Raw genomic sequence first — 56,694 nt, 5'->3', positions numbered from 1 at the left:
GCCAACAGCTCCCGGCTGATCCGCTACCGGCTGAACTGACAGCCGCACTCCCCGCCCCGCCAGGCCCGCACGCCCTGCCACACGGCGCCGCCAGTCCGCCCTGTGCGCGGCAGCGAGGGCGGGGGGCCGGGCGCCGGGATGCGCCCGGCCGCCGGTAGTTATTGTGGCTAACGGTAGAGCGGAAGGGGATTCCTCGATGGCGCGCACCGACGACGACACCTGGGACCTGGCCACCAGCGTGGGCGCGACCGCCACCATGGTGGCCGCCGGACGGGCCCGGGCCACCCGGGACGGCCTGATCGACGACCCGTTCGCCGAGCCGCTGGTGCGCGCCGTGGGCGTCGACTTCTTCACCCGGTGGGCCGCCGGCGAACTGGACGCCGCCGACGTCGACGTGCCCGGGGCGGCGTGGGGCATGCAGCGCATGACCGACATGATCACCGCCCGCACCCGCTACATCGACGCGTTCTTCGCCGAGGCGGGCGCCGCGGGAATCCGACAGGTGGTGATCCTGGCCTCCGGCCTGGATGCCCGCGCCTACCGGCTGCCCTGGCCGGCCGGCACCACGGTGTTCGAGATCGACCAACCGCGGGTGCTCGAGTTCAAGGCCGCCACCATCGCCCAGCTCGGCGCCGAGCCCACCGCGCCGGTGCGCGCCGTCGCGGTCGACCTGCGCCACGACTGGCCGTCGGCGCTGCGGCAGGCGGGCTTCGACGTCGGGCGCCCCGCCGCCTGGGCCGCCGAGGGGCTCCTCGGCTTCCTGCCGCCGCAGGCCCAGGATCGGTTGCTGGACAACGTCACCGCGCTGTCCGCCGACGGCAGCCAGTTGGTGGCCGAGGTCTTCGCCAACACCGGCGCCAGCGGGGACGCCCTGAATGCGGCCGGCGAAAAGTGGCGGCGGCACGGCCTGGACGTCGCCCTGGACGACCTGGGCTTCCCCGGCGAGCGCAACGACCCGGCCAGCTACCTGCAGCAGCTGGGCTGGCAGCCGGTGCGCACACCGCTGAACCAGATGCTGGCCAACAACGGGCTGCCGCTGCAGTCGACCGAGCCCGGCGCGCCGTTCGCCCAGAATTACTACTGCACCGCGGTGCTGAACAAGGCAGGTTAGGAACCCAACGCATGCCACACGAGACGCCGAACGGCAAGCCCCCCAAGCCCCTTGACGGATTCCGGGTGCTCGACTTCACCCAGAACATCGCCGGGCCGATGGCCGGTCAGGTGCTGGCCGACCTGGGCGCCGAGGTCATCAAGATCGAGGCGCCGATCGGCGAGGCGGCCCGGCACATCACCGCCGTGCTGCCCGGCCGTCCGCCGCTGGCCACCCTGTTCCTGCCGCACAACCGGGGCAAGAAGTCGGTGCTGGCCGACCTGCGCGACGACGAGGCCAAGCAGCGGATCCTGCGGCTGGTCGACACCGCCGACGTTGTGCTGGAAGGGTTTCGGCCCGGGGTGATGGAACGCATGGGCCTGGGCCCCGAGGAGCTGCAGGGCCGCAATCCCAGACTCGTCTACGCCCGGCTGTCCGCCTACGGCGGCAACGGCCCGGAGGGCAGCCGGCCGGGGGTGGACCTGATGGTGGCCGCCGAGTCGGGCATGACCACCGGGATGCCCACCCCTACCGGCAAACCCCAGATCATCCCGTTCCAGCTGGTCGACGCCGCCAGCGGGCACGTGCTGGCCCAGGCGGTGCTGGCCGCGCTGCTCAACCGGGAGCGGCACGGGGTGGCCGACGTGGTGCGGGTCGCCATGTACGACGTGGCGGTCAGCCTGCAGGCCAGCCAGCTGACCATCCACCTCAACAAGCCGAACGCCGACCACAAGCCGAGCGACTCGGCGTCAAAACCCAAGCGGCGCAAGGGTGTTGGTTTCGCCACCCAGCCGTCGGACGCGTTCAAGGCCGCCGACGGCTACCTGGTGATCAGCGCGTACGTGCCCAAGCACTGGGACAAGCTGTGCGAGGTCATCGGCCGGCCCGACCTGCGCGACGACGAACGGTTCGCCGACCAGCGCTCCCGCGCGCTGAACTACCCCGAGCTGACCGAGGAGCTGGAGAAGGCGCTGGCCGCCAAGACCGCCGACGAATGGGTCCGGCTGCTGCAGGCCGCCGGGCTGATGGCCTGCCACGCCTACACCTGGAAGCAGGTGGTGGGCACCCCGCTGTTCGCCGAGAACGAGCTCGCCCTGCAGGTCGGCGAGGGCGCCGACGCCGTCACGGTAATCCGGACTCCGGCAAGGTATTCCAGCTTCGAGGCCGCGTCGGCCGGCTGGGCCACCGACCCTCCCCCGGCGCTGGGTCAGCACACCGAGGAGTATCTGGGCGCACCGCAGACAGCGTCGTGAGCCTCACTGCGCCAGCTTGACCACCCGGTCGTCGCCGCGGTCGGCGACGTAGACGCTCTGGTCCCTGTCCACCGCCACCGCCAACGGCGTGTTGAGCGCGGTGAACGGCAGCACGGTGCCGCTGGTGGCGCCCGGCGGGTACTTCACGACGTCGTTCTTGTCGTGCTCGGTGACGTAGACGGTGCCGCCGTTGTCCACCGCGATGCCCCACGGCACCGACAGGTCGTGAAAGGGCAACTCCGACTGGGTGTTCGACGCGGCGTCGAGCTTCACCACCCGGTTGTTGTCGGTGTCGGCGACGTAGACGTTGCCCGCCGGGTCGACGGCCACCCCGTCCGGGTTGTTCAGCCCGGTGAACGGCAGCACCGTCTGGTTCTGCGATCCCGCCGCCAGTTTCAGCACCCGGCTGTTGCCGCGGTCGGCGACGTACACGCCGCCCTGGCTGTCGACGGCCACCCCCTCCGGGTAGTTCAAACCGCTGAAGGGCAGCTCCTTTTGAGAGTTGGAGCCGGCGGCCATGCTGAGCACCCGGTTGTTGAAGTCGGCGACGTAGACCGTGCCGGCGCCGTCGACGGCCAGCCCCTGCGGCTGGTAGAGCCCGTTGAACGGCAGTACCGTCGTGGCGCCCGAGCCGGCCGCCAGCTTCACCACCCGGCCGTACATGCCCTCGCTGGTGACGTAGACGTTGCCGGCGCCGTCCAGCGTCACGCCGCCCGGGGAGAGGCGGAAGTCAATGCCGTTGAAGGGCAACACACTTTGGCCGCCGGCCTGCTTCGCGGGTCCCGAGGATGCGGTGGACAGGTAGCCGACGACCGCCACCACGAAGGCGACCAGCGCGACCAGGGCGACGGCGCCGACGATGATCCACTGTTTGCGCTTGTTGTCGGTCGGGGCCACGGGACGCCCGAAGTCCGGGCCGGGCGCATACACGCGGCCGGAACCCGTTGGGGCGGCGCGGATCAGCCCCGAGCTGGGGGCGCCCGCCCGGGCGGGCGACGGGCCGACGACGGTCTCCGCGCTCGGCGACGGGGCGAACGAGTCCGGCCAGTGCGTCGAGCGCTGCTCGGCCGCGCCCGCGCCCAGCGCCGCGATCTGGCCGTCGCGCAGGATCGTGGCGGCCTTGCGCTGCTCGGACGTGGTGAGCGCCTCGTGCGCGGCGGCGGCGAATTCGCCCGCGGTGCGGTAGCGATCCTCGGGGCGTTTGGCCATGCCCTTGGCGATCACCCGGTCCAGGGCGGGCGGGAACCCACCCGGGCGCAGCTGGCTCAGCGGCGGGGCCGTCTTCGTCAGGTGCGCGGCGACCAGCCGCTCGACCGTGTCGGCCCGATACGGCGGCACCCCGGTCAGGCACTCGGTCAACACGCAGGCCAGCGAATAGATGTCGACGCTGTTGGTGACCTCGTCGTCGGTGAACCGCTCCGGAGCCATGTAGTAGTACGTTCCGATCGCCGTCCCGACCTGGGTCAGCCCCGGGTCGGAGGCGGCCCGCGCGATCCCGAAGTCCGCCAGGTAGGCGAAGTCGCTGGGGGTGACCAGGATGTTCCCCGGCGTGACGTCGCGGTGCGTCACCCCGGCGGCATGCGCGGCGTCCAGCGCGGCGGCGACCTGTCGGATGATGGCGATCGCCCGGGGCGGGGCCAGCGGCCCCTCCCGGTGCAGCAGCGAGCCCAGATCGATGCCGTCGACCAGGCGCATCTCCACGAAGAACCGCCCGTCGATCTCGCCGTAGTCGTGGATCGGCACCACGTGCGGTTCGGTCAGCCGTCCGGCGATGTCGGCTTCGCGCTGCAGCCGCGCGCTGAACTCGGGGTTCCCGGAGAACTGCTGCGAGATCAGCTTCAGGGCCACCAGCCGGTGCTTGCGGGTGTCCTCGGCCTCGTACACCTCGCCCATGCCGCCCTGGCGCAGCAGCCGCACCAGGCGGTACGGGCCGAACCACGACCCGACCTGCGCGGCCGGCCCGTTATCGCTCACCGTCGAGCCTCCTTCGCTCGTCCGTCACACCCGTCACGTTCAGTCGCGTCGTCAGGAAATCGCATTGACCGCGCTCGACAGCTTTGCCGTGAACGAACCCGGCAGCGGGATGGAACCGTACTGGTCCAGACCGTCCTGGCCGGGACCGATCGCGGCCTGCATGAACGCCTTCACCGCGGACCCCGTCGCCGCGTCCGGATATTTCGAGCAGACGATTTCGTAGGTCGCCAGCACGATCGGGTAGGCGCCCTGCTGGGTGGGCCGGTAGAACGACGAGGTGTCCAGCACCAGGTCGTTGCCCTGCCCCTGAAAGGTGGCCCCGGCGATGGTCTTCTCGACGGACTCCTTGGTGATGGGCACCGCGTCCGGCCCCGCCGAGGTGATGATCGACGCCATGCTCAGCTGCTTGCCGACCGCGAACGACCACTCGTTGTAGGTGATCGACCCCTCGGTGTTCTGCAGCAGCGCCGAGGTGCCGTTGTTGCCGCTGGCCCCCTGCCCGACGCCGCCGGTGAACATCTCGCTGGTGCCCTTGCCCCAGGCGCCGTTGGACGCCCCGTCCAGGTACTTCTGAAAGTTGGCGGTGGTGCCGGACTTGTCGCTGCGGAAGATCACCGCGATGGGCGTCGACGGCAGGTTGAGGCCCGGATTGACCGCCTTGAGCGCCGGGTCGTCCCACTTGGTGATGGCGCCGTTGAAGATCTTCGCGACGGTCGGCCCGTCCAGTTTGAGCCCGCTCACCCCGGTGAGGTGGTAGGTCACCGCGATCGGCCCGAACACGGTCGGCAGGTCCCAGGCGGGCGAATTGCACCGCGCCGCCGCCCGGTCGGTCTGGCCGGTGGTGGGGTCCAGCGGGATATCCGAACCCGCGAGGTCGGTCTGATTGTTGAGGAACTGCGTGACACCGGCGCCGGAGCCGTTCGCGTTGTAGTCCAGCGTGTAGCCCGGGCAGGCCCGGACGTAGGCGTAGACGAATTGCTCGATCGCGTTCTGCTGGGCGGTGGACCCGCTGTCCTTGAGCACCTTCTTGCCGCCGCAGTCCACGTGCGCGCCCGACCCCGACGACGACTTGGAGTCGCCGCCGCACCCCGTCAGCGTCAACGCGGCGGCGGCCAGCAGGCTCAGTACGGCGCCAGATCGAGCGAAACTCACGCAACTCCTCCCGCCCCCGACGGCCCGGGGCCACCAAAAGTTAATCAATCGTGAATATACAAACCCTTGACAAAGGCTGAGAGGTGAATAAGGGGTGAATGAGTGCCGGGCGCACGCCCGGGACCGGCCGGCGCTCAGGCGCTGGGCAGCCGCACCACCTGAACGAAGAACTCGTCGATCTGCCGGACCGCCTTCATGAACTGGTCCAGGTCGACCGGTTTGGTGACGTAGGCGTTGGCGTGCAGCTTGTAGCTCTTCAGGATGTCCTCCTCGGCCGAGGAGGTGGTGAGCACCACGACCGGGATCTGGGCCAGGTCGGGGTCGGACTTGATCTTCTCCAGCAGCTGGCGACCGTCGTATTTGGGCAGGTTCAGGTCCAGCAGGATCAGGTCGGGCCGCGGCGCGTCGGCGAACTCACCGCGCCGGTACAGGTAGTTGAGGCCCTCCTCGCCGTCGTGCGCCACGTGCAGCCTGTTGTTGAGTTTGTTGTGCTCGAAGGCTTCTCGCGTGATCAGCTCGTCTCCCGGGTCGTCCTCGACGAGCAGGATGTCGATGGCTCTACCGGCCGTTGTCATTGCTGCGCTCCTTCCAAAGCGACTGCGTCCGTTTCGTCGACGGGTCCGGGCACGGGCAAACTGAATTCGAATCGGGTCCCGTCGGTGTAGGACGTGTCGATCCGGACGGTGCCGCCGTGGTGCTCGACGATCTTCTTCACCAACGCCAGGCCGACCCCGGTGCCGGCGTACACCTCCCGGCCGTGCAGCCGCTGGAAGATGACGAAGACCTTGTCGGAGAACTCCTCCGGGATGCCGATGCCGTTGTCCGACACGCTCAGCAGCCACTCGCCGTCGTGGGTGCCTTCGCCGGGGGCGCATTCGATGACGACGCGGGGCCGGCGATCCTTGTGCCGGAACTTGATCGCGTTGCCGATCAGGTTCTGCCACAACATGGTCAGCAGCATCGGGTCCCCGACGATCCGCGGCAGTTCGGCGGGGCGCACGATCTCGGCGCCGGTTTCCTCGACGGCGGCGGCCAGGTTGGCCAGGCCGGCGTCCAGCGTGGCATCCAGCTGCACCTCGGCCTCGGTGGTGCCCAGCCGGCCCACCCGGGAGAAGGTGAGCAGGTCGTTGATCAGCGCCTGCATCCGTTTGGCGCCGTCGACCGCGAACCCGATGTACTCCAGGCCGCGCTCGTCGAGCTGGTCGCCGTAGCGCCGCTCCAGCAGCTGGCAGAACGACGCCACCTTGCGCAGCGGCTCCTGCAGGTCGTGGGAGGCGACGTAGGCGAACTGCTCGAGTTCGGTGTTGGAGCGCCGCAATTCGGCGGCCTGCTCGTCCAGCTGCTCCTGGGCCGACCGCGACACGTCGAGTTCTTCGACCATGCGCCTGCGCATGTTCTCCACGTCGATGGCCATGTCGCGAATGTCCTTGGGCCGCTTGGGCGCAACGATCGTTTCGGCGAAGTTGCCCTCGGTGATGCGCCGGCAGGACGCGGCCAGCTGCGCGATCGGGCGGGTGATGGCGGCGCGGCTGAACAAGCCCAGGAACAGACCCGTCCCCAAAATGGCCAGCACCATGGCACCCAGCACCCAGTCGCGCCAGCCGTTGATCTCGTGCAGCTCGGCGGTCGCACTCGCCGCCGCCTGCGCCAGGTGCGTGTTCTGGGTCTCGAAAAGCGCTCGCAGATGGTCGAATTTGGCCTTGCCGAGGTCGGCGGTCGGGGCGCTGACGACGGCGGGGGCCCTGGGGGTGACGCTGGCGATGACGGGTTCGGCGTAGTTGGTCCGCCAGTCGGCGGCGGCCGACTCCACCGCGTCCAGGTCGGCGATCAGCTCGGTGTTGCCGGCGTTGCCGCCCACCAGCCGGCGAATCTCGTCGGCGGCCGCCTGCTCGGTGCGCTGCCCGTCGTAGTAGGGCGCCAGGAACTGCCGGTCCGCGGCGATCAGGTAGCCGCGCAGGCCGGTTTCCTGGTCCCGCAGCGCCGCCTGCAGCCGGGCCGCCGCGACCCGCGCCGGCCCGACACCGTCGGCCACCTGCCGCGACACCTGGTCGGTGCGGTGCAGCAGCACCGCCCCGACCAGCGCCCCGATCAGCACCGTCGTGCCCATGATCCACAGCACCAGGGCCAGCCATCCCCGCACGGTCAGCTGCGTGAGCCGGAGCGGACGCGGCGCGGTCACGTGATGGTCCTCTCGACGCGGAGCACGGCGATGTCATCGGTGAGGCCGCCGCGCGGCCGGGCCAGTCGCTGGGCGCCGTCGATCAGGGCGTCGACGAACGCCGGGCCGGGGCGATCGACCTGCGAGCGGGCCAGGGCGAGCAGGCCGTCCTCGCCGAGCCGTTGGGTCCCGCGCCCCGAATACCCCTCGTAGAGCCCGTCGGTGAGCAACAGCAGGCCGTGCCCCGCGGGCAGCCGCAGCTGGTGGCGCGGCCAGTCGTCGGCGCGCAGCCCGAGCGCCGGCCCGCCCGGCGGTTCGACCCATTCCACGGTGCCGCCGCCCTGCAGCAGCATCCCCGGATGGCCGGCGCGGATGACGCTGACCTCGGGCCGCTGCGGCGAGATCTCCAGGCTGAGCACGGTCGCGAAGATCCCGGTGCCGGTGCGTTCGGAGTGCAGCACCCGCTCCAGCTGGCGCATCAGTTCGACGCCGTGCACGCCGGCCAGGGTGAGCGCCCGGAACGCGATCCGCAGCGCCGCCCCCAGGGCCGCCTCGTGCGGGCCGTGCCCGGCGACGTCGCCGATCAGCACGTGCACCACCCGATCCGGTGTCTGGACCACGTCGTAGAAGTCACCGCACAGCAGCGCGTCCTCGCGGCTGGGCCGGTACCGGGCGACGATGTCCACGCCCGGATCGTCCAGCAGCAGCGGGGAGGGCAGCAGCCCGCGTTCCAGCAGCGCGTTCTCCCGGGCCCGCAGCTGGGTGGCGTGCAGGTCGGCGGCGATCAGCTCGGCGCGTTTGCGCTCGATCGCATACAGCAGCGCGCGGCGCAGCATCTCCGGCTCCACCCGGCCCTTGACCAGGTAGTCCTGGGCGCCGGCGGCCACCGCGGAGGCCCCGAAGTACTCGTCGTTCAGCCCGGTCAGCACCACGATCGGGACGGTGGCGTCGAGCTTGGCGATGCGGTTCAACGCGTCGATCCCGCTGGCGTCGGGTAGGTGCAGATCCAGCAGCACGCAATCGGGCCGGGTGGATTCCAGCTCGCGTTCGGCGTGCGCCATCGACTGCGCCCACACCACCCGGATGTCGGTGACCGCGTCGGTGACGAGTTCCTCCACCAGCACCGCGTCGCCGCGGTCGTCCTCGACCAACAACACCGACAACGGCTTCAGCGACTGCCGCTGCGCGGCCGGCGTGACCGCGGCCTGCGCTGGTATCAATTCCCGGCCATCTGTGGACGGGCATGGGAAGTCACGTTCTGCACTGCAGACCCCCTGGCCGCGATGAGACCCATTGCTGTGTGGCGGTGCGTGGACGGGTGGCCGGTGCCTGTTTACCGGCCGTCGGTCTGGACTTCACCCACCGGGGAAATCCTATGCGGTACCGCTGGGCTTTTCCCAACAGCCACGCGCAACGCTCAGCGCAACAGCGCCCGCGACATCACCACCCGCTGAATCTGATTGGTGCCCTCGTAGATCTGGGTGATCTTGGCGTCGCGCATCATCCGCTCGACCGGGAAGTCCTGCGTGTACCCGTAGCCGCCGAACAGCTGCACCGCGTCCGTGGTCACCTCCATCGCGACGTCGGACGCCAGGCACTTCGACGCCGCGGAGATGAACCCCAGGTGCGATTCGCCGCGCTCGGCGCGGGCGGCGGCGTGGTACACCATCAGCCGGGCCGACTCCACCTTCATCGCCATGTCAGCGAGCATGAACTGCACACCCTGGTTGTCGCTGACCGGTCGGCCGAACTGCTTGCGCTCCTTGGTGTATGCGATGGCGGCGTCCAGCGCGCCCTGCGCGATCCCGACGGCCTGGGCGCCGATGGTGGGCCGGGTGTGGTCCAGCGTCGCCAGCGCGGTCTTGAAGCCCGTGCCCGGCTCGCCGATGATCCGGTCGCCCGGGATGCGGCAGTTCTCGAAGTACAGCTCGGTGGTCGGCGAGCCCTTGATGCCGAGCTTCTTCTCCTTGGGCCCGACGGTGAAGCCCTCGTCGTCCTTGTGCACCATGAACGACGAGATGCCGTTGGCGCCCTTGTCCGGATCGGTCACCGCCATCACCGTGTACCAGCTCGACTTGCCGCCGTTGGTGATCCAGCACTTGGCGCCGTTGAGGATCCAGTCGTCCCCGTCGGCGCGGGCCCGGGTGCGCATCGACGCCGCGTCGCTGCCGGCCTCGCGCTCGGAGAGCGCGTAGGACGCCATCGCCGAGCCGTCCGCGATCGACGGCAGCACCTGCTTCTTCAGCTCGTCGGAGCCGCGCAGGATCAGCCCCATGGTGCCCAGCTTGTTGACCGCGGGGATCAGCGACGCCGAGGTGTCGACGCGGGCGACCTCCTCGATGACGATGCAGGCCGCCACCGAGTCGGCGCCCTGCCCGCCGTACTCCTCCGGCACGTGCACGGCGTTGAACCCCGCCGCGTTCAACGCCTCCAGCGCCTCCTGCGGGAACCGGGAGTTCTCGTCCACGTCGGCGGCGTGCGGAGCGATCTCCTTTTCCGCCAGCGCCCGGATCGCGGCACGCAGCTCCTGGTGCTCCTCGGGCAGTTGGAACAGATCGAAGTCGGGGTTTCCGGCCCATCCAGCCATCTCTAACGCCTCCTAGTGCTACTGACCGGTAACTTTACCGTGCAGCCTTTGCAGCGCCTCATCCTTGGCCCGCACGCTGTCGGCCAGCTGGGTCTGGAACTCGACGATGCGGGCCCGCAGCCCCGGGTCGGAGGCGCCGAGGATGCGCACCGCCAGCAGGCCGGCGTTGCGGGCGCCGCCGATGGAGACGGTGGCCACCGGCACCCCCGCGGGCATCTGCACGATCGACAGCAGCGAGTCCAGCCCGTCCAGCCGGCCCAGCGGCACCGGGACCCCGATCACCGGCAGCGGTGTCGCCGAGGCGACCATGCCGGGCAGGTGGGCGGCGCCGCCGGCGCCGGCGATGATCACCTCGATGCCCCGCCCGGCGGCGTCGCGCGCGTAGTCGAACATCACCCCCGGCGTGCGGTGCGCCGAGACCACCCGCACCTCGGCGGGCACGTCGAACTCGGCCAGCGCGGCCGCGGCGTCGGCCATCACCGACCAGTCGCTGTCGCTGCCCATGATCACCGCGACGCGAGGAGCTTCGGTCACGCTCATTGATGCCGCTCCTGTTCGTGTGGGTCCCATCCGTCCGTCCACTGCCCGTGGGACAGCCAGTGCGCCGCCAGCTCGGCGCGCCGCCGCAGCGCGGCCAGCCCGGCGGTGTCGGCGGCGGGGAAGTCGCCGAGGAAGTTGATGTGACCGACCTTGCGGCCGGGGCGTTCCGCCTTGCCGTACAGGTGCACCCGGGCGTCGGGCATGCGCGCGAACAGGTGGTGCAGCCGCTCGTCGACGCTCATCCGCGGCCGCTCCCGGGCGCCCAGCACGTTGGCCATCACGGTGACCGGCGCCAGCGCGTCGGTGTCGCCGAGCGGATAGTCCAGCACCGCGCGCAGGTGCTGCTCGAACTGGCCGGTCCGCGACCCGTCCATGGTCCAGTGCCCGGAGTTGTGCGGACGCATCGCCAGCTCGTTGACCAGCAGCGCGCCGTCGGTGGTTTCGAACAGTTCCACGGCCAGCACGCCGACCACGCCGAGCTCGCCGGCCAGCCGCAGCGCCAGCCGTTGCGCGTCGGCGGCCAGGTCCTCGCCCAGGCCGGGGGCGGGCGCGATCACCTGCACGCAGATGCCGTCGCGTTGCACCGTCTCGACCACCGGCCACGCCGCGCCCTGCCCGAACGGCGACCGGGCCACCAGCGCGGACAGCTCCCGGCGCAGGCTCACCTGTTCCTCGGCCAGCACCGGCACGCCGTCGGCCAGGAAGGCGGCCGCGATCTCCCGGGCGTGCACCGGGTCGCGGGCCATCCGCACGCCGCGCCCGTCGTAGCCGCCGCGGACCGCCTTGACCACCACCGGGCCACCGACCCGCCGGGCGAAGGCGTCGAGCTCGTCGAGGCTGTTGATCTCGGCGTACCGCGGCACCGGCACACCCAGGGATTCCAGCCGCCGCCGCATCACCAGCTTGTCCTGCGCGTGCACCAGGGCCTGCGGCGGCGGCGCCACGTTGACGCCCTCGGCGACCAGTTTGTCCAGCAGTTCGCCCGGCACGTGCTCGTGATCGAAGGTCAACACGTCGGCGCCCGCGGCCACCCGGCGCAGGTCCTCCAGGTCGGTGTGCGAGCCGATCACCACGTCGGACGCGACCAGCGCGGCCGACTCGTCGGCGGCGGTGGCCAGCACCCGCAGCGACTGGCCCAGCGCGATCGCGGCCTGGTGGGTCATCCGGGCGAGCTGGCCGCCGCCGACCATGGCGACGACGGGGACGGCGCGGGGAACGGCTCGGGGCGCCGCTTTCGCGGAGGCGGCGCCCGGCGGGCGGGTACTCGGCACGGCCATCATGGTGTCACGGCGAACAACCGGGTGCTAAATGCCGGCGGCCGCCGTGTTGAGCGGGGCTGACACAGAATTGTTATGTACGATTTTGCGTCGATTTTGTGTCCGTCCGTAGACTGACGTGTTGTGTCCTTCGCCGAAGCCACGATCGCGCGTTTGCCCAGGCTTTTGCAGCCCTATTTGCTACGCCACCACGAGCTGATCAAATTCGCCATCGTCGGCGGCACCACATTCGTCATCGACTCGGCGATTTTCTACACGCTGAAGCTCACCATTCTGGAGCCCAAACCGGTGACCGCCAAGGTGATCGCGGGCATCGTGGCGGTCATCGCGTCCTACGTGCTGAACCGGGAATGGAGCTTCCGCAATCGCGGCGGCCGCGAGCGTCACCACGAGGCGCTGCTGTTCTTCGCGTTCAGCGGGGTCGGGGTGCTGCTGTCCATGGCGCCGCTGTGGTTCTCCAGCTACGTGTTGCAGCTGCGCCAGCCCACGGTGTCGCTGACGGTGGAGAACGTGGCCGACTTCATCTCGGCCTACATCATCGGCAACCTGCTGCAGATGGCGTTCCGGTTCTGGGCGTTCCGGCGCTGGGTATTCCCCGACCAGTTCGCCCGCGACCCCGACAAGGCGCTGGAGTCCGCCCTCACCGCCGGCGGTATCGCCGAGATCTTCGAGGACGCGTTCGAGGACGACGGCGGCAACGTCACGCTGTTGCGGGCCTGGCACAACCGGGCCGGCCGGCTGACTCAGCTGGGCGATTCCTCCGAACCCAGGGTGTCGAAGACCTCGTGATACAGCAGCGCGTGCACCTCGCGCAGCCGCGGAATGTCGTGGAACTCCAACGGATCCTGTGACGCCGACTCGATGATCAGCGTGCCGGTGCGCAGCATCCGCTCGGTGATCCGGTCGCGGAACTCCACGCTGTTGATCCGGGCCAGCGGAATGTCGATGCCGGTGCGGGTGGCCACGCCGTGCCGGAACATCACCCGCCGGTTGGTCACCACGAAATGGGTGGTCAGCCAGCCGAAGAAGGGCCACAGCGTCAGCCAGCCGACGATCACCAGCCAGATCCCCCAGATCACGCCGTGGATGATGTTCTTGGCGAGCTGCTCGAAGTGCGTCGAGTCGAGGTAACCCGAGCCGAACGCCGCCAACCCGGTGCCGAGGATCAGCACCAGCACCGGCCCGATCAGCCGCTTCCAGTGCGGGTGGCGGTGCACGATGACGTGTTCGCCGGCGGCCAGAACGTTATCCGGGTAGCCCATGCCCGCCGACCTTAGCCGGGCCCGGTGCCGGGCGGGTGCGGCTAGCGCAGATGCACCACGTCGCCGGCGGCGACGACGACGGTTTGCCCGCCGCTGTCCAGACACAGCCGGCCCTGGTCGTCGATGCCGCTGGCGGTGCCCTCGACGTGTTTGCCGCCGGGCAGGTCGGCGCGCACCCGGGTGCCGATGGTCAGGCTGCGGGCCCGGTAGTCGGCGGCCAGCGCCCAGTCTGCCCCGCGCGCGGCCTGCCAGCTGACGATGCGCCGGCCGAGCTCGCGCAACAGCCCGGACACCAGCGCGGTGCGGTCCGGCGCGGCCACCCCGAGGTCGAGCAGCGAGGTGGCGCCGGGGCCGTCGATCTCGTCGGCGGACTGAGTCACGTTGAGCCCCAAGCCGATAACCACCACCGGCTTGGACACCTCGGCGAGGATTCCGGCCAGCTTGCCCGGCGAGCCGGCCGGCCCGGCCAGCACGTCGTTGGGCCACTTCAGCCCGACCGCCACCCCCGCCGGCTGCAGCAACGGGGCCACCGTGTCGACCACCGCCACCCCGGTGGCCAGCGGCAGCCAGCCCCACCCGGCGGTCGGGACGTCGACGACGCTGACCCCGACCGACATGGTGACCTGGGCGCGGGGCGTGGCCGACCAGCCCCGGCCGTGCCGCCCCCGCCCGGCGGTCTGGTGCTCGGCGATCAGCACCGCCCCGGCGACGTCGTCGCCCGCCGCCGCGCGCGCCAGCAGGTCGGCGTTGGTGGAGCCGGTCTGCTCGACGACGTCGAGCCGGCGCCAGCCCAGCCCGGTGCCGATCAGTTCGGCGCGCAGCGCGGCGGCGTCCAACGGGGCTCGAAGCCGGTCTCGGTCGGTCACCGGACCCAGCCTAGAACTCACGGCCGGCGGTCGCGCATGTCCAGCACGGCCAGATGGCTGAACAGCATGCTGGTTCCGATCGGGTTGCCGCCGCCGGGATAGGTGGTGCCGCTGGGGGCGGCCATGGTGTTGCCCGCCGCGTACAGCCCGGGGATGGGCCGGCCGGCGGTGTCCAGCACGCGGGCCGCGGTGTCGGTGCGCAGACCGCCCTTGGTGCCCAGATCGGAGACGCGGAACGCGGCGGCGTGATACGGCGGTGTGTCGATGGGCACCAGCGGGGAGGCGCCCGCCGAGAAGGCCCGGTCGAACGCCTCGTCGCCCCGGCCGAAGTCCTCGTCGACGCCGGAGGCGGCAAACCCGTTGAACCGCAACACCGTTGCCGTCAGCCGCTGCGCGGGAACGCCGATCTTGGCGGCCAGCTCGGGCAGGCTGTCCGCGGTGTGCCACAAGCCGGCGGCGACGTATTTCTCGGTCTCGACGAGGGAGACGTTGGTCGCCTTCACCGGCGGCACCGCACCCTCCTTGTCGTCGTAGATCATCCAGTACGGCAGCCTGAGCGACCCGTCCCGCAGTTGGGCCAGGATCTGCCGGCCGACCCGGTCGTAGGCCATGGACTCGTTGACGAACCGGTCGCCGGACTGGTTGACGAAGATGCCGCCGGTGAACCACAGCGCGAACGCCGAGCGGCCGTCGGGATGGGTCAGGCCCGGCGACCACCACGCCTGGTCCAGCAGGTCGGTGTCGGCGCCGACGGCGATGCCCGCCTGCAGCGCCAGGCCGCGACTTCCCGGGCCGCCCATGGTGTCTCGCGCCTGCCCCGGCACCCCGTAGGCGCGGCGCAAGTCCGGGTTGGCCTCGAAGCCCCCGGTGGCCAGCAGCACCCCGCGCCGGGCGCGGACGGCGCGGCGCTCACCGCCGGTCTCGACCACCGCGCCGACCACCCGGCCGTCGCTGCGCACGAGCTCGACCAGGGCGGTGTCGCGCCGCAGCGTGGCCGTCGGGAACTCGCCGATGGCCCGCAGGAATCGCGCAATCAGGGTGCGGCCCCCGAGGTAGTAGTCGGACGGCGGTTCGGCGCCGAGCCGGTCGGTGTCCAAGGGCCCGCGGATCAGCGTCCGGAATTCGGGGGCGGCGGCCACCGGCAGCGGCTTGGCGGCGATGTGGCGTTGGCCGTCCAGCCGCGCCTTGGGCGCCTTGCCGTAGTAGTCGGGCCAGGGCAACGGCACGAACGCCAGGCGCGGGTCGGCCTCCAGGTATTCGATCAGCGGGGCCCCGCCGCGCACATAGGTTTCCTGCAGCTCGCGCGGGGTGCGGTCGCCGACCACGGCGTGGTAATAGGTGAGCGCGTCCTCGATGGTGTCGTCGGTGCCCGCGCGGATCAGCACCGGATTGCACGGGAACCAGACACCGCCGCCGCCCGAATAGGCGGTCGTGCCACCGAATTTCGACGTCGCCTCGACGAGCAGCACCTCGAGGCCCTCGCGCGCCGCGGTGTAGGCGCCGGTGACGCCGCCGGCACCGGATCCCGCCACCAGCACGTCGCACTCCGCGGTCCACTGCACCGTGCCCATAGTCAGCGCAGCCTATCCGCGCCGCTAAGCTCGTCTCCCATGACGAGCGTTACCGACCACACCGCCGAACCCGCCGCGGAACACTCCATCGACATCCACACCACCGCGGGCAAGCTGGCCGAGCTGCACAAGCGCCGCGAGGAGTCGCTGCACCCGGTGGGTGAAGAGGCCGTCGAGAAGGTGCACGCCAAGGGCAAGCTGACCGCCCGCGAGCGGATCCTGGCCCTGCTCGACGAGGACTCGTTCGTGGAGCTGGACGCGCTGGCCCGGCACCGCAGCAAGAACTTCGGCCTGGAGAACAACCGCCCGCTCGGCGACGGCGTGATCACCGGCTACGGCACCATCGACGGCCGCGACGTGTGCATCTTCAGCCAGGACGCCACCGTGTTCGGCGGCAGCCTGGGCGAGGTGTACGGCGAGAAGATCGTCAAGGTGCAGGAGCTGGCCATCAAGACGGGCCGCCCGCTGATCGGCATCAACGACGGCGCCGGCGCCCGCATCCAGGAGGGCGTCGTGTCGCTGGGCCTCTACAGCCGCATCTTCCGCAACAACATCCTGGCCTCGGGCGTCATCCCGCAGATCTCGCTGATCATGGGCGCGGCCGCCGGCGGGCACGTCTACTCCCCCGCCCTGACCGACTTCGTCGTCATGGTCGATCAGACCAGCCAGATGTTCATCACCGGGCCCGACGTCATCAAGACCGTCACCGGTGAGGACGTCACCATGGAGGAGCTGGGCGGCGCGCACACCCACATGGCCAAGTCGGGCACCCTGCACTACGTGGCCTCGGGCGAGCAGGACGCCTTCGACTGGGTCCGCGACCTGCTCAGCTACCTGCCGCCCAACAACGCCACCGACCCGCCCCGCTACGCCGAGCCGCACCCGGCGGGGGCCATCGAGGACAACCTCACCGACGAGGACCTCGAGCTGGACACGCTGATCCCGGACTCGCCCAACCAGCCCTACGACATGCACGAGGTGATCACCCGGATCCTCGACGACGACGAGTTCCTGGAAATCCAGGGCGGTTACGCGCAGAACATCGTCGTCGGGTTCGGCCGCATCGACGGCCGGCCGGTCGGGATCGTGGCCAACCAGCCCACCCAGTTCGCCGGCTGCCTGGACATCAACGCCTCGGAGAAGGCGGCGCGGTTCGTGCGGACCTGCGACTGCTTCAACATCCCGATCATCATGCTGGTCGACGTCCCGGGCTTTCTGCCGGGCACCGGCCAGGAGTACAACGGCATCATCCGGCGCGGCGCCAAGCTGCTGTACGCCTACGGCGAGGCCACCGTCCCCAAGATCACCGTGATCACCCGCAAGGCCTACGGCGGCGCCTACTGCGTGATGGGCTCCAAGGACATGGGCTGCGACGTCAACATCGCCTGGCCGTCGGCGCAGATCGCGGTGATGGGCGCCTCGGGTGCGGTCGGGTTCGTCTACCGCAAGCAGCTGGCCGAGGCCGCGAAGAAGGGCGAGGACGTCGACGCGCTGCGGCTGCAGCTGCAGCAGGAGTACGAGGACACCCTGGTCAACCCGTACGTCGCCGCCGAGCGCGGCTACGTCGACGCGGTGATCCCGCCGTCGCACACCCGCGGCTACATCGCCACCGCGCTGCGGCTGCTGGAACGCAAGATCGCCCATCTGCCCCCCAAGAAGCACGGGAACATTCCGCTATGAGTTCCGCCACGAGTGACGAAAACGCTTCGGCCGCAACAGAAGCCGCGCCGCACGAGCCGCACATCCAGATCCTCAAGGGTGAACCCACCGTCGAGGAGGTGGCCGCGCTGGTCACGGTGCTGGGATGCGTCGGCGGCGCGCCGGAGCCCGAGCAGCCCGAGAAGACCCGCTGGGGTCTTCCGGTCGACCGGCTGCGCTTCGCGATGTCCAACTACCAGCGGCTGACCATGCAGCAGATGACGCACCTGAGGCGTTGACCCGCCTGGTGCTGGCCTCGGCCTCGGCCGGCCGGCTCAAGGTGCTGCGCCAGGCGGGGGTGGACCCGCTGGTCGTGGTGTCCGGGGTGGACGAGGACGCGGTGATCGCCGCGCTTGGGCCGGATGCGTCGCCAAGCGCCGTGGTGTGCGCGCTGGCGACGGCCAAGGCCGACCGGGTGGCCGGCGCGCTTCAGGCCGGCGTCGCCGCCGATTGCGTTGTGGTCGGCTGTGATTCGATGCTGTTCATCGACGGCGGGCTGTGCGGCAAACCGGGCTCGGCCGACGCCGCGCTGCGCCAGTGGCGCCGCATCGGCGGGCGGTCCGGCGGGCTGTACACCGGGCACTGCCTGTTGCGGCTGCGCGACGGCGATATCACCCACCGCGAAGTCGAATCAGCTTGCACCACAGTGCATTTCGCCTCTCCCGCCGAGGCGGATCTGCGGGCGTACGTGGCCGGCGGGGAGCCGCTGGCGGTGGCCGGCGGCTTCACCCTGGACGGCCTGGGCGGCTGGTTCGTCGACGGGATCGACGGCGACCCGTCCAACGTGATCGGCGTCAGCCTGCCGCTGCTGCGGACCCTGCTGGCGCGGGTGGGGCTGTCGGTGTCCGCCCTGTGGGCGGCCGACTGACGCCCAACGTCGAGCCAACTGACGCCCAACGTCGAGTTGTTGGGCCGAAAACCCGAAATTCCCGACAACAAGTCGACGTTGGCGCGCCGTGCCACCGACAAAGTCGACGTTGGGCCCCGAGCAACGAGATGGGTAGGCTCGAAACCGTGCCACTACCGCCCGATCCACACCCGTCCCTGCAGGAATACGCGCACCCCGAGCGCCTGGTGACCGCCGACTGGCTGTCGGCCAACCTGGGCGCCCCCGGCCTGGTGATCGTCGAGTCCGACGAGGACGTGCTGCTCTACGACGTCGGCCACATCCCCGGCGCGGTCAAGATCGACTGGCACACCGACCTCAACGACCCGCGGGTGCGCGACTACATCGACGGCGCGCGGTTCGCCGAGCTGATGGACCGCAAGGGCATCTCCCGCGACGACACCGTGGTGATCTACGGCGACAAGAGCAACTGGTGGGCGGCCTACGCGCTGTGGGTGTTCACCCTGTTCGGCCACCCCGACGTGCGGCTGCTCAACGGCGGGCGCGACCTGTGGCTGGCCGAACGCCGCGAGACCACCCTGGACGTGCCCACCAAGACCTCCACCGGCTACCCCGTCGTCACCCGCAACGACGCGCCCATCCGCGCCTTCAAGGACGACGTGCTGGCCATCCTGGGCAGCCAGCCGCTGATCGACGTCCGCTCCCCCGACGAGTACACCGGCAAACGCACCCACATGCCGGAGTATCCCGAGGAGGGCGTGCTGCGCGGCGGTCACATCCCCACCGCCCGGTCCATCCCCTGGGCCAAGGCGGTCGACGAGAGCGGGCGTTTCCGCAGCCGCGCGGAACTCGAGGAGCTCTACGGGTTCCTCCGGCCCGACGACAAGACCGTGGTGTACTGCCGCATCGGCGAGCGGTCCAGCCACACCTGGTTCGTGCTGACGCATCTGCTGGGCAAGCCGGGGGTGCGCAACTACGACGGGTCGTGGACCGAATGGGGAAACACCGTGCGCACCCCGATCGTGGCGGGCGAGGAGCCCGGTCAGGCGCCGGCGGGAGTGTGACGGCGGCGCGATGAGCATCCCCGCGCCGCTGGCCGAAGTGGTGTCCGACTTCGCCGAAGTGCAGGGCCAGGACAAGCTGGCGCTGCTGCTGGAATTCGCCAACGAACTCCCCCCGCTGCCGCCGGAGCTCGAGGAGGCGGCCATGGAGCCGGTGCCCGAATGCCAGACGCCGCTGTTCATGCACGTCGATGCCAGCGACCGGAACCGGGTGCGGCTGCACTTTTCCGCACCCGCCGAATCGCCGACCACCCGGGGCTTCGCCGCGATCCTGGCCACCGGTCTGGACCGCCAGCCCGCCGCCGACATCCTCGCGGTGCCAGAGGATTTTTATGATGACCTCGGGCTGGCCGCGCTGATCAGCCCGCTGCGATTGCGCGGCCTGTCGGCGATGCTCACCCGGATCAAGCGCAGGCTGCGCGAGTCGCCCGGCTAAATCCGGACCGCCTGCATCGGCCCAACGGTGCGGCGCTTAGACTTCCGGAGAGCTCGTAGTAAGAAATTCTCTTAGAGAAGCCCCGCAGCAATACGTCTGCCGATATGCCAAACAGGAGGCGCAGTGGCCAGTCACGCCAGCTCGAGGATCTCCAAGGTGCTCGTCGCCAACCGCGGCGAGATCGCTGTCCGGGTGATCCGCGCGGCCCGCGATGCGGGCCTGTCCAGCGTGGCGGTGTACGCCGAACCGGATGCCGACGCGCCGCACGTCCGGCTGGCCGACGAGGCGTTCGCTCTGGGTGGTCAGACGTCGGCCGAGTCCTACCTGGACTTCGGCAAGCTGCTCGACGCGGCCGCCAAGTCCGGGGCCAACGCCATCCACCCCGGCTACGGCTTCCTGTCCGAGAACGCCGACTTCGCCCAGGCCGTGATCGACGCCGGGCTGATCTGGATCGGCCCCAGCCCGCAGTCCATCCGCGACCTCGGTGACAAGGTCACCGCCCGCCACATCGCCGCCCGCGCGCAGGCGCCGCTGGTGCCCGGCACCCCCGACCCGGTCAAGGACGCCGACGAGGTGGTGGCCTTCGCCAAGGAGTACGGCGTGCCGATCGCCATCAAGGCCGCGTTCGGCGGCGGCGGCAAGGGCATGAAGGTGGCCCGCACCATCGAGGAGATCCCCGAGCTCTACGAGTCGGCGGTGCGCGAGGCCGTCGCGGCGTTCGGCCGCGGCGAGTGCTTCGTCGAGCGCTACCTGGACAAGCCGCGCCACGTCGAGGCCCAGGTGATCGCCGACCAGCACGGCAACGTCGTCGTCGCCGGCACCCGCGACTGCTCGCTGCAGCGCCGGTTCCAGAAGCTGGTCGAGGAGGCGCCGGCGCCGTTCCTGTCGGACGCGCAGCGCAAGGAGATCCACGAGTCGGCCAAGCGGATCTGCAAGGAGGCCCACTACTACGGCGCCGGCACCGTCGAATACCTGGTCGGCCAGGACGGCCTGATCTCCTTCCTGGAGGTCAACACACGTCTGCAGGTCGAGCACCCGGTCACCGAGGAGACCGCCGGCATCGACCTGGTGCTGCAACAGTTCAAGATCGCCAACGGCGACAAGCTGGACATCACCGAGGACCCGGAGCCGCGCGGGCACGCCATCGAGTTCCGGATCAACGGCGAGGACGCGGGACGCAACTTCCTGCCCGCGCCCGGCCCGGTCACCCGCTACGACATTCCCACCGGGCCCGGGGTGCGGCTGGACTCCGGCGTCGAGGCCGGCTCGGTGATCGGCGGGCAGTTCGACTCGATGCTGTCCAAGCTGATTGTGTACGGCGCCGACCGGCAGCAGGCGCTGGCCCGCGCCCGCCGCGCCCTGGACGAGTTCCACGTCGAGGGTCTGGCCACCGTCATCCCGTTCCACCGCGCCGTGGTGCGCGACCCGGCCTTCATCGGTGACGACAACGGGTTCGCGGTGCACACCCGCTGGATCGAGACCGAGTGGAACAACACCGTCGAGCCGTTCACCGGCGGCGAGCCCCTGGACGACGAGGACGCCCGGCCCCGCCAGAAGGTGGTGGTGGAGGTCGGCGGCCGCCGGCTCGAGGTGTCGCTGCCCGGGGATCTGGCCCTGTCCAACGGGGGCTCGGCCGACCCGGCCGGCGTGATCCGCAAGAAGCCCAAGCCGCGCAAGCGGGGCGGGCACGGCGGCGCGACGGCCTCCGGCGACGCGGTCACCGCACCCATGCAGGGCACCGTGGTCAAGGTCGCGGTCGAGGAGGGCCAGGAAGTCTCCGCCGGCGACCTGGTGGTGGTGCTCGAGGCGATGAAGATGGAGAACCCGGTCACCGCGCACAAGGACGGCGTCATCACCGGCCTTGCGGTCGAGGCCGGCGCCGCCATCACCCAGGGCACGGTGCTCGCCGAGATCAAGTAGGGCTCCGGCGAGAGATTTCGCCGACGGCGTTGTCGCGCCCGGGCGCCGGGAGTAGGGTTACCGGCAAGGTTGAGTTCACAGCCGCCCGGGATGCGTCGGTGACGTGGAGGCAGGCTGAATTCCCTGCCCCCGCCGAACTTTTCCGGCATCGCCGACGTGTTCCACAGCACGATCTCCGCACGGGATGGAGTCAGCGATGTCTGTGGCCCAATCTTGGCAGCAAAGCCGCACCGCACAATTCACGGCGCGGTGGGGGCTGACCGGGACCCTGATCACCGTCGACGGCGAACTCGACGCCGCCAACGCCGATCAGCTCGCCGCCTACGTGCAACAGAGCGTCAACCGTTCCCGCCGCGTGATCCTGGACCTGCGTGGCCTGAATTTCATTGGCACCGCAGGTTTTTCGGCCCTGCATCGGATCAACGTGATCTGCTCGGCGGCCCAGACGTCGTGGGCCATGGCGCCCAGCCCCGCGGTGGCGCGGCTGCTGCGGCTGTGCGACCCGGACGGCACGTTGCCGGTGACCACCCCGAAGGCCGAGCCGCTGCTGGAGCCGCGGCGGGCCAACGACGACGAATCGCCCGGGCCGCTACTGCAATTGGTCACGAAGCCGCGTTAGCGACTTGGCCAGCAGCCGCGACACGTGCATCTGCGAGATGCCCACCCGCTCGGCGATCTGGGTTTGGGTCATCGACTCGAAGAACCGCAACACCAGCACGGTGCGTTCGCGTTCGGGCAGCGCCTCGAGCAACGGCCGCAGCGACTCCTGGTCCTCGATGCGGTCCAGCCCGGTGTCCACGTCGCCCAGCGTGTCGGCGATCGCGCGCACTTCCTCTTCTTCGCTGCCGCCGCCGCTGTCGATGGACAAGGTGTTGTAGGAGCTGCCGGCGACCAGCCCCTCGACCACCTCTTCGCGGTCCATCTCCAGCTCCGCGGCGAGCTCCGTCGCGGTCGGCGCCCGGCCCAGCCGCTGCGACAGGTCGGCGGTCGCGGTGCCCAGCCGCAGGTGCAGCTCCTTGAGCCGCCGCGGCACCTTCACCGACCAGCTGTTGTCCCGGAAGTGCCGGCGAACCTCACCCATGATGGTGGGCACCGCGAACGAGACGAAGTCCGAGCCGGCGTCGACGTCGAACCGGACCACCGCGTTGACCAGGCCGACCCGGGCCACCTGAACCAGGTCGTCGCGGGGCTCGCCGCGACCCTCGAAGCGGCGCGCAATGTGGTCGGCCAGCGGCAGGCACCGCTCGACGATCTTGTCCCGTTGACGCTGAAACTCCATCGAGTCGGGCTCGGCAGTGGCCAACTCACGGAACATGTCCGGGACATCGGCGTATTCGTTCGGGCGAGAAACCGAACCGCCGGCAGCTCGCGCTGTCACCTGCTGGAGGCCGCCCGTCGCGCCGTCAGTGTGATGCCGAAGACACTGCCGGCTTCGTTGGGTTCGCGACCGTCATGGAAAGTCTGAACGTCGTCGGCCAAAGACGTCAGCACGTGCCAGCTGAAGCTGCCGGGCGCCACCACGTCGTGGGTGTCGCATGCCGCGGAAGCCTCGACCACTAATTGGTCGTCTTGCGGGTCGACCACGACGATCAGCGTCGCGTCGGGAGTGGCGGAGCGAATCAACCGGGTGCACACTTCGTCGACCGCGAGCCGCAGGTCCGCCACCGCATCGAAATCCAGGTCCTCGAAAGTGCCGATGGCGCCGACCAGGGTGCGCAGCATCGCGAGGTTTTCCAGCCGCGCGGCGACATGGAGTTCGACGGCGCGGTGGCCGCGCGGACGCTTGTCAGCGTGCAATCCAGCATCCTTCATATGGTCTCCCGGCAATGTTCGACTGACACTACTACTGCTCTGCAGCCCACCGTGGACCGTGCGTTCGAGCCGGTTAGTCATGATCGCCGCCGGGAGTTCCGCCCGGGGTGGACGGGCCTGACACCACCGACATGGTCGCGACGCGCCGCCTGCGACGCGTCGCGGTGATCGCCGGGATCACGCTGGACGTATTGATTGTCGTCGCAGCAGGCATTTATGTCGGGGTGTTCGTGATTGTGTCCCCGATGATGGGGTGACGTTCGATTTCGAGGTGACGCGACCGTTTCGGCACTCATCATGGTGCCACCTTGATACCCGCTCGACGCGGCCCGTAACCGCGGATTCGGCTATCCCGCAAAATTTCAGGGCGGCAGCCGTCGCGGCTGGTCCGGCGGCCGGCGACCCGGCCGGCGAGGCCCGGAAACACCGGGGGAAGACGGCGCCGTCAGCTGGCCGGCCACTGCCTGTGCACCTCGGGATGTTCGGCGTACCAGCGGTCGGCGATCCGGCGGATCCGGCGGTGCTCCACGGCCAGCCAGACCAGCCCCAGCACCGCGGCGATGACCGCCGTGACGCCGGCCGTCATGCCCTCGTGATGATGTCCGGTGGCAAACGCCGCAAGGCTTCCGCAGGCTCCGACGACGCCCGCGACGACTAACAGATACCCCGGCCAGTGCAGGACGTCGATCAGCGACTCGCCGGCGAGCGGCCGCGTGGTCCTCAGATGGTCGACGGGGTCGTGAAAGGTGTCTCCCATGGCTGCTCCTCACCGCACCCTCAACGTTAGATCGCGGCCGGGCAAAGCTGAAGGGCAAAGCTACAGGGCCAGCACCGGACCGGCGATCGGGGCGACTCCCATGGCCACCATCAGCGCCATCACGGTCAGCAGGAACCAGCCCGCGCCGTGCCAGCCCCACCAGGTGCCGCGGGCCTTCCACACCCGGTAGGTGCGCACGAACGCCCAGATCCCGCCGGCCAACGCGATCAGCGGGCCGCCGAACGCCAGCAGCGTGCGCTGGGGCGGCCCGCACGCGACGGTGTCCACACCGCCGGTCGGGCAGGTGCTCACCCACACCGCGGCGATCAGCAGGAAGCCGACGGCGCCGGCCGCGCACAGCACGGCGAACCGGATGGCGGCGTGCACCTCACGGTCTTCCTGGCCCAGGCGATCACCGCCCGACCGCTCGTCTGCCTTCTGCATCGTCCTCACTCCCCCGGCTCGGCCCCCCGTCTTGTTTCATCGCTGCCCGCGCCGCAATGGTTACGGCGGCCCGACGGCGGCCGGTGGGCGCCTCGGCGGCCCGCGGACGCGCCGCCCCTGGCGGCCGCGCGGTGGCAGCGCAATGCGCACGGGATCAGATACCCGCCGGCAAACCCGGGTAAACCGGTCCGGGACGCTAGCCCAGGGTCGGCAGCGCGTCGCGGACCGCCCCGATCGCCGCGTCGATCTCGCCGCGCGAGACGGTCAGCGCCGGGCGGAACCGCACCCCGTCGTCGCCCGTGGGCAACACGATCACCCCGCCTCGCCACAGCCGGCCGATCAGCTCGTCGCGGTCCGCCGTGGTGGGCAGGCTGAACGCGCACATCAGCCCGCGGCCGCGGACGTCGAGCACCAGGCCGGGGAACTCGCGGGCCAGGTCGTGCAGGCCGCGCAGCAGGTAGGCGCCCTGCCGGGCGGCGTGCTCGAACAGCTCGTCGGCCTCGATCACCTCCAGGATGCGGCGGGCCCGCACCATGTCGGCCAGGTTGCCGCCCCAGGTGGAGTTCAGCCGCGACGACACCGCGAACACGTTGTCGGCCACCTCGTCGACCCGGCGGCCGGCCATGATTCCGCACACCTGGGTCTTCTTGCCGAACGCCACCACGTCGGGCTGCACGCCGAATTGCTGGTAGGCCCAGGCGGTTCCGGTCAACCCGCAGCCCGTCTGCACCTCGTCGAAGATCAGCAAAGCGTCGTGTTCGTCGCACAGCCGCCGCATGGCCGCGAAGAACTCCGGCCGGAAGTGGCGGTCGCCGCCCTCGCCCTGGATGGGTTCGGCGATGAAGCAGGCGATGTCGTGCGGGTGCGCCGCGAACGCCGCGCGGGCCTGCCGCAGCGACTCGGCCTCCAGGGCGTCGATGTCGGCCCCGCACCGCAGGTGGGGCGCGTCGATCCGCGGCCAGTCGAACCTCGGGAAGCGGGCCACCGTGACCGGCTTGGTGTTGGTCAGCGACAGCGTGTAGCCGCTGCGGCCGTGGAAGGCGCCGCGCAGGTGCAGCACCCGGGTGCCCAGCGCGGGGTCGACACCGCGCCGTTCGTTGTGCCGGTTCTTCCAGTCGAACGCCACCTTGAGCGCGTTCTCCACGGCCAGCGCGCCGCCGTCGACGAAGAACAGATGCGGCAGCGCCGGGTCGCCCAGCACCCGGACGAAGGTCTCGACGAAGCGGGCCATCGGCACCGAGTAGACGTCGGAATTGCTGGGCTTGTTCAGCGCGGCGGCCGTCAGCTCGGCGCGAAACTCCGCATCGCGCGCCAGCGCGGGGTGGTTCATGCCCAGCGCCGACGACGCGAAGAAGGTGAACATGTCCAGGTAGCGCCGCCCGTCCCGGGCGTCATAGAGCACCGATCCGCGGGAGCGGTCCAGGTCCAGCACGAAGTCGAAACCGTCGGTCAGGATGCTGCGCGACAACACCTCGTGCACCCGGTCGGGGCCGGTGCAGGAGCGGGCGCGGGCCAGGCGTTCCAGTGCGGCGGTCATGCCGCCATGGTAGCCGATCTTTACGAAATCATGAGGTACAGACAGTAAGATTTACGGTACATATACCCTATTGTCGTAAAATGTGTTCAATATGATGGTGCTTCGCGTCCTGACGTTCGCGGCGGTCCGGATCCGCTGCAGCAGGTCCTCGAGCGCCCGGGCGGACTCGACGCGCACCAGCAGCACGTAGCTTTCCTCGCCGGCCACCGAATGGCACGATTCGATCTCCTCGATGTGCTGCAGGCGGGCCGGCGCATCATCGGGTTGAGAGGGATCCAGAGGAGTGATGGCCACGAACGCCGACAGCCGGTGCCCGACCGCCTCCGGTTCGATGCGCGCGGAGTATCCCGTGATCACGCCGCGGGCCTCCAGCCTGCGCACCCGCGACTGCACCGCCGAGACCGACAACCGGGCGCTGGCGGCCAGCTCGGCCAGCGTGGCGCGGCCGTCGGCGACCAGCTCGCGCACCAGAATCCGGTCGACATCGTCGAGCGTCTCACTCATGGCCGGAGACTATCGCAGCGGCGGTGCCCGTTGAGCCGGCCGAAATGGTTGCCCGCCTGGCGGTTGCGCGCGATGTTCGCCGCGGGCCTCTCGGCGATGTACGCCGCCGAGGTGCCCGGCTACGCCACCCTGGTGCAGGTGTGCACGCGGGTGAACGCCGATCACGTGGCGCGGCACCCCGACGCCGAACGGTGGGGCTCGCTGCGCCGGGTCACCGCCGAGCGGCACGGCGCCATCCGGGTGGGCAGCCCGGCCGAACTGCGCGCGGTCGCCGATCTTTTCGCCGCGTTCGGCATGGCGCCGGTCGGCTACTACGACCTGCGCCGCGCTGCGTCGCCGATCCCGGTGGTGTGCACCGCTTTTCGGCCGGTCGACGGCAACGAGTTGTCGCTCAACCCGTTTCGCATGTTCACCTCGATGCTGGCCACCCGCGACCGGCGCTACTTCGACCGCGACCTGCGCGCCCGGGTGGACAACTTCCTGGCGCACCGGCAGCTGTTCGATCCGGCGTTGCTGGCCCGGGCCCGGAGCATCGCCGCCGCGGGCGGCTGCGCCGACGATGCCGCCCGGCCGTTCGTCGCGGCCGCGGTGGCGTCATTCGCGTTGTCCGGCAAGCCGATCGAGCGGTCCTGGTACGACGAGCTGTCGCGGGTGTCGGCGGTGGCCGCCGACATCGCCGGTGTCTGCTCCACCCACCTCAACCACCTGACCCCGCGCGTGCTGGACATCGATGAGCTGTACCGGCGGATGACCGGGCGCGGCATCGCGATGATCGACGCCATCCAGGGGCCGCCGGCCACCGGCGGGCCGGCGGTGTTGTTGCGGCAGACCTCTTTTCGCGCGCTGGCCGAACCCCGCCGGTTCCGCGGCGACGACGGCCGCATCACCGAGGGGACGGTACGGGTGCGCTTCGGCGAGGTGGAGGCGCGCGGTGTGGCGCTGACCCCGCGGGGCCGCCGCCGCTACGACGCCGCGATGGCCGCCGACGACCCGGCCGCGGTGTGGGCCAACTACTTTCCCGCCACCGACGCGCAGATGGCGGCCGAGGGCCTGGGCTACTACCGCGGCGGCGACCCGTCAGCACCGATCGTCTACGAGGACTTCCTGCCCGCCTCGGCGGCGGGCATCTTCCGGTCCAACCTGGACGCGGAAACCCCCGGTGCCGCCCAGGCCGCCCCTGCCGTCGACGACTCCGGCTACGACCAGGACTGGCTGGCCGGGGCGCTCGGCCGCGAGATCCACGACCCCTACCCGCTGTACGAGGCGCTTGCCCAGGAGGCCCCCCGATGACTTTGCCCACCGCCGACGAATTGCGCGCCCGCGCCGCCGATGCCCTGCGCTCCCTCGGAGCCCACGTCGAGCTCGGCGCGCCGGACGCGCACGGGCTGCCCGCCAGCACCCCGATCACCGGCGAGGTGCTGTTCACCGTCGCACCCACCACACCCGATCAGGCCGAGCACGCGATAACCCAAGCAGCCCAAGCGTTTTCGGAATGGCGCCGCACCCCGGCCCCGGTGCGCGGCGCGCTGGTGGCGCGGCTGGGCGAGCTGTTGCGCGCGCACCGCGACGAGCTGGCCGCCCTGGTCACCCTCGAGGTCGGCAAGATCACCTCCGAGGCGGCCGGCGAGGTGCAGGAGATGATCGACATCTGCCAGTTCGCCGTCGGCCTGTCCCGGCAGCTCTACGGCCGCACCATCGCCTCGGAACGCCCCGGGCACCGGCTGTCCGAGACCTGGCACCCGCTCGGGGTGGTCGGCGTGATCACCGCGTTCAACTTCCCGGTCGCGGTGTGGGCGTGGAATGCCGCGCTGGCGCTGGTGTGCGGGGACACCGTGGTGTGGAAGCCCTCGGAGCTGACGCCGTTGACGGCGCTGGCCACCCAGGCGCTGATCGCCCGGGCCGCGGCCGACGTGGGTGCCCCGCCCGGGGTGAGCGCGGTGGTGCTGGGCGATCGCGAGCTGGGCGAGCTGCTGGTGGACGACGAGCGCGTCGCGTTGGTGTCGGCGACCGGGTCGGTGCGGATGGGCCGGGCGGTCGGGCCGCGGGTGGCGGCCCGGTTCGGGCGGGTGCTGCTGGAATTGGGCGGCAACAACGCCGCCGTCGTGACGCCGTCGGCCGACCTGGACCTGGCCGTGCGGGCCGTGGTGTTCGCCGCCGCCGGCACCGCCGGTCAGCGCTGCACCACGTTGCGGCGGCTCATCGTGCACCACTCGGTGGCCGACGAGGTGGTCGCCCGGGTGGTGTCGGCGCTGCGCCGGCTCCCGATCGGCGACCCGTTCGAGCCGGGCACGCTGGTGGGGCCGCTGATCCACGAGACCGCTTACCGCGACATGGTGGGGGCGCTGGAGTCTGCGCGCGCCGACGGCGGCGAGGTGATCGACGGCGACCGCAGGCACCCCTTCGCCGTCGAGCACCCGAGCTCTTACTATGTGGCGCCGGCGGTGGTGCGCATGCCCGCGCAGACGCCCATCGTGGCCACCGAGACGTTCGCGCCCATCCTCTACGTGCTGACCTATGACCGGCTGGACGACGCGATTGCGCTCAATAATGCCGTGCCGCAGGGTCTTTCGTCGGCCATCTTCACCACGGACCTGCGCGAGGCGGAACGCTTCCTGGACGAATCCGACTGCGGAATCGCCAATGTCAACATCGGCACGTCCGGCGCGGAGATCGGCGGCGCGTTCGGTGGGGAGAAGCAGACCGGCGGCGGGCGGGAGTCGGGCAGCGACTCGTGGAAGGCCTACATGCGCCAAAGTACCAATACCGTCAATTATTCCGGTGCATTACCGCTGGCCCAGGGCGTCGAGTTCGGATGAATCCATTGTGGCCGGTGTCTCATGTCGTATGAGTACTATCTGACACATGGCGACGGCCCGAAGGCGATTATCCCCCGAAGATCGGCGGGCTGAGCTGCTCGCTTTAGGGGCGGAGGTCTTCGGCAAGCGGCCCTACGACGAGGTCCGCATCGACGAGATCGCGGAGCGCGCCGGGGTGTCGCGGGCCCTGATGTACCACTACTTCCCGGACAAGCGAGCGTTTTTCGCGGCGGTGGTCAAGGACGAGGCCGACCGGCTGTACGAGAACACCAACATGGACGACGTCACCGGGTTGACCATGTATGAGGAGATCCGGGTCGGGGTGTTGGCCTACATGGCCTACCACGAGCAGAACCCGGAGGCCGCATGGGCCGCCTACGTCGGCCTGGGCCGGTCCGACCCGGTTCTGCTGGGCGTCGAGGACGACGCCAAGAACCGGCAGATGGAACACATCATGTCCCGGATCAACCAGCTGCTCGCCGAGGTGCCCGCCACCCTGGAGCCCGACGTCGAGCGGCACCTGCGGGTCATCCTGCACGGCTGGCTGGCGTTCACCTTCGAGATCTGCCGGCAGCGCATCATCGACCCCACCACCGACGCCGACAAGCTCGCCGACGCCTGCGCGCACGCGCTGCTGGACGCCATCGGCCGGGTGCCCGAGATCCCCGAGGAGCTGGGCGAGGCGATGGCCAACTCGCGGCTCTGAGCGGGCCGCGACCATGTCGGTGCCCGTTGGCACCATGGACAGGTGAGCACCCGCGCCGAGCCCCGGCCGTCCGACCCGCTGGGCCGGTTCAGCGCGATCACCCGGGAGTGGTTCACCAGCACCTTCGCCGCCCCGACCACGGCGCAGGCGCAGGCCTGGAGCGCCATCGCCGACGGCCACAACACGCTGGTGATCGCGCCGACCGGGTCGGGCAAGACGCTGGCCGCGTTCCTGTGGGCCCTGGACAGCCTGGCCGGCCATGCCGAGCGTGCGCCCGGCACCCGGGTGCTCTACGTGTCGCCGCTCAAAGCGCTGGCCGTCGACGTCGAGCGCAACCTGCGCACGCCGCTGGCCGGGCTCACCCGCATCGCCGAGCGCGCCGGCCTGCCGGCCCCCGACATCAGCGTCGGGGTGCGCTCCGGTGACACCCCGCCGGCGGTGCGTCGCCAGCTGATCAACCGGCCGCCCGACGTGCTGATCACCACGCCGGAGTCGCTGTTTCTGATGCTCACCTCGGCGGCCCGCGAGACGCTGGCCGGGGTGCAGACGGTGATCGTCGACGAGATCCACGCCATCGCGGGCGGCAAGCGCGGCGCGCACCTGGCGCTGTCGCTGGAGCGCCTGGACGCGCTGCGCGAGGGCCGGCCCGCCCAGCGCATCGGGTTGTCGGCGACGGTGCGGCCGCCCGACGAGCTGGCCCGTTTCCTGTCCGGGGCGGCGCCGGGCACCCGGACCACCGTGGTGGCCCCGCCGTCGGCCAAGACCGTCGAGCTGAGCGTGCAGGTACCGGTGCCCGACATGGCCAACCTGGCGAACAACACCATCTGGCCCGACGTGGAGAACCGCCTGGTCGACCTGATCGAGGCGCACGGTTCGACCATCGTGTTCGCCAATTCGCGGCGGCTGGCCGAGCGACTCACCGCCCGGCTCAACGAGATTCACGCCGAGCGCAGCGGCGTCGAGCTCTCCGCGACCGCCAATCCGAAGGTGGCCGGCGGCGCCCCGGCGCACATCATGGCCTCGGGTCAGACCTACGGCGTGGAGCCGATACTGGCTCGGGCCCACCATGGTTCGGTCAGCAAGGAACAGCGCGCGCTGGTCGAGGAGGACCTCAAACGCGGCCTGCTCAAGGCGGTGGTGGCCACCTCCAGCCTGGAGTTGGGCATCGACATGGGCGCCGTCGATCTGGTCATCCAGGTGGAGGCGCCGCCGTCGGTGGCCAGCGGGCTGCAGCGCATCGGGCGGGCCGGCCACCAGGTCGGCGAGGTGTCGCGCGGGGTGCTGTTCCCCAAGCACCGCACCGACCTGATCGGCTGCGCGGTGACCGTGCAGCGCATGCTGGCCGGCCAGATCGAGACCATGCGGGTGCCGGCCAACCCGCTGGACATCCTGGCCCAGCAGACCGTGGCGGCGGCCGCCCTCGAACCGCTGGACGCCGACCGGTGGTTCGACACGGTGCGCCGGGCCGCCCCGTTCGCGACGCTGCCGCGCAGCATCTACGAGGCCACCCTGGACCTGCTCTCCGGCAAGTATCCGTCCACCGAATTCGCCGAGCTGCGACCGCGATTGGTCTACGACCGCAACACCGGCACGCTGACCGCGCGCCCCGGCGCCCAGCGGCTGGCGGTCACCTCCGGCGGCGCCATCCCGGACCGCGGGCTATTCACCGTCTACCTCGCCTCGGAAGCCGAAAAGCCCTCTCGGGTAGGCGAACTCGAAGAGGAGATGGTGTACGAGTCGCGGCCCGGCGACGTCATCTCGCTGGGCGCCACCAGCTGGCGGATCACCGAGATCACCCATGACCGGGTGCTGGTGATCCCGGCGCCCGGGCAGCCGGCCCGGTTGCCGTTCTGGCGCGGTGACGGCGTGGGCCGCCCGGCCGAGCTGGGTGCCGCGCTCGGCGCGTTCACCGGCGAACTCGCCGGCCTGAGCCGAGAGGAATTCGATTCCCGGTGTGCCGCATTGGGTTTCGACGCGTACGCCGTCGACAATCTGTACGGCCTGTTCGACGAGCAGCGCACCGCCGCCGGGGTGGTGCCCACCGACACCACGTTGCTGGTCGAGCGGTTCCGCGACGAGCTCGGCGACTGGCGGGTGATCCTGCACTCGCCGTACGGGCTCGGCGTGAACGGGCCGCTGGCCCTGGCAGTGGGCCGCCGGCTGCGGGAGCGCTACGGCATCGACGAGAAGCCCACCGCGTCCGACGACGGCGTGGTGGTGCGGCTGCCGGACACGGTTTCCGATTTCGCGTCCGACGGTGGCGACACCCCGCCCGGCGCAGAGCTTTTCGTCTTCGACGCCGACGAGATCGACCCGATCGTCACCGCCGAGGTGGGCGGTTCGGCGCTGTTCGCGTCGCGGTTCCGCGAGTGCGCGGCGCGCGCGCTGCTGTTGCCGCGCCGGCACCCCGGCCGCCGCTCGCCGCTGTGGCAGCAGCGCCAGCGCGCCGCCCAGCTGCTGGAGGTGGCCCGCAAATACCCCGACTTCCCGGTGGTGCTCGAGACCGTCCGGGAATGCCTGCAGGACGTCTACGACGTGCCCGCCCTGGTCGCGCTGATGGCCGGCATCGCGCAGCGGCGGGTGCGGGTGCTGGAGGTGGAGACGCAGCGGCCCTCGCCGTTCGCGGCCTCGCTGCTGTTCGGCTACGTCGGCGCGTTCATGTACGAGGGCGACAGCCCGCTGGCCGAGCGGCGGGCCGCCGCGCTGTCGCTGGACAGCACGCTGCTGGCCGAGCTGCTGGGCCGGGTGGAGCTGCGCGAATTGCTCGACCCCGAGGTGGTCGCGGCCACCGCCCGGGCGCTGCAGCACCTGGCGCCCGAGCGGGCCGCCCGCGACGCGGAGGCCGTCGCCGACCTGCTGCGGCTGCTGGGCCCGCTCACCGAGGACGAGGTGGTCGCCCGGGCCGGTGGCGCGGACGCCGTCGAGGTCAGGGGCTGGCTGGAGGGCCTGCGCGCGGCCCGGCGCGCGGTGCCGGTGTCGTTCGCCGGCCGCAGCTGGTGGGTGGCCATCGAGGACATCGGCCGGCTGCGCGACGGCCTGGGCATCGCGGTTCCGCTGGGCGTGCCGGCCGCGTTCACCGAGGAGGTCGCCGACCCGCTGGGCGAGCTGCTGGGCCGGTATGCGCGCACCCACACCCCGTTCAGCACCGCCGAGGCCGCCGCCCGGTTCGGTCTGGGGCTGCGGGTGACCGCCGACGTCCTGGGCCGGCTCGCCGACCCCTCCACTTCGCAGGGCCGGCTGGTGCGCGGCGACTTCGTCGCGGCGCGGCCGTCGGAGCCGGGCGGAGTGCTCGGGGCCGAGCAGTGGTGCGACGCCGACGTGCTGCGCATCCTGCGGCGGCGGTCGCTGGCCGCGCTGCGCGCCCAGGTGGAGCCGGTCAGCACCGCCGCCTACGGGCGGTTCCTGCCCGCCTGGCACCGGGTCGGAGCGGCCGAATCCTCGCGCGCGCCCGGCCATTCCGGGCTGGACGGGCTGATGTCGGTGATCGAGCAGCTGGCCGGGGTGCGGCTGCCGGCCTCGGCGCTCGAGCCGCTGGTGCTGGCCCCGCGGGTGCGCGACTACTCCCCCGCCCTGCTGGACGAACTGCTGGCCACCGGTGAGGTCACCTGGTCGGGCGCCGGGTCCATCTCGGGCAGCGACGGCTGGATCGCCCTGCACCCCAGCGAGTCCGCGCCGCTGACGCTGCAGGGGCCCGCCGACATCGAGCTGGGCGAGGCGCACCGCGCCATCCTGGATGTGCTGGCCGGTGGCGGCGGCTACTTCTTCCGTCAGCTGGCAACCGACGGGGTGTCCGACGCCGAGCTCAAAGCCGCACTGTGGGAACTGGTTTGGGCCGGCTGGATCACCGGCGACACGTTCGCCCCGGTGCGCGCCCTGCTCGGCGGCGGCGGAACGCGCCGGCGTTCGGCGCCGGCGCACCGCGCGCAGCGGCCGCCGCGGCTGAGCCGGTACAGCGTGGCGCACCCGCAGGCCCGTCCGGCCGACACGACCGTGGCCGGCCGATGGTCCGTGCTGCCGCCGCCCGAGCCGGACTCCACGGTGCGCGCCCACTTCCAGGCCGAACTGTTGTTGGGCCGGCACGGCGTGCTGACCCGGGGCGCGGTGGCCGCCGAGGGCGTCGCGGGCGGGTTCGCCACGCTGTACAAGGTGCTGAGCACCTTCGAGGACGCCGGCCGCTGCCAGCGCGGCTACTTCATCGAATCGCTGGGCGGGGCGCAGTTCGCCGTCGCCTCCACCGTCGACCGGCTGCGCGGGTTCGCCGACGGGGTCGACCCGCAACGGCCCGAGTATCGGGCGATCGTGCTGGCCGCCGCCGATCCGGCCAACCCGTACGGCGCCGCGCTGCCCTGGCCGGCCTCGAGCGCGGACGGGGCCCGGCCCGGCCGCAAGGCCGGGGCGCTGGTGGTGCTGGTGGACGGCGAGCTGGCCTGGTTCCTGGAGCGGGGCGGCCGGTCGCTGCTCACCTTCGCCGACGACCCGGCCGCCCAGCACGCCGCGGCGGCGGCGCTGGCCGGGCTGGTCTCGGCCCGTCGCGTCGCGGCGATCCTGGTGGAGCGCATCGACGGGGTGCCGGCGTTGGCGCCGCGCGGCGACGGTGCCGCCGGCGGCGACGCGCTGACGGCGCTCGCCGACGCCGGGTTCGCCCGCACCCCGCGCGGAATGCGGCTGCGCTGAGCATGCCCGAGGGTGACACCGTCTGGCACACCGCCGCCGTACTGCGCGAGCATCTGCTCGGCGAGACGCTGACCCGCTGCGACATCCGGGTGCCGCGGTTCGCCACCGTCGACCTCACCGGGCAGGTGGTCGACGAGATCCTCAGCCGCGGAAAGCATCTGTTCATCCGGGTGGGCGCCGCCAGCATCCACTCGCACCTGAAGATGGAGGGCAGTTGGCGGGTCGGCCCGCGGGTGCGGGTCGACCACCGGGCGCGCATCGTCCTGAAAACCGGCGCCGCGACCGCGGTCGGCGTCGATCTGGGCGTGCTGCAGATCCTGGACCGCGATCGCGACGGCGAGGCCGTCGCGCATCTGGGACCCGATCTGCTCGGCGAGGATTGGGACCCCGCGCGGGCCGCCGCCAACCTGGCGGCCCGCCCGCAGCGGCCGATCGCCGAGGCGCTGCTGGATCAGCGGGTGCTGGCCGGGATCGGCAACGTCTACTGCAACGAGTTGTGCTTTGTCAGCGGGCATCTGCCCACCGCGCCGGTGAGCGCCGTCGCCGACCCGCGGCGGCTCGTCTCGCGTGCCCGGGACATGTTGTGGCTCAACCGCTTCCGTTGGAACCGGTGCACCACCGGCGACACCCGCAACGGCCGGCAGCTGTGGGTCTACGGGCGGGCCGGCCAACCGTGCCGCCGCTGCGGCACCCCCATCGAGTTCGACGACTCCGGGGACCGGGTGACCTACTGGTGCCCGTCCTGCCAGCGCTAATCGCGGGCGTGGGCCAGGAAGAACTCCGCGATGGCCTCCGACCCGTCCAGCGTGTGCGTGGTGGGGCCGATGACCGCGGCGGGCAGGTACTGCTTGCCGCCGGGCCAGGTGTGCCCGCCCTTGTCGATCCGGTAGAAGACCACCTCGGTGGACGCCGCACACGACGTGGAGTCGAAGCGGTGCACCACCGTGCCGTCGCGGGCGTCGGGCAGCAGCTCCATCGACGGATCGCCCTGGCATCCGTCGGCCTTGCGCCACTTGTCCACCATGGCTTCCGCCGAGACGGCGTGGCTGAGCCCGCCCCGGCCGCGCACCGCCCCGCCCTTGAACGGCACCAGCGGATCGGCGGTCCCGTGCGCTGCCCACACCGACACCGGCCGGGACGGGTTGCAGGCCACGCCCACGCCGAGGGTGCCGGCCACCGGCGCGACGGCGGCGAAGACGTCGGCGCGGTCGCAGGCGAGCCGGTTGGACATGAAGCCCCCGTTGGACATTCCGGTGACGAAGACGTGGCCGGGCGCGACGCGGTAGTCGTTTTGCAGCTTGGTCACCAGCCCGACCAGGAAGGCGACGTCGTCGACGTGGTGGCGATCCGCCGGTGAGGCGCCGCGCCCGTCGGCCCAGCTCTTCTCGTAGCCGTCGGGGTAGACGACCAACAGGTTGTGCGCGTCAGCAACGGCGTCGAAGCCGGTCAGCCCGCGCTGCGCGATGCCGGTTCCGCCGCCGCCGTGCAGGCTGAGCACCAGGCCGACGGGGTCGCCCGCCGGCACGTGCAACATGTAGGTTCGGTCCATGCCGCCGGAACGAAAGGTGCCGGAAATGTCTCGCGCGCTGGCCGCCGACACATGCCGCACACCGCAGCCGACCACGCATACCGCCAGCACAGCGAGCCACAGCCATCGCGCGTACGCCATCTCGTCAGATCACCGGCGCCGCGTCGAGCAGGGCCCGCAGGTGACGCGCAGTCGACGCCGGAGCAAACCCTGGTGTGGCACGCACCGCATTATCGGTGATACGGCAGCCGGTGCCGCCGCGACATGCGAGCATTCGACCTAGCCCCGCCTCCAGCAAGCAACGGCACTTCTGTTCCACGGGAGTATCACAAATGACGAGCACCCAGATACGCAAGCGCGCCCGGCCGCGGTCGCTGGTGGTCGCCGGCCTGCTGCCGCTGGCCGGCCTCCTCGGCGTGATCACGACGCCGGCGTATGCCACCTCGGCCGACGACGCGTTCCTGGCCGCGCTGAAGGCCAAGGGCATCAACTACGAGTCCCCCGACGCCGCGGTCAACTCCGGCCACACCGTGTGCCACGAACTCGACATGGGCCAGACCCCCGAGCAGGTCGCCAACAACGTGCTGTCCAGCAGCACCCTGGACAGCTATCACGCCGGCTATTTCGTGGGCGTCAGCATCAAGGCGTACTGCCCGAAGTATGCGGCGGCGGCAGCCGGATCCTGAAATTTACAGCCGGTTGACAGGCTCGTGACGAAACCGCGGATAAAATCTGAACATCCGAATTCAGGTGACGAAGCGCAGAGCCACGATGATTCCGAGACTGCTGGCCGGTATGGCCTGTGTCGCAATCGCTCTCGGCCCGCCCGTCGGGGCCGCGGCGCCGGCCGGCGCCGACCCCGGCCCGTTCGCCCATCTGAATTGCGCCTGCGATCAACCGGATCCGCCCGGCGGCGCGACGCCGCGGGATGCGATGAATCAGGGCATCCGGCAAGGCCTTTCCGCTCCCCCGGCGGCCGAATAGCCGTCCTGCGCCCTGCCGCCCCGCCACACGCGGCCCCGGCTGTCCGGAATGCTCTGCGCCCCATCGTCTTTCCCTCTAGCCCGCTGACGGCGGCCGCTGCATCACGGTGCCGGGAAGCTCCGCGCCGTACTCGATGTCGTCGTAGTCGCGCCCGTTGCGCCGGCGGGTTCCGTTGCCGCCCGGGCGCATCGGCGTCATCGGCAGCATCGGCGGCTGCCCGGCCCCGGTCGCGAGCGGCGAGGCGGCCGACGCCAGTTGCACGGGCGCCTGCGACCCCAGCATTCCCACCGTCGCCGGCGGCATGGTCAGGTTGCCCAGCGAGATGCCCACGCCCAGCGCCGCCCGCGGCGCCAGGGACGATCCGGCGGCGCCGACGGCGCTGACCAGTCGCACCTCGGCCGCCGACAGGGCGGCTGTGCCTTCGGCCAGGCCGCCGGCGACGTCGGCGCCCAGCGACTGGAATCCGCTGGCGGTCTGCAGCTGGGCCAGCACCCCGATCAGGTTGATCGGAAATCCGCTGGCGGCCAGGAATTGGTTGCCCCAGGTGCTCCAGTACTTGAACCAGCCAGTGTTGGGATCGAAGAAGGCGGTGGAGGCGGCCTGCAGGGTGCCGGCGACACCGGTCTGGGTGCCGGAATCAGCGGCGTTCGTCGCGGGCACCATCGCGGCCTGGGTGCTCACCCCGGACGGGTTGGCCACCTGGGGCGGCTCGGTGAACCGGGGCAACCTGACCGCGGTCGCCGAGGTCGCCGCGTAGCGGTACATCGCCGCGGAGTTGTTCACCCACATGGCGTGGTACTCGGCCTCGGTTTCGGCGATGGCCGGATAGTTGATCCCGAAGAAGTTGGTGGCCAACAACATTGCCAGGCGGGCGCGGTTGGCGGCGACCAGCGAGGGATGCACCACCGTCCAGTGCGTCAATTCGAATGCGGCAGTGGCGGTTTGCACCGAGGTGGCGATCTCCTGGCATTGCTGGGCGGTGATCCGCAACCAGTCCACGTACGGCTCGAGCGCCCGGGTCATCGCGAGCGCGGATGGCCCCTGCCAGGTGGTCGACAGCGCCGCCAGCTCCGCGGTGTAGCTGCTCGCCGACTGTTCGAGCTCCATGCTCAGCTGCTGCCACACCCCGGCGGCTTCGATCCATGACCAGGCACCGGGTCCAGCGTGGATCAGCGCCGAGGTGACCTCCGGCGGCAGTATCCCAAAATCCATGAACCTTTACCTTGGCTGCATTCGGGAAGAATGTGGGTGTGGGCCGCGCTGCGGACGGGCCCGTTCGGCGATTCGGTGTCCGCGGTGAGGGCGGGGCACCATGGTCAATTCATCCGGCCGACGGATTACGAGGCATCACTTTGCCTTTGACTTCCCGGCCGTAGGCGACGTCCTCGTACTTCTGCTGTTTACGTTTTCGCCAGCCGGTGCCCGCCGAGGTGGTCGGCGGCGGCACCATCATCGGCATCAGCGGGAAACCCGATTCGGCCGCGGGCAGCGGCGACGCCGCCGAGGCCAGCTGCACGCCGGTCTGGGTTCCCGGCAGCAGCCCGACCACCGCCGGGGGCGCGGTCAGTTTGCCCAGCGACACCCCGACGCCCATCGCGCCGCTCGGCGCCACCGCTCCCGCGCCGATGCCCTTGATCGCGTTGGCCAGGCTGGCGGTGGTCGCGCCCAGGCCCTCGGACAGGCCGGAGCCGATGTCGCCGCCGACGGATGCGACCCCCTGGGCGGTGGCCAGCTGCGCCCACACGCCCAGCAGGTTGATCGGGAAGCCGGACGAGATGAACTGGTTGCCCCAGGTGCTGAAGTAGTTGAACCAGCCGGCGTTGGGATCGAACCCGCCGGGCATGTTGAGGTCGTTGAGCACCGAGCCCACCGACGAACCCGAGGAGTCGACCGACGCCTTCATCACCGCGGCCTGCTGGTTGGCGGTCCCGCCGGGGTCGGTGACGGCCAGCGGCGAATTGAACTGGGTCAGCGGCGATGTCGCCTGCGACGAGGCCGCCTGGTAGCGGCTCAGCGCGGCCGAGTTGTTCGCCCACATGGTCTGGTATTCGTTCTCGGTCTCGGCGATCGCCGCCGTGTTGGTGCCGAACCGGTTGGTGGCCAGCAACTGGGCCAGCCGGGTGCGGTTGGCGCTGACGACCGACGGGTGCACCACGGTGGACCGCACGGTGCCGAACGCCGTCGCCGCGGCCTCGGCGGAGTTCGCCAGCTGCGCGGACTGCTGCGCGGTCTCGCGCAGCCACAGCAGGTAGGGCTGGACGGATTGCAGCATCGCCATCGCCGAGGGGCCGTCCCAGGACTCGATCAGCGACGACAGCGTCGAGGCGTAGCTGGACACCGAGTTCTCCAGCTCGACGGCGACGCGCTGCCAGGCGGCGGCGGCCTCGATCAGCGAGCCCGCGCCCGGCCCGGTGTGGATGAGCGTCGAGGTGACCTCGGGGGGTGCAAACAGATCCATCACATCTCACAATGCCCACGCTGAGAACGCCTCAGCAAATTTGCGTTGACCAGGCCGCGAACAGCGCGGAAACTCTGCACGTCCAGGCCTGTCACCTGCGGTCATGTCCCTCCCAGACCGACTGCCGATGTTAGGCCACCCTATACCCATAACAGAAATCGTTTTCACATTTGCTGGCGGTGTGCCAGCTGGGCGTGCCGGCGGTCGCCGTCCGCCGCCGGGCAGTCTCGGCTCAGTCGATGTGGCCGGGCGGGTCGGCGAAGGCGAGATCGGCCGGGTGCTGGTCGGGTCCCAGCTGTTCGCAGTGCCCGTCGGGCACCAGGTAGGAGCTGGCCCCGTTGGGGATCAGGCGGGTGACCGCGACGCAGCGCTGCCAGGTGCCGTCGGGCTGGACGGGGCCGTCACACTTGCTCAGCACGGGCCCGCCGTACTGGCAGCCGGCCCGGGCCGGCGGGGCCGCGGCGATCACCCCGGCGGCCAGCAGCAGGGCGGCCGCCGCTGCGACGGTGCCGTGCCTCATGGTTGCCTCCCGTCACGTCGGCGCCGGCTATGACGCTACCGCGTGTTGCGCCCGGGTGGGTCGCCGTTCAGCGCAGCGTCCGGTCGGTCTTGGTGACGCAGCGGTAGAGCTCCTCGCCGTAGGGGACGACGATCGCGGCGGCCACCGCGGCGGCGACCGCGGCGAGGTAGCCGCCGGGCAGCGGGTTCTGCTTCCAGCGCAGCCGCCAGGCGTCGCGGGAGCGGGCGCCGCGGGCGAGCTCGCGCACCTCCCGCCAGTGCAGGCAGCCCAGCGCCGAGGCCGCCATGATCGGCAGCGACTCCAGGAAGCTGTGCACGTGCTGCTCCCAGGTGGTGACCCGGCGCCCGCTGCGCTCGGCGGCGGTGACGTCCCACAGCGCGGTGGCCTCGTGGGCGGCGATGGACGCCAGGATCGTCGAGAGCACCAGCGGGTTGATCTCGCACAGCAGGACCAGGGTGATCGGCACCCCCACCTCGGCCATCATCAGCAGATGGATCAGCGACTCCCGCGTGCCCGAGGTGATCTCAATCCTGCTGCGCCGGTGCTGGTTCCAATCCAGCAGGGCCGGGATGAACCAGGCCGGCAGCAGCCCGTAGAGCAGGTACCGCAGCAGCGCGGTCTCGGCGTCGTTGGCCCGTTCCGGAATCCGCAATTGCCGTCGCACACGCCACCAGGTACCCGCGCAGCGGCGCGCCAAACTCCGTCATGGACCTGGGTCGTCGAGGGTCCGGCGGCTGACGAAGACGCGGCGGGCGCCGGTGCGCGGATCGTCGAACTCGATGCGCTGGGCAAGCAGCTGCAGCGGGGTGCTGAAGTCATCGGCCGGCACGTCAATCATGTTGGGATACAACGGATCACCGATGATCGGTATGCCCAGCGAGGCCATCTGCAGGCGCAGCTGATGGGTGCGTCCGGTGCGTGGCCGCAGCCGGTACAGACCGTCCGGGGACAACAGCTCCACCTCCGTCAGCGCGTTGGGCGGCCCGGGTTCGCAGACCGCCTGCATCCGGCCCCGGTGCTTGACGATGCGGCCGGCCAGCACCCGCGGGAACACCAGCGCCGGGTCGACGGCGGCCCGGGCCAGATAGGTCTTGTCCACCAGCCCGCGGGAGAACAGCGTCTGATAGGCGCCGCGCACCTCGCGCCGCGCGGTGAACAGCAGCACCCCGGCGGTCAGCCGGTCCAGCCGGTGCGCGGGGCTCAGCTCCGGCAAGCCGAGCTCCCGGCGCAGCCGCACCAGCGCGGTCTGGGCGACGTGCCGTCCGCGCGGCATGGTGGCCAGAAAGTGCGGCTTGTCGACGACGACGATGTCGTCGTCGCGGTGCAGCACCGGGAGGTCGAAGGGCACCACCACCTCGTCGGGCAGCTCGCGGTAAAGGTACACACTGGCCCCGGCCGGCAACACGGTGGCCTCGTCGACCACCGCACCGTCTGCGGTAACCACTTCGGCGGCAAGGACTTTGGCGCGGGCCGCGGCGCCGAACCGGGCGGTGAGCTCGGCCAGCACCGGACCGCCGCGCAGCCGCACCCGGGCGGGTCCCAGCCCGTCGCGAACCGGCAGCGGCACCGGTCTCAATTGAGCGGCACCGGCTCGAGGATCTCGGCGCGCGCCTCGGGCGCACTGGCCCGCAGCTCGTCGGCCGACACGTCGTCGGGCTGGGCCTGCGACAGGATCTCGGCCTGCACCCGGGCGGTGTAGTTGGCGACCTCGCGCTCGACGTCGCCGGCCGTCCACCCCAGCACCGGCGCGACCACGTCGGCGACCTCGCGGGCGCAGTCGACGCCGCGATGCGAGTATTCGATGGAGATGCGCATCCGGCGGGCCAGGATGTCCTCCAAATGCAAAGCGCCCTCGGCGGTTACGGCGTACAGCGCCTCCACCCGCAGATAGCCGGGCGCCTCCGTGATCGGGTTGAGCAGGTCGGGCCGATCGGCGGCCAGCGCCAGCACGTCACCGATCAAAGAGCCGTAGCGGTCCAGCAGGTGGCGCACCCGGTAGGGATGCAACCCGCGCAGCTGCGCGACGTGCTCGGCCTGATTGATCAGCGCGAAGTAGCCGTCGGCGCCGAGCAGGCTGACCTTCTCCGTGATCGACGGCGCCACCCGGGCCGGAATGAATTGCGCCGCAGCGTCAATCGCGTCGGCGGCCATCACCCGGTAGGTGGTGTACTTGCCGCCGGCGATGGCCACCAAGCCGGGTGCGGGCACCGCCACCGCGTGCTCGCGGGAGAGCTTGGAGGTTTCCTCGCTCTCCCCGGCCAGCAGCGGCCGCAGCCCCGCATACACCCCGTCGATGTCGGCGTGGGTGAGCGGGATCGCCAGCACGGTGTTGACGGTGGACAGGATGTAGTCGATGTCGGCCTTGGTGGCCGCGGGGTGGGCCAGATCCAGATCCCAGTCGGTGTCGGTGGTTCCGATGATCCAGTGGCTGCCCCACGGGATGACGAACATCACCGACTTCTCGGTGCGCAGGATGATCGCCACGTCGCTGACGATGCGGTCGCGCGGCACCACCACGTGCACCCCCTTGGATGCCCGCACCTGAAATCGCCCGCGCTGCTTGGACAATGCCTGGATCTCATCGGTCCACACGCCGGTCGCGTTGACCACCACATGCCCGCGGACCTCGGTGACCGAGCCGTCTTCGGAGTCGCGCACCCGCACCCCGGTCACCCGGTCGCCCTCCCGCAGCAGGGCGACCACCTGGGTGGAGTTGCGCACCACCACGCCGTAGTGCGCCGCGGTGCGCGCGACGGTCAGGGTGTGCCGGGCGTCGTCGACGATGGTGTCGTAGTAGCGGATTCCGCCGATCAGCGCGCTGCGTTTGAGGCCCGGGCACAGCCGCAGCGCACCGGCGCGGGTCAAATGCTTTTGCGCCGGAACGGATTTCGCGCCGCCCAGCCGGTCGTAGAGAAAGATGCCGGCGGCGATGTAGGGCCGTTCCCACAACCGATTGGTCAGCGGGAACAGAAAGGGCATCGGCTTGACCAGGTGCGGTGCCAGCGTGGTCAGCGACAGCTCGCGCTCGTATAGGGCCTCGCGCACCAGCCCGAACTCCAGCTGCTCGAGATAGCGCAGGCCGCCGTGGAACATCTTCGAGGAACGGCTCGAGGTGCCCGACGCGAAGTCGCGGGCCTCCACCAGCGCGACCTTGAGCCCGCGGGTGGCGGCGTCCAGGGCGCAGCCCGATCCCACCACGCCGCCGCCGATCACCACCACGTCGAACTGCTCGGCGCCCAGCCTGTCCCAGGCCGCCGCGCGTTGCCGCGGTCCCAGCGCCGAAGCCGGCGAGCCGGGCTCGCCGAGTGCGTGGATCGGATCGCTCACTGCAGGGCTCCTGTCCGGTTACTCGTCAGTAGGGCGTGCTGCACCAAGGCTAACCATTAGTCCAGGTCGTCGTGGGCCATCAGCCGCCGGGCCGCCTCGGTGATCGAACCGGACAGCGACGGGTAAACCGCCAGCGTCTGCGCCAATTCGTTGACGGTGATGCGGTTCTGCACCGCCACCGCGATCGGCAGGATCAGCTCGGAGGCGATCGGCGCCACCACCACGCCGCCGATCACCACCCCGGTGGACTTGCGGCAGAACACCTTCACGAAACCCTGCCGCAGCCCCGACATCTTGGCCCGCGCATTGGTGCGCAGCGGCAGCATGATGGTGCGCGCCGACACCGAACCGTCGTCGATCATGGTCTGCGGCACGCCGACGGCGGCGATCTCGGGCCGGGTGAACACCGTCGCCGCGACTGTGCGCAGCCGGATCGGGCTGACGCCCTCGCCGAGCGCGTGATACATCGCGATGCGGCCCTGCATGGCGGCCACCGAGGCCAGCGGCAGCAGGCCGGTGCAGTCGCCGGCGGCGTAGATGCCGGGCACCGAGGTCCGCGACACCCGGTCCACCGTCAGGTAGCCGCCGCGGCCCAGCTCGATGCCGACCCGCTCCAGGCCCAGGCCGGCGGTGTTGGGCACCGAGCCGATGGTCATCAGGGCGTGGCTGCCCGCCACGGTGCGCCCGTCGGTCAGGGTGACCAGCACCCCGTCGGGCGTGCGGGTGACCGATTGCGCGCGGGCGTTCTTCACCAGCTGCACGCCCCGCTCGGAGAACGCCTCTTCCAGCACCAGGGCGGCGTCGGCGTCCTCGTAGGGCAGCACCCGGTCGCGGCTGGCCACCACGGTCACCGGCACGCCCAATTCGGTGTAGGCGTGCACGAACTCGGCGCCGGTCACCCCCGAGCCGACCACGATGAGGTGGTCGGGCAGCGCGTCGAGGTTGTAGAGCTGGCGCCAGGTCAGGATCCGCTCGCCGTCGGGCTGGGCCGACGGCAGGATCCGCGGGCTGGCGCCGGTGGCGATCAGCACGACGTCGGCCTCGTACTCGCTGCTGCTGCCGTCGGGGGCGGTGGCCTTGATGCGGTGGCGGGCCAGCCCCGGGGTGGGGTCGATCAGCTCGCCGCGGCCGGCGACCACTCGCACGCCCACGCCGAGCAGCTGTTCGGTGATGTCGGCGGACTGCTCGGTGGCCAGTTGCTTGACCCGGGCGTGGATCTGGGGCAGCGAGATCTTGGCGTCGTCGATGTCGATCTCGAAGCCCAGCCGCGGCGCGCGGCGCAGCTCGGTGCGCAGCCAGGTCGAGGCGATGAATGTCTTGGACGGCACGCAGTCGTCCAGCACGGCCGCGCCGCCGATTCCCTCGGAGTCGATCACCGTGACGTGGGTGCTGTCGGGGTGGGAGGAGGCGGCCACCAGGGCGGCTTCGTAACCGGCCGGGCCGCCGCCGAGGATCACAATGCGGGTCACCACGACCCCCAACCTAGCCCGGTGACGATGCCCGCCGCAGCGCGGCGGCGCCCGGCTCGGGGGAAGACCGAGGCAGCCCGGACGTCTAAGCTTTCCCCGTGCCGCTCTACGCCGCGTACGGGTCGAACATGGATCCCGAGCAGATGCTGAAGCGCGCACCCCACTCGCCGATGGCCGGAACCGGCTGGCTGCACGGCTGGCGGCTGACGTTCGGCGGCGAGGACATCGGCTGGGAGGGCGCGCTGGCCACGGTCGTGGAGGACCCGGGTTCCAAGGTATTCGTCGTGCTCTACGACATGACGCCGGCGGACGAGAAGAACCTCGACCGCTGGGAGGGCTCGGAGTTCGGCGTGCACAAGAAGATCCGCTGCCGGGTGGACCGCATCTCGTCTGACACCACCACCGACCCGGTGCTGGCGTGGCTGTACGTCCTGGACGCCTGGGAGGGCGGCCTGCCATCGGCCCGCTACCTCGGGGTGATGGCCGACGCCGCCGAAATCGCCGGCGCGCCAGCCGATTACGTGCACGACCTGCGCACCCGCCCGGCCCGCAACATCGGGCCCTGACTTTCCGTCGCGGCCTAGCCGCCTAGAACACCTGGAACAGCGCCGACTGTTCGACGATGTTGGCCATCACCCGCACCCCGATCGCCAGGGCCCGCTCGTCGAGGTTGAACGTCGGCTGGTGCAGGTCCAGCTGTGGCCCCACCCCAGGCCACACCCCCAGCCGCGCCATCGCGCCGGGAATCTCCTCGAGGTACCAGGAGAAGTCTTCGCCGCCACCGGACTGGCGGGTGTCGGCCAGGGCGTCGGGGCCGAGCGCCTCGATCGCGTGGGTGAGGATGCGCGTCGAGACGTCCTCGTTGACCACCGGCGGCACGCCGCGCCGGTACTGCAGCGTGTGCTCGATGCCCAGCGGCGCGAGCAGCCCGGACACCGTCTCCCGGATCACCTCCTCGAGACCCACCCAGGTCTGCCGACTGGCGGTGCGCACGGTGCCGGCCAGCACCCCGGTCTGCGGGATGGCGTTGGCCGCCACCCCGGCGTTGACCGCGCCCCACACCAGCACGGTGCCGTTGCGCGGGTCGATGCGCCGCGACAGCACCCCGGGCAGCCCGGTGATCAGGGTGCCCAGCCCGTACACCAGGTCGGCGGTCAGGTGCGGCCGCGAGGTGTGCCCGCCCGGCGAATACAGGGTGATCTCGATCTGGTCGGCCGCCGAGGTGATCGGGCCGTGCCGGACCGCGATCTGGCCGACCTCCAGCCGGGGGTCGCAGTGCAGGGCGAAGATCCGCGACACCCCGGTGATGGCGCCGGCGGCGATGGCGTCGATCGCCCCGCCGGGCATCAGCTCCTCGGCGGCCTGGAAGATCAACCGCACCCCGACCGGCAGTTCCGGCACCGACGCCAGCACCAGCGCGGTGCCCAGCAGGATGGCGGTGTGCGCGTCGTGCCCGCAGGCGTGCGCCACGTTGGGCATGGTGGAGGCGTAGGGCGCGCCGGTGCGCTCGGCCATCGGCAGCGCGTCCATGTCGGCCCGCAGCGCGATCCGGGGCTCGTGCTCGGGGCCGAGATCGCAGGTCAGCCCGGTCCCGCCGGGCAGCACCTTGGGGTTGAGTCCGGCCTCGGCCAACCGCTCGGCGACGAACTGGGTGGTGGCGTATTCCTGGCGGCCCAACTCGGGATAGCGGTGGATGTGCCGACGCCACTCGATCAGGTCTTGGTTGTGCGCGGCCAGCCAGGAGGTGGCGGCGTCGGCCAGGCTCATGGGTGCGCCCCGCCGCGTCTGCGCTCGTGCGCGGCCAGCACCCGATCGCGCTCGGCCGGCGTCTGGGCCAGCGCGACGACGGTGCGGGCCAGCATGATCGCGCCCTCGATCACCGCGCGGTCGGCGCTGGGTCCGGCGGCGGCGTCGGCGAAGGCGCGCTGATGCACCATGGCGCCACCGGATTCGACCCCGACCACCGGGTGGATCCCCGGCAGCGCCTGCGTCACGTTGCCCATGTCGGTGCTGCCCATCGGCAGCGCGGCTTCGTACTCCGGGGCCACCGGCTGCCGGCCCAGCCGGCACATCTCCTCGCGAAAGATGTTGGCCAGCCACGCGTCCGGCTTGAGTTCGTCGTAGGCGGGCGCGGGGTTGTCGATCTCGTATTCGCAGCCGGCGGCCATTGCGCCCGCGGCGAAGCAGGCATACATCCTGCCCTCCAGCTCGCGCAGCGAGTCGGATTCGACGGCGCGCATCGCGTACTGCAGCGACGCGTGCCCGGGGATGACGTTGACCGCCTGCCCGCCGTCGGTGACGATGCCGTGCACCAGTTGGCCCGGCGCCAGTTGCTGACGCAGCAGCCCGACGGCCACTTGCGCGACGGTGACGGCGTCGAGGGCGTTGACGCCCAGGTGCGGCGCGACGGCGGCGTGCGATTCCTTGCCGCGGTAGCGCACGATCGCCTCGGACAGGGCCAGCGAGCGGGCCGCGGCGATGTCGGCCGGCCCGGGATGCAGCATCACCGCCGCGGAGATGTCGTCGAACACCCCGGCCTTGAGCAGCAGCGCCTTGCCGCCGCCGGCCTCCTCGGCGGGAGTCCCCACAAGCGCCACCCGCAGGCCTAGGTCGTCGGCCACCTCGGCCAGCGCCAGCGCGGTGCCCACGGCCGACGCCGCGATGATGTTGTGGCCGCAGGCGTGCCCGATCTCGGGCAGGGCGTCGTATTCGGCGCAGACCCCGATGGTCAGCTGGCCGCTGCCGAAGTCGGCGCGAAAGGCGGTGTCCAGGCCGCCGGCGGCCGCGGTGATCTCGAAGCCGCGCTCGGCGACCAGCGCCTGCGCCTTGGCGCAGCTGCGGTGCTCGGCGAACGCCAGCTCCGGCTCGGCGTGGATGGCGTGCGACAGCTCGACGAGATCGGCACCGCGCCGCCGCACGACATCCTCGACGCTGTCCAGCGGGCTGTCTGATCCGACGGGGGGCACTCTCGCAGTATGTCGCAGTATCCGACCGGGGCCCAACGCCCCTGGCTATACCCGCCCGGCGATGAACCCCGCCGCCTGGGCCGGGTAGGGCGGGTCCTCGTAGACGTGGTGCGCGTCCCGGTCCCGCCCGCCGACGACGCACACCGGGTCGCCGTCGCTGCACAGGTCGATGGCGCGACCGGCGAACGCCCCGGTGGTCGACAGGGGCGTGTTGAAGCGGTTGCCGGGGTTGCCGAACACCGCCACCGCCGCGATCTTGCTCGCCAGGCCGGGATCCAGTGGGGGTGCCGACCCGAAGTTGCCGATCCGCTGCCCGACCGGCGGTACCCCGGCGAGCATCGAGACCGCGGCCGCGCCCTGCGAGAACCCGCCGAGCACCAGCCGGGTGGACGGGCACCGGTCGACCATCTCGGCGATGTGGTCGCGGGCGTCGTTGGCGCCGTCGGCGGTGTTCAGGAAGTTGTAGCTGGCCGGATAGTTCACCGCGTAGGCGTCGACGTTGCGGTTGCCCAGCGCCGGTTGCAGCGCGGCGAACAGCGCATCGCCCACGGCTCCCAAGCCCGGGGGCTCGGCGGTGCCGCGGGCGAAAATCAGTTGCACGTCCGGACATCCGTCGGCCGCCGCCCACGGCGCCGGGCCGCAAGTGATGGCGACCACCGACAAGGCGACCGCGACGACAATTCCAATGGCCGGGCCAACCACCGGCCACCCACGCAGATTCATACGCCAGATCCTGGCACACCCCCCCGACACCCGCTCCCGGGCCGGCGCTCGCCGTCGCCGGGCTCGGCTCGATCGCCCGACTCCTTACTCGCGCCCTAACGGCGCTCGCCGTCGCCGGGCTAGGCTCGATCGCCCGACTCCTTACTCGCGCCCTAACGGCGCTCGCCGTCGCCGGGCTAGGCTCGATCGCTGTGGCCGAAACCCCGTCCAACCCAGGCGAGCTCGCGCGCCAGGCGGCCGCGGTCATCGGCGAACGGACCGGCGTCGCCGCACACGACGTGGCCATCGTCCTGGGGTCGGGATGGTCGCCGGCGGTCGCCGCGCTGGGCGCCCCGACGGCGGTGCTGCCGCAGGCCGAACTGCCCGGCTTCCGCCCGCCCACCGCGGTCGGGCACACCGGCGAGCTGGTGTCGATGCGTATCGGCGAGCACCGGGTGCTGGTGTTGGTCGGCCGCATCCACGCCTACGAGGGCCACGACCTGTGCCACGTCGTGCACCCGGTCCGGGCGGCCTGCGCGGCCGGGGTGCGCGCGGTGGTGCTCACCAACGCGGCCGGCGGCCTGCGCCCGGACCTTGCCGTCGGCGAACCGGTGCTGATCAGCGACCACCTCAACCTGACCGGGCGGTCCCCGCTGGTCGGCCCGCAGTTCGTCGACCTCACCGACGCCTACTCGCCGCGGCTGCGCGAGCTGGCCCGCCAAGCCGATCCCACGCTGGCCGAGGGCGTCTACGCCGGCCTTCCCGGCCCGCACTACGAGACCCCGGCCGAGATCCGGATGCTGCGCACGCTGGGCGCCGACCTGGTCGGCATGTCGACGGTGCACGAAACCATCGCCGCCCGGGCGGCCGGCGCCGAGGTGCTGGGGGTGTCGCTGGTGACCAACCTGGCCGCCGGCATCAGCGGCGAGCCGCTGAGCCACACCGAGGTGCTGGCCGCCGGCGCCGCCTCGGCCACCCGGATGGGCGCGCTGCTGGCCCTGATCCTCGGCCAACTCCCCCGGTTCTAGGACCGTGACGCCCGAGGAATGGATCGCCCACGATCCCGACCCCCGCACGGCCGCCGAGCTCGCCGCATGCGAAGCCGCAGAACTCACCGCCCGCTTCGCCCGGCCCTTGCGATTCGGCACGGCGGGACTGCGCGGCCCGGTCCGCGCCGGCCCCGACGCGATGAACGTCGCGGTGGTGTCGCGGGCCAGCTGGGCGCTGGCGCAGGTGCTCAAGCGCCGCGGCCCGGCCGGCGCGCGGGTGATCGTGGGACGCGACGCCCGGCACGGCTCCGCGGTATTCGCCACGGTGGCCGCCGAAGTGCTTGCTGCCCAAGGGTTTTCGGTGCTGCTGCTGCCCGGGCCGGTGCCCACCCCGGTGGTCGCGTTCGCGGTGCGGCACACCGGCGCCGCCGCCGGGGTCCAGATCACCGCCTCGCACAACCCGCCGACCGACAACGGCTACAAGGTGTACGACGGCGGCGGCATCCAGATCGTCTCCCCCACCGACCACCAGATCGAAGCCGCGATGGCCGACGCGCCACCGGCCGACGAGATCCGCCGAACACCCGTCCCACCGGCGCACACCGACCTCGTCCAGCGCTACATCGAGCGGGCGGCCGGGGTGCGGCGCGGCACCGGTTCGGCGCGGGTGGCGCTCACCGCTCTGCACGGCGTGGGCGGGACGGTGGCCGTCGACGCTCTGCACCGCGCCGGCTTCGGCCGAATACACACCGTGGCAAGCCAATTCGCGCCCGACCCGGACTTTCCCACCGTCGCGTTCCCCAACCCCGAGGAGCCCGGCGCCACCGACGCGCTGCTGACCCTGGCCGCCGATGTAGACGCCGACGTGGCGATCGCACTGGATCCCGACGCCGACCGCTGCGCCGTCGGCATACCCGACGCCTCCGGCTGGCGGATGCTCTCCGGCGACGAAACCGGTTGGCTGCTCGGCGATTACCTGCTCTCCCAGCCGCAGCGGGCCGACAGACCGGTGGTGGCCAGCACGGTGGTGTCGTCGCGGATGTTGTCGGCCATCGCCGCGCGGCACGGCGCCGTGCACGTCGAAACCCTCACCGGCTTCAAGTGGTTGGCACGCGCCGACGCCGAGGTGCCCGGCGGCACCCTGGTGTACGCCTACGAGGAGGCGATCGGACACTGCGTGGACCCCGCCGCGGTGCGCGACAAGGACGGCATCAGCGCCGCCGTGCTGGTGTGCGACCTGGTGGCCGCCCTGATCGCGCGGGGCGGTTCGGTGTCCGGCCGGCTCGACGAGCTGGCCCGCCGCCACGGCGTGCACGACGTCGCCGCGGTGTCGCGCCGCGTCGGGACCGACGGGGCTGCCGAGCTGATGCGACGGCTGCGCACCAGCCCGCCGGAGACGCTGGCCGGGTTCGGGGTGGCGCTCACCGACATCACCGACGCGCTGATCTTCACCGGCGGCGACGACGACACGTCGGTCAGGCTGGTGGTGCGGCCTTCCGGGACCGAGCCGAAGGTGAAGTGCTACTTGGAGATTCGCTGCGCGCCGAGCGACGACCTGGCGTCTTCGCGGCGGCGCGCCCGCGCCCTGCGGGAGCTTCTGGTCGCGACGGTGCGGAGCTGGTGAACAGGTTCGGCCCGAATTGGCGATCCCCGGCATCGCCGAGGCCGGGCACGATATAGGCCGCCTTGTTGAGTCCCTTGTCTACCGCGGCGGTGAACACTCGAGCGTCGGGCGCCGTTTCCCCAACCGCCGCAAGGCCTTCCGGCGCGGCCACCACACACAGCACGGTGATGTCGGTGGCGCCGCGACGCTGCAACAGCCCCAGGGTGTGCGCCATCGAGCCGCCGGTGGCCAGCATCGGGTCCAGCACCATCACCGACCTGCCGGCCAGCTTGTCGGGCAGCGCCGCCAAATACGGGACCGGCCGGTGGGTTTGCTCGTCGCGGGCGACGCCGACGAAGCCCACCTCGGCCTCGGGCAGCGCGGCCTGCGCCGGGTCGACCATGCCCAGCCCGGCGCGCAGCACCGGAACCAGCAGCGGCGGATTGACCAGTCGCGTCCCGACGGCCGCGGCCACCGGGGTGCGGATCCGGACCGACTTGCGCGGCACGTCGCGGCTGGCCTCGTAGACCAGCATCAGCGTCAGATCGCGCAGCGCGGCCCGAAATCCGGCGGTGTCGGTGCGTTCGTCGCGCAGCACCGTCAGCCGGGCCGCGGCCAACGGGTGGTCGATCACGCACACGTCCATCTGGTCGAGCGTATATAACGATCGGGCAAAGCCCCGCTGACACGCTTGCCCGCCGGCCGCAAACGCCTTACCGCCGTTCGTATACTGCGGGCGTGTCGCGCGAAAATCGAAGTCGCAGAAGGCTGATCGGCGGCGCATACCGAAGCCTGCGGCTGCTCGGCGCCATGGCCGCGGTGGCGCTGGCGGCCAGCCCGTTGACACCGCGCACCAGCCTTGCGGCAGCGGCCATTCCGCAACCGTCGCACATCGTGATCGTGGTGGAGGAAAACCGTTCCGAGAGCGGCATCATCGGCAACAAGTCGGCGCCCTTCATCACCGCGCTGGCCGCGTCCGGCGCCAACATGACCCAGTCGTTCGCCGAAACCCACCCCAGCGAGCCCAATTACCTGGCGCTGTTCGCCGGCAACACGTTCGGGGTGACCAAGGACCTGTGCCCGGTCAACGCCGGCGCCGCACCCAACCTGGGGTCCGAATTGCTCGCCGCCGGTTACACATTCGCCGGCTACGCCGAGGGCCTGCCGTCCCCGGGCTCACCGGTGTGCAGTGCGGGCAAGTACGCGCGAAAACATGTGCCGTGGGCCAACTTCACCAACGTGCCGGCGGCGAGCTCGCTGCCGTTCTCGGCGTTCCCGATGGGCAACTACGCCAGCCTGCCGACGGTGTCGTTCGTCATCCCGAACAACGACAACAACATGCACGACGGCTCGATCGCGCAGGCCGACGCCTGGCTGAACCGGCAGCTGTCCGGCTACGCCAATTGGGCGCTGGCCAACAACAGCCTGCTGATCGTCACCTTCGACGAGGACGACAACTCCAACGTCGGAGCCAGCCGCAACCAGATCCCCACGGTGTTCTACGGCGCCCACGTCCGCCCCGGCAACTACGCCGAGCAGATCAACCACTACAACGTGCTTGCCACCGTCGAGCAGATGTACGGGCTGCCCAAGACGGGCTATGCCGCCGGCGCCGCCCCCATCACCGACATCTGGGGCTGAGCGCCAGGTCGCTATTCTGTGCCGCATGGCTGCTGACCTCGTGCCCATCCGCTTGAGCCTGTCCGCCGGCGACCGCTACACGGTGTGGGCGCCGCGTTGGCGTGACTCCGGCGACGAGTGGGAAGCCTTCTTGGGCAAGGACGAGGATCTGTACGTCTTCTCCTCGGTCGCCGACCTGGTGGCCTTCGTGCGGTCGGACGAGGACAACGACCTGACCGACCATCCGGCGTGGACGCGGCTGCGCACGGCGCACGCGCACAAGTTCGAGCCCGCGAAGGACAAGCAGTTCGATCTGGTCGCGGTCGAGGAGCTGGTGTCGGAGAAGCCGACCGAGGAGTCGGTGACCGCGCTGGCCGGCGTCCTGGCCATCGTGTCGTCCATCGGGTCGGTGTGCGAGCTGGCTGCGGTGTCGAAGTTCTTCAACGGCAACCCGGCCCTGGGCACCGTGTCCGGCGGGATCGAGCACTTCACCGGCAAGGCCGGCGCCAAACGCTGGCATGCGATCGCCGAGATCATCGCGCGCGGCTGGGACGACGTGCTCGGCGCGATCGACGACATCGCCACCACCCCCGAAGTCGACGAGACGTTGTCGGCCAAGGCCGAAGACGAGCTGGCCGAGGAGCGCGACGACGAGGAGACCGACGAGACGGACGAGGCCGCCGAGGCGCCGGCCGACGCGACCGAGCCGGACGAGGAGGCCCTCGAGGACGACGAGGCCGACGGCGAACCGGACGACGACGCCGACGAAACCGAGACCCGCGCGGCCGGCGACACCGTGGTGCTCGGCGGCGACAAGGACTTCTGGCTGCAGGTCGGCATCGACCCGATCCGCATCATCACCAGCTCGGGCACCTTCTACACGCTGCGCTGCTACCTGGATGACCAACCGATCTTCCTGGGCCGCAACGGACGCATCAGCGTCTTCACCTCCGAGCGCGCGCTGGCCCGCTACCTGGCCGACGAGCACGACCACGACCTGGCCGACCTGAGCACCTACGACGACATCCGCACCGCCGCCACCGACGGCTCGCTGGAGGTCGAGATCACCGACGACAACATCTATGTGCTCAGCGGGCTGGCCGACGACCTGGCCGACGGGCCGGACGCGGTGGATCGCGACCAACTGGAGCTGGCCGTCGAGGTGCTGCGCGACATCGGTGACTACTCCGAGGATTCCACCGTCGACAAGGCCCTCGAGCCCGGCCGGCCGCTGGGCAAGCTGGTGGCCGCCGTGCTCGAGCCCGGCTCGGTGGCGAAGCCGTCGCCGCCGTATGCCGCGGCGGTGCGCGAGTGGGAGAAGCTGGAGCAATTCGTCGACGGCCGGCTGCGCCGCGAATAGCCCGCTGCGTTTGACGGGCTAGGTTGGGTGTCGTGTCGCTTCCCGGTATCGGCCCGTTGCCCCTCTACGGGTTCCAGCGTCCGGGCATGCTGCTGTTCGGGCTGGTGCCGCTGGCGCTGCTGGCCCTCTACCTCGTGGTGCAGGCCCGCCGCCGGCGCCGCCTGCACCGCTACACCGACGCCCCGGTGGCGCAGTCGCCGTGGCGGCATCTGCCGATCGCGGTCTCGCTGCTCAGCCTGGTGTTGCTGACCATCGCGCTGGCCACCCCCACCCACGACATGCGCATCCCGCGCAACCGCGCGGTGATCATGCTGGTCATCGACATGTCGCAATCCATGCGGGCCACCGACGTTGAACCCAACCGGCTCAAGGCCGCCGAACAGGCGGCCAGCCAGTTCGCCAGTCAGCTGACCCCCGGCATCAACCTTGGGCTGGTCGGCTTCGCCGGCACGCCCTACCTGCTGGTGCCGCCGACCCCGCAACACCAGGCGACCATCGACGCGCTGAAGAAGCTGGACTTCGCCGACAGCACCGCCACCGGCGAGGCGATCTTTACCGCGCTGCACGCGATCAGCGCCACCGCGGTCGCCGGCGGCGACACACCGCCGCCGGCCCGCATCGTGCTGCTCTCCGACGGCGGCGAGAACAAGCCGTCCAACCCCAGCGACCCGCACGACGGCGTCTACACCGCGGCGCGCCTGGCCAAGGACGAGGGCGTGCCCATCTCGACGATCACGTTCGGCACCAAGGGCGGCGAGATCGAGATGGACGGGCAGAAGGTGGCCGTCCCCGTCTCGACCGACCAGATGAAGATGGTCGCCAAGCTGTCCGGCGGGCAGTCCTACACCGCCACCAACCTGGGTGAGCTGCAGAAGAGCTACAACGCGATCGAGAACGAGATCGGCTACCGCACGGTGCCGGGACCGGGCAGCGCGGGCTGGCTGCGGCTCGGCGTGCTGACCGCCCTGATCGCGACGGCGCTGGCGTTGCTCATCAACCGGCGCCTGCCCACCTAGCGCGCCGGCACCGCTTGGTCAGGCGGGCAACCGGCGATTCAGCAGCAGGCCGGCCAGCACGGCGCCGGCCAGCACGACGGCGCCGAGCAGCATCCACGCCATGCTGGCGTCGCCCTTGACGGTCTCGTAGCCGATCTGGCGCTGCAGCGTCGAGTACACGTTCTTCAGCGAGTCCAGGCTGTCGGCGTGGAATGCCTGGCCGTCGGTGATCTCGCAGATCTTCTGCAGGGTCTGGTCGTCCACCGGCACCGGGATGGTGGCGCCCTCGTAGTCGACGGTGCCGTAGGGGGTGCCGAAGGAGATGGTGGAGATCTGCACGCCCTCGGCCTTGGCGGCCCGGGCCGCGGTGAACGCCCCCTGCGGGGCGTTCGGGTCCAGCGGCACGTTCTCGGCGCCGTCGGACTCCAGCACGATCCGCGCCGGCGGCGGGCCCTCGCCGCCGCCCATCACCGACCCGACCGTCGCGATGGCCTGCAACGCGGTGAAAATGCCTTCTCCCGTAGCGGTTTTCGGCGCCGGCTGCAGACTGTCGATGCCCGCCTTGACCGCGGCCCGGTTGGTCGTCGGCGGCACCAGCAGCGTGGCGTTGGCGGCGAACTCGACCAGCCCCAGATTGATGGCCGGCGTCAGCTGGTCGGCGAACTGCTTGCCGGCCTCCTTGGCCGCGGCCAGCCGGTTGGGCGGCACATCGGTGGAGGCCATCGACTCCGACACGTCGATCACCAGCATCACCACCGCGCGGTTCAGCGGAATGCGGACATCGGACGTCGGCCCGGCCATCGCGGTGGTCAGCAGCACCAGCGAGGTCGCCAGCAGGATGGTGGGCACGTGCCGCCACCGGCTCGGGTGGGGCGGCGCGACGCGCTCGAGCACCTCCATGTTGGCGAACCGCAGCACCCGGCGCCGCCGGGCGAACTGCTGCACCACGTACAGGCCGATCACCAGCAGCACGGCCAGCAGCGCCAGGAAGAACCAGGCATGCTGAAAGCCCGCCAGCGACACCGGGCCCAGCAGCGGCAACTTCATGTCCAGCCACAGTATTCGTCAAACACCGACCGTGCACATGGCGGCGGCCGTGCGAGCAACGGGTCAAGTCCCGGGAAGTGGTGTAGTGCTGCGTGATCCGGTGGGTTAGGCGGTGAGTGCGGGCATGTCGTTGGCTCCTATGTCGGGGTTGTCGTCGGTGATGGTGGTCAGGCGGCAGCGGGTG

General features: G+C 71.0%; 54 protein-coding genes and 1 pseudogene (1 of these 55 only partly in view). 25 read left to right on the top strand and 30 right to left on the bottom strand.

Features of this window, described 5'->3' with window-relative positions; all coding sequences use genetic code 11:
• The 3 genes from ctpC to H7I87_RS08495 all read left to right on the top strand — a co-directional run.
• On the top strand, positions 1-39 hold the end of the coding sequence (ctpC, locus tag H7I87_RS08505; RefSeq protein WP_033727258.1) for a manganese-exporting P-type ATPase CtpC. It extends 2,142 nt beyond the left edge of the window; the window shows 39 of its 2,181 coding nt (coding positions 2,143-2,181); the start codon falls outside the window, past its left edge; the stop codon is at positions 37-39.
• A gap of 157 nt (positions 40-196) precedes the next feature.
• The gene (locus tag H7I87_RS08500) at positions 197-1,111 is read left to right on the top strand and encodes a class I SAM-dependent methyltransferase (RefSeq protein WP_009978767.1); all 915 of its coding nucleotides are present in this window, start codon (positions 197-199) and stop codon (positions 1,109-1,111) included.
• A gap of 11 nt (positions 1,112-1,122) precedes the next feature.
• Positions 1,123-2,343: a CaiB/BaiF CoA transferase family protein gene (locus tag H7I87_RS08495; protein ID WP_011725962.1), complete on the top strand. Its 1,221-nt coding sequence runs from the start codon at positions 1,123-1,125 to the stop codon at positions 2,341-2,343.
• A gap of 3 nt (positions 2,344-2,346) precedes the next feature.
• On the opposite strand, the gene H7I87_RS08490 is transcribed toward H7I87_RS08495, so the two are convergent.
• The 8 genes from H7I87_RS08490 to H7I87_RS08455 form a co-directional block, all read right to left on the bottom strand.
• The gene (locus H7I87_RS08490) at positions 2,347-4,317 is read right to left on the bottom strand and encodes a serine/threonine-protein kinase PknD (protein WP_011725963.1); all 1,971 of its coding nucleotides are present in this window, start codon (positions 4,315-4,317) and stop codon (positions 2,347-2,349) included.
• A gap of 51 nt (positions 4,318-4,368) precedes the next feature.
• On the bottom strand, positions 4,369-5,469 hold the full coding sequence (gene pstS / locus H7I87_RS08485; protein ID WP_003874536.1) for a phosphate ABC transporter substrate-binding protein PstS: 1,101 nt from the start codon (positions 5,467-5,469) through the stop codon (positions 4,369-4,371).
• A gap of 134 nt (positions 5,470-5,603) precedes the next feature.
• Positions 5,604-6,044, bottom strand: coding sequence for a response regulator (locus H7I87_RS08480; RefSeq protein ID WP_003874535.1), 441 nt, complete (start codon positions 6,042-6,044; stop codon positions 5,604-5,606).
• Positions 6,041-7,648 carry a sensor histidine kinase gene (locus H7I87_RS08475; protein WP_009978773.1) on the bottom strand — a complete coding sequence of 536 codons (1,608 nt, stop codon included), beginning with the start codon at positions 7,646-7,648 and terminating at the stop codon, positions 6,041-6,043. The genes H7I87_RS08480 and H7I87_RS08475 overlap by 4 nt, the downstream gene beginning before the upstream one ends.
• Positions 7,645-8,790, bottom strand: coding sequence for a PP2C family protein-serine/threonine phosphatase (locus tag H7I87_RS08470; RefSeq protein WP_024637041.1), 1,146 nt, complete (start codon positions 8,788-8,790; stop codon positions 7,645-7,647). The genes H7I87_RS08475 and H7I87_RS08470 overlap by 4 nt, the downstream gene beginning before the upstream one ends.
• Positions 8,791-9,044: 254 nt before the next feature.
• Entirely contained in the window at positions 9,045-10,214 is a 1,170-nt protein-coding gene (locus H7I87_RS08465; protein ID WP_003878960.1) for an acyl-CoA dehydrogenase, read from the bottom strand.
• An 18-nt stretch (positions 10,215-10,232) separates the two neighbouring features.
• Positions 10,233-10,754 (bottom strand): 5-(carboxyamino)imidazole ribonucleotide mutase, encoded by a 522-nt coding sequence (gene purE, locus H7I87_RS08460; RefSeq protein ID WP_003874531.1) that lies wholly within the window; start codon positions 10,752-10,754, stop codon positions 10,233-10,235.
• Positions 10,751-12,034 (bottom strand): 5-(carboxyamino)imidazole ribonucleotide synthase, encoded by a 1,284-nt coding sequence (locus H7I87_RS08455; RefSeq protein ID WP_023860898.1) that lies wholly within the window; start codon positions 12,032-12,034, stop codon positions 10,751-10,753. The genes purE and H7I87_RS08455 overlap by 4 nt, the downstream gene beginning before the upstream one ends.
• 120 nt (positions 12,035-12,154) lie before the next feature.
• Between H7I87_RS08455 and H7I87_RS08450 the strand changes: the two genes are divergently transcribed.
• Positions 12,155-12,820, top strand: coding sequence for a GtrA family protein (locus tag H7I87_RS08450; RefSeq protein WP_019734189.1), 666 nt, complete (start codon positions 12,155-12,157; stop codon positions 12,818-12,820).
• On the opposite strand, the gene H7I87_RS08445 is transcribed toward H7I87_RS08450, so the two are convergent.
• The 3 genes from H7I87_RS08445 to H7I87_RS08435 are packed head-to-tail and all read right to left on the bottom strand — an operon-like array spanning position 12,775 to position 15,730.
• Positions 12,775-13,293, bottom strand: coding sequence for a PH domain-containing protein (locus H7I87_RS08445; RefSeq protein ID WP_009978777.1), 519 nt, complete (start codon positions 13,291-13,293; stop codon positions 12,775-12,777). The genes H7I87_RS08450 and H7I87_RS08445 overlap by 46 nt on opposite strands.
• Before the next feature lie 41 nt (positions 13,294-13,334).
• Complete coding sequence (locus H7I87_RS08440) at positions 13,335-14,159, bottom strand: biotin--[acetyl-CoA-carboxylase] ligase (protein WP_031347658.1); 825 nt, start codon at positions 14,157-14,159, stop codon at positions 13,335-13,337.
• A 17-nt stretch (positions 14,160-14,176) separates the two neighbouring features.
• Positions 14,177-15,730, bottom strand: coding sequence for an FAD-binding protein (locus H7I87_RS08435; protein ID WP_019732478.1), 1,554 nt, complete (start codon positions 15,728-15,730; stop codon positions 14,177-14,179).
• Between the two features lie 39 nt (positions 15,731-15,769).
• On the opposite strand from H7I87_RS08435, the gene H7I87_RS08430 reads away from it, so the two are divergent.
• The 7 genes from H7I87_RS08430 to H7I87_RS08400 all read left to right on the top strand — a co-directional run bounded on the left by H7I87_RS08430 (position 15,770) and on the right by H7I87_RS08400 (position 22,311).
• Positions 15,770-17,410 (top strand): acyl-CoA carboxylase subunit beta, encoded by a 1,641-nt coding sequence (locus H7I87_RS08430; RefSeq protein WP_003874526.1) that lies wholly within the window; start codon positions 15,770-15,772, stop codon positions 17,408-17,410.
• On the top strand, positions 17,407-17,667 hold the full coding sequence (locus H7I87_RS08425) for an acyl-CoA carboxylase subunit epsilon (protein ID WP_011725969.1): 261 nt from the start codon (positions 17,407-17,409) through the stop codon (positions 17,665-17,667). The genes H7I87_RS08430 and H7I87_RS08425 overlap by 4 nt, the downstream gene beginning before the upstream one ends.
• Entirely contained in the window at positions 17,664-18,296 is a 633-nt protein-coding gene (locus H7I87_RS08420; protein ID WP_019732479.1) for a Maf family protein, read from the top strand. The genes H7I87_RS08425 and H7I87_RS08420 overlap by 4 nt, the downstream gene beginning before the upstream one ends.
• A gap of 146 nt (positions 18,297-18,442) precedes the next feature.
• The gene (locus H7I87_RS08415; protein ID WP_003878966.1) at positions 18,443-19,339 is read left to right on the top strand and encodes a sulfurtransferase; all 897 of its coding nucleotides are present in this window, start codon (positions 18,443-18,445) and stop codon (positions 19,337-19,339) included.
• A gap of 10 nt (positions 19,340-19,349) precedes the next feature.
• Complete coding sequence (locus H7I87_RS08410) at positions 19,350-19,772, top strand: SufE family protein (protein ID WP_023860896.1); 423 nt, start codon at positions 19,350-19,352, stop codon at positions 19,770-19,772.
• Positions 19,773-19,895: 123 nt separating this feature from the next.
• Positions 19,896-21,692 (top strand): acetyl/propionyl/methylcrotonyl-CoA carboxylase subunit alpha, encoded by a 1,797-nt coding sequence (locus tag H7I87_RS08405; protein WP_003874521.1) that lies wholly within the window; start codon positions 19,896-19,898, stop codon positions 21,690-21,692.
• Positions 21,693-21,876: 184 nt separating this feature from the next.
• Entirely contained in the window at positions 21,877-22,311 is a 435-nt protein-coding gene (locus tag H7I87_RS08400; protein WP_010949949.1) for an STAS domain-containing protein, read from the top strand.
• Here H7I87_RS08400 and H7I87_RS08395 read toward each other — a convergent pair.
• Complete coding sequence (locus H7I87_RS08395) at positions 22,282-23,070, bottom strand: RNA polymerase sigma factor SigF (RefSeq protein ID WP_003878969.1); 789 nt, start codon at positions 23,068-23,070, stop codon at positions 22,282-22,284. The two genes, H7I87_RS08400 and H7I87_RS08395, sit on opposite strands and share 30 nt — an antisense overlap.
• Complete coding sequence (locus tag H7I87_RS08390) at positions 23,067-23,504, bottom strand: ATP-binding protein (RefSeq protein ID WP_003878970.1); 438 nt, start codon at positions 23,502-23,504, stop codon at positions 23,067-23,069. The genes H7I87_RS08395 and H7I87_RS08390 overlap by 4 nt, the downstream gene beginning before the upstream one ends.
• A 107-nt stretch (positions 23,505-23,611) precedes the next feature.
• Between H7I87_RS08390 and H7I87_RS08385 the strand changes: the two genes are divergently transcribed.
• The gene (locus H7I87_RS08385) at positions 23,612-23,761 is read left to right on the top strand and encodes a hypothetical protein (RefSeq protein ID WP_003874517.1); all 150 of its coding nucleotides are present in this window, start codon (positions 23,612-23,614) and stop codon (positions 23,759-23,761) included.
• Positions 23,762-23,949: 188 nt separating this feature from the next.
• Here H7I87_RS08385 and usfY read toward each other — a convergent pair whose 3' ends face one another.
• From usfY to H7I87_RS08365, 4 genes are all read right to left on the bottom strand, one after another.
• Positions 23,950-24,261, bottom strand: a complete 312-nt coding sequence (gene usfY / locus H7I87_RS08380; protein WP_003874516.1) for a protein UsfY — start codon at positions 24,259-24,261, stop codon at positions 23,950-23,952.
• Positions 24,262-24,321: 60 nt separating this feature from the next.
• On the bottom strand, positions 24,322-24,705 hold the full coding sequence (locus H7I87_RS08375; protein ID WP_003874515.1) for a hypothetical protein: 384 nt from the start codon (positions 24,703-24,705) through the stop codon (positions 24,322-24,324).
• 196 nt (positions 24,706-24,901) lie between these two features.
• Positions 24,902-26,242: an L-lysine 6-transaminase gene (gene lat / locus H7I87_RS08370; protein ID WP_009978790.1), complete on the bottom strand. Its 1,341-nt coding sequence runs from the start codon at positions 26,240-26,242 to the stop codon at positions 24,902-24,904.
• Positions 26,243-26,293: 51 nt separating this feature from the next.
• Positions 26,294-26,746 carry an Lrp/AsnC family transcriptional regulator gene (locus H7I87_RS08365; RefSeq protein ID WP_003874513.1) on the bottom strand — a complete coding sequence of 151 codons (453 nt, stop codon included), beginning with the start codon at positions 26,744-26,746 and terminating at the stop codon, positions 26,294-26,296.
• Positions 26,747-26,776: 30 nt separating this feature from the next.
• Between H7I87_RS08365 and hglS the strand changes: the two genes are divergently transcribed.
• Genes hglS through nei2 form a run of 5 tightly spaced genes read left to right on the top strand, consistent with a single transcriptional unit; the run spans position 26,777 to position 35,697 of the window.
• Positions 26,777-28,036, top strand: a complete 1,260-nt coding sequence (gene hglS / locus H7I87_RS08360) for a 2-oxoadipate dioxygenase/decarboxylase (RefSeq protein WP_009978791.1) — start codon at positions 26,777-26,779, stop codon at positions 28,034-28,036.
• On the top strand, positions 28,033-29,562 hold the full coding sequence (gene amaB / locus H7I87_RS08355) for an L-piperidine-6-carboxylate dehydrogenase (RefSeq protein WP_009978792.1): 1,530 nt from the start codon (positions 28,033-28,035) through the stop codon (positions 29,560-29,562). The genes hglS and amaB overlap by 4 nt, the downstream gene beginning before the upstream one ends.
• Before the next feature lie 46 nt (positions 29,563-29,608).
• Positions 29,609-30,268: a TetR/AcrR family transcriptional regulator gene (locus H7I87_RS08350; protein ID WP_009978793.1), complete on the top strand. Its 660-nt coding sequence runs from the start codon at positions 29,609-29,611 to the stop codon at positions 30,266-30,268.
• 42 nt (positions 30,269-30,310) lie between these two features.
• Positions 30,311-34,942, top strand: coding sequence for an ATP-dependent helicase (locus tag H7I87_RS08345; RefSeq protein WP_033724750.1), 4,632 nt, complete (start codon positions 30,311-30,313; stop codon positions 34,940-34,942).
• Between the two features lie 2 nt (positions 34,943-34,944).
• On the top strand, positions 34,945-35,697 hold the full coding sequence (nei2, locus tag H7I87_RS08340; RefSeq protein ID WP_023860893.1) for an endonuclease VIII Nei2: 753 nt from the start codon (positions 34,945-34,947) through the stop codon (positions 35,695-35,697).
• On the opposite strand, the gene H7I87_RS08335 is transcribed toward nei2, so the two are convergent.
• Positions 35,694-36,611: an extracellular catalytic domain type 1 short-chain-length polyhydroxyalkanoate depolymerase gene (locus H7I87_RS08335; RefSeq protein ID WP_003874505.1), complete on the bottom strand. Its 918-nt coding sequence runs from the start codon at positions 36,609-36,611 to the stop codon at positions 35,694-35,696. The two genes, nei2 and H7I87_RS08335, sit on opposite strands and share 4 nt — an antisense overlap.
• 191 nt (positions 36,612-36,802) lie before the next feature.
• On the opposite strand from H7I87_RS08335, the gene H7I87_RS08330 reads away from it, so the two are divergent.
• Together H7I87_RS08330 and H7I87_RS28960 are read left to right on the top strand one after the other, a co-directional pair.
• Complete coding sequence (locus H7I87_RS08330; RefSeq protein ID WP_009978801.1) at positions 36,803-37,156, top strand: DUF732 domain-containing protein; 354 nt, start codon at positions 36,803-36,805, stop codon at positions 37,154-37,156.
• An 85-nt stretch (positions 37,157-37,241) separates the two neighbouring features.
• Positions 37,242-37,454 carry a hypothetical protein gene (locus H7I87_RS28960; protein ID WP_011725978.1) on the top strand — a complete coding sequence of 71 codons (213 nt, stop codon included), beginning with the start codon at positions 37,242-37,244 and terminating at the stop codon, positions 37,452-37,454.
• A gap of 75 nt (positions 37,455-37,529) precedes the next feature.
• Here H7I87_RS28960 and H7I87_RS08325 read toward each other — a convergent pair whose 3' ends face one another.
• The 7 genes from H7I87_RS08325 to H7I87_RS08295 form a co-directional block, all read right to left on the bottom strand.
• Positions 37,530-38,666, bottom strand: coding sequence for a PPE family protein (locus H7I87_RS08325; protein ID WP_003874503.1), 1,137 nt, complete (start codon positions 38,664-38,666; stop codon positions 37,530-37,532).
• Between the two features lie 109 nt (positions 38,667-38,775).
• Positions 38,776-39,912, bottom strand: coding sequence for a PPE family protein (locus H7I87_RS08320; protein WP_003878975.1), 1,137 nt, complete (start codon positions 39,910-39,912; stop codon positions 38,776-38,778).
• 232 nt (positions 39,913-40,144) lie between these two features.
• Positions 40,145-40,432, bottom strand: a complete 288-nt coding sequence (locus tag H7I87_RS08315; protein WP_003874501.1) for a CDGP domain-containing protein — start codon at positions 40,430-40,432, stop codon at positions 40,145-40,147.
• 67 nt (positions 40,433-40,499) lie between these two features.
• On the bottom strand, positions 40,500-41,096 hold the full coding sequence (locus tag H7I87_RS08310) for a hypothetical protein (RefSeq protein WP_011725979.1): 597 nt from the start codon (positions 41,094-41,096) through the stop codon (positions 40,500-40,502).
• A gap of 39 nt (positions 41,097-41,135) precedes the next feature.
• Complete coding sequence (locus H7I87_RS08305) at positions 41,136-42,008, bottom strand: pseudouridine synthase (RefSeq protein WP_023860891.1); 873 nt, start codon at positions 42,006-42,008, stop codon at positions 41,136-41,138.
• On the bottom strand, positions 42,005-43,759 hold the full coding sequence (locus tag H7I87_RS08300) for a glycerol-3-phosphate dehydrogenase/oxidase (protein ID WP_003874498.1): 1,755 nt from the start codon (positions 43,757-43,759) through the stop codon (positions 42,005-42,007). The genes H7I87_RS08305 and H7I87_RS08300 overlap by 4 nt, the downstream gene beginning before the upstream one ends.
• Positions 43,760-43,815: 56 nt before the next feature.
• Positions 43,816-45,231 (bottom strand): NAD(P)H-quinone dehydrogenase, encoded by a 1,416-nt coding sequence (locus tag H7I87_RS08295; RefSeq protein ID WP_023860890.1) that lies wholly within the window; start codon positions 45,229-45,231, stop codon positions 43,816-43,818.
• Between the two features lie 95 nt (positions 45,232-45,326).
• Between H7I87_RS08295 and H7I87_RS08290 the strand changes: the two genes are divergently transcribed.
• Positions 45,327-45,794: a gamma-glutamylcyclotransferase family protein gene (locus H7I87_RS08290; protein WP_003874496.1), complete on the top strand. Its 468-nt coding sequence runs from the start codon at positions 45,327-45,329 to the stop codon at positions 45,792-45,794.
• 22 nt (positions 45,795-45,816) lie between these two features.
• Here H7I87_RS08290 and H7I87_RS08285 read toward each other — a convergent pair whose 3' ends face one another.
• The 3 genes from H7I87_RS08285 to H7I87_RS08275 are packed head-to-tail and all read right to left on the bottom strand — an operon-like array spanning position 45,817 to position 48,857.
• Positions 45,817-46,995 (bottom strand): M20 family metallopeptidase, encoded by a 1,179-nt coding sequence (locus H7I87_RS08285; protein ID WP_003874495.1) that lies wholly within the window; start codon positions 46,993-46,995, stop codon positions 45,817-45,819.
• Complete coding sequence (locus tag H7I87_RS08280; RefSeq protein ID WP_011725981.1) at positions 46,992-48,194, bottom strand: M20 family metallopeptidase; 1,203 nt, start codon at positions 48,192-48,194, stop codon at positions 46,992-46,994. The genes H7I87_RS08285 and H7I87_RS08280 overlap by 4 nt, the downstream gene beginning before the upstream one ends.
• A gap of 45 nt (positions 48,195-48,239) precedes the next feature.
• Positions 48,240-48,857: a cutinase family protein gene (locus H7I87_RS08275; protein WP_023860889.1), complete on the bottom strand. Its 618-nt coding sequence runs from the start codon at positions 48,855-48,857 to the stop codon at positions 48,240-48,242.
• A gap of 251 nt (positions 48,858-49,108) precedes the next feature.
• On the opposite strand from H7I87_RS08275, the gene H7I87_RS08270 reads away from it, so the two are divergent.
• Together H7I87_RS08270 and H7I87_RS08265 are read left to right on the top strand one after the other, a co-directional pair.
• A complete protein-coding gene (locus H7I87_RS08270; protein ID WP_009978811.1) occupies positions 49,109-49,924 on the top strand; it encodes a purine-nucleoside phosphorylase in 816 nt (271 codons plus the stop codon).
• A 4-nt stretch (positions 49,925-49,928) separates the two neighbouring features.
• Positions 49,929-51,509, top strand: coding sequence for a phospho-sugar mutase (locus H7I87_RS08265; protein WP_023860888.1), 1,581 nt, complete (start codon positions 49,929-49,931; stop codon positions 51,507-51,509).
• Between the two features lie 7 nt (positions 51,510-51,516).
• On the opposite strand, the pseudogene upp reads toward H7I87_RS08265, so the two are convergent.
• A pseudogene (gene upp / locus H7I87_RS08260) lies at positions 51,517-52,134 on the bottom strand (uracil phosphoribosyltransferase); the annotation flags it as partial.
• 164 nt (positions 52,135-52,298) lie between these two features.
• Between upp and H7I87_RS08255 the strand changes: the two are divergent.
• The 3 genes from H7I87_RS08255 to H7I87_RS08245 are packed head-to-tail and all read left to right on the top strand — an operon-like array spanning position 52,299 to position 55,484.
• A complete protein-coding gene (locus H7I87_RS08255) occupies positions 52,299-53,129 on the top strand; it encodes an alkaline phosphatase family protein (protein ID WP_009978816.1) in 831 nt (276 codons plus the stop codon).
• A 25-nt stretch (positions 53,130-53,154) separates the two neighbouring features.
• Positions 53,155-54,468 carry a protein export chaperone SatS gene (gene satS / locus H7I87_RS08250; RefSeq protein WP_023860885.1) on the top strand — a complete coding sequence of 438 codons (1,314 nt, stop codon included), beginning with the start codon at positions 53,155-53,157 and terminating at the stop codon, positions 54,466-54,468.
• Between the two features lie 32 nt (positions 54,469-54,500).
• Positions 54,501-55,484: a VWA domain-containing protein gene (locus H7I87_RS08245; RefSeq protein WP_003878991.1), complete on the top strand. Its 984-nt coding sequence runs from the start codon at positions 54,501-54,503 to the stop codon at positions 55,482-55,484.
• Between the two features lie 18 nt (positions 55,485-55,502).
• Here H7I87_RS08245 and H7I87_RS08240 read toward each other — a convergent pair whose 3' ends face one another.
• Positions 55,503-56,510, bottom strand: a complete 1,008-nt coding sequence (locus H7I87_RS08240; protein ID WP_011725988.1) for a VWA domain-containing protein — start codon at positions 56,508-56,510, stop codon at positions 55,503-55,505.
• Between the last annotated feature and the right edge of the window lie 184 nt (positions 56,511-56,694).

Source organism: Mycobacterium timonense (assembly GCF_025821985.1).
GTDB lineage: Bacteria > Actinomycetota > Actinomycetes > Mycobacteriales > Mycobacteriaceae > Mycobacterium > Mycobacterium avium.
Note: the sequence above shows the minus strand (reverse complement) of the source record. Positions and strands in the feature narration are given on the sequence as shown.

What these genes read in the sequence shown, in the direction of transcription:
- amaB (WP_009978792.1), top strand. Translation starts at nt 28,033, where the DNA reads ATGACTTTGCCCACCGCCGACGAATTGCGCGCCCGCGCCGCCGATGCC.
- H7I87_RS08335 (WP_003874505.1), bottom strand. Translation starts at nt 36,611, where the DNA reads ATGGCGTACGCGCGATGGCTGTGGCTCGCTGTGCTGGCGGTATGCGTG.
- H7I87_RS08285 (WP_003874495.1), bottom strand. Translation starts at nt 46,995, where the DNA reads ATGAGCCTGGCCGACGCCGCCACCTCCTGGCTGGCCGCGCACAACCAA.
- H7I87_RS08435 (WP_019732478.1), bottom strand. Translation starts at nt 15,730, where the DNA reads ATGGGCACGGTGCAGTGGACCGCGGAGTGCGACGTGCTGGTGGCGGGA.
- H7I87_RS08480 (WP_003874535.1), bottom strand. Translation starts at nt 6,044, where the DNA reads ATGACAACGGCCGGTAGAGCCATCGACATCCTGCTCGTCGAGGACGAC.
- H7I87_RS08465 (WP_003878960.1), bottom strand. Translation starts at nt 10,214, where the DNA reads ATGGCTGGATGGGCCGGAAACCCCGACTTCGATCTGTTCCAACTGCCC.
- H7I87_RS08330 (WP_009978801.1), top strand. Translation starts at nt 36,803, where the DNA reads ATGACGAGCACCCAGATACGCAAGCGCGCCCGGCCGCGGTCGCTGGTG.
- purE (WP_003874531.1), bottom strand. Translation starts at nt 10,754, where the DNA reads ATGAGCGTGACCGAAGCTCCTCGCGTCGCGGTGATCATGGGCAGCGAC.
- H7I87_RS08495 (WP_011725962.1), top strand. Translation starts at nt 1,123, where the DNA reads ATGCCACACGAGACGCCGAACGGCAAGCCCCCCAAGCCCCTTGACGGA.
- H7I87_RS08315 (WP_003874501.1), bottom strand. Translation starts at nt 40,432, where the DNA reads ATGAGGCACGGCACCGTCGCAGCGGCGGCCGCCCTGCTGCTGGCCGCC.
- H7I87_RS08325 (WP_003874503.1), bottom strand. Translation starts at nt 38,666, where the DNA reads ATGGATTTTGGGATACTGCCGCCGGAGGTCACCTCGGCGCTGATCCAC.
- H7I87_RS08255 (WP_009978816.1), top strand. Translation starts at nt 52,299, where the DNA reads ATGGCCGCGGTGGCGCTGGCGGCCAGCCCGTTGACACCGCGCACCAGC.
- H7I87_RS08390 (WP_003878970.1), bottom strand. Translation starts at nt 23,504, where the DNA reads ATGAAGGATGCTGGATTGCACGCTGACAAGCGTCCGCGCGGCCACCGC.
- H7I87_RS08320 (WP_003878975.1), bottom strand. Translation starts at nt 39,912, where the DNA reads ATGGATCTGTTTGCACCCCCCGAGGTCACCTCGACGCTCATCCACACC.
- H7I87_RS08425 (WP_011725969.1), top strand. Translation starts at nt 17,407, where the DNA reads ATGAGTTCCGCCACGAGTGACGAAAACGCTTCGGCCGCAACAGAAGCC.
- H7I87_RS28960 (WP_011725978.1), top strand. Translation starts at nt 37,242, where the DNA reads ATGATTCCGAGACTGCTGGCCGGTATGGCCTGTGTCGCAATCGCTCTC.
- H7I87_RS08445 (WP_009978777.1), bottom strand. Translation starts at nt 13,293, where the DNA reads ATGGGCTACCCGGATAACGTTCTGGCCGCCGGCGAACACGTCATCGTG.
- usfY (WP_003874516.1), bottom strand. Translation starts at nt 24,261, where the DNA reads ATGGGAGACACCTTTCACGACCCCGTCGACCATCTGAGGACCACGCGG.
- nei2 (WP_023860893.1), top strand. Translation starts at nt 34,945, where the DNA reads ATGCCCGAGGGTGACACCGTCTGGCACACCGCCGCCGTACTGCGCGAG.
- lat (WP_009978790.1), bottom strand. Translation starts at nt 26,242, where the DNA reads ATGACCGCCGCACTGGAACGCCTGGCCCGCGCCCGCTCCTGCACCGGC.
- H7I87_RS08410 (WP_023860896.1), top strand. Translation starts at nt 19,350, where the DNA reads ATGAGCATCCCCGCGCCGCTGGCCGAAGTGGTGTCCGACTTCGCCGAA.
- H7I87_RS08455 (WP_023860898.1), bottom strand. Translation starts at nt 12,034, where the DNA reads ATGATGGCCGTGCCGAGTACCCGCCCGCCGGGCGCCGCCTCCGCGAAA.
- H7I87_RS08240 (WP_011725988.1), bottom strand. Translation starts at nt 56,510, where the DNA reads ATGAAGTTGCCGCTGCTGGGCCCGGTGTCGCTGGCGGGCTTTCAGCAT.
- satS (WP_023860885.1), top strand. Translation starts at nt 53,155, where the DNA reads ATGGCTGCTGACCTCGTGCCCATCCGCTTGAGCCTGTCCGCCGGCGAC.
- H7I87_RS08365 (WP_003874513.1), bottom strand. Translation starts at nt 26,746, where the DNA reads ATGAGTGAGACGCTCGACGATGTCGACCGGATTCTGGTGCGCGAGCTG.
- H7I87_RS08400 (WP_010949949.1), top strand. Translation starts at nt 21,877, where the DNA reads ATGGAGTCAGCGATGTCTGTGGCCCAATCTTGGCAGCAAAGCCGCACC.
- H7I87_RS08375 (WP_003874515.1), bottom strand. Translation starts at nt 24,705, where the DNA reads ATGCAGAAGGCAGACGAGCGGTCGGGCGGTGATCGCCTGGGCCAGGAA.
- H7I87_RS08500 (WP_009978767.1), top strand. Translation starts at nt 197, where the DNA reads ATGGCGCGCACCGACGACGACACCTGGGACCTGGCCACCAGCGTGGGC.
- H7I87_RS08430 (WP_003874526.1), top strand. Translation starts at nt 15,770, where the DNA reads ATGACGAGCGTTACCGACCACACCGCCGAACCCGCCGCGGAACACTCC.
- H7I87_RS08350 (WP_009978793.1), top strand. Translation starts at nt 29,609, where the DNA reads ATGGCGACGGCCCGAAGGCGATTATCCCCCGAAGATCGGCGGGCTGAG.